Raw genomic sequence first — 55,460 nt, forward strand, 5'->3', positions numbered from 1 at the left:
GGCCACGGCCGTGGTGTCTGAACCTCCGCGACCAAGAGTGGTGATATTAAACTGATCATCAATTCCTTGGAAACCGGCAATCACGGGAATTTCGTCGTTTTCCAAAGATTTTAAAAGATTCTCGGTTTTAATATTGGTGATGCGGGCGCGAGAGTAGAGAGAGTCGGTCTGAATTCCCAACTGGAAACCGAGAAATGGGTGAGCTTTGTATCCGCGTTTTTCAAGAGCTATGGAAAGTAACGAAACAGAAACCTGTTCGCCAGAGGCTACAAGCATGTCGTAGGCAGGGCCGCGGAAGCCGGGGAGGATTTCCTGAGCTTGCGCCACAAGACGATTCGTTTCACCGGCCATGGCAGAGACCACCACGACAAAACGCTGACCTTTTTTGTGATCTTCGATCAGGCGATCCGCCACACGTTCGATCCGCTCGATGGAGCCGACCGAAGTGCCTCCGAATTTTTTAACAATAATTTGATCCGCTTTTTCTCTTTTATTCATGCCGGGGCAGTCATATCAAAAAATGGGGGTGAATAGAAGCGGGTTTTAAAAATTTTGAAATGATTCTAGGCTTTTATTGATTGCTTGGCGGCCCCTCGCTTTGTATAAGGAGATATTCCTTATGAAGATTCGAGTTTTGTTCCGCTTTGTCCTATTCCATCTCCTTTTCTTATCACTGCTTCGAGTGATTTTTTATTTCGTTTTTAATACTCCCTCCGGTTATAGCGGGGCAGAGCTTGTGAAGGCCTTTTATCTCGGCGCCAAATTTGATCTTCGTCTTATACTCTTGATGGCGTTCCCTTTGATTTTTGTGGGATGGGGGGATTTTCAGCCCTTAACCTCGTTAAAAACCCGCCGCGTATGGAGCATAGTTTACGTCTTTTTGATGGCTGGGGTGGCGATCACCTACATTTTAGATTTTGGTCACTTTGGGTATCTGGCGACGCGAATCAACTCCACCGTTTTCGCCTTTCTCAAAGATCCCGACATCTCGGGGCGAATGCTTTGGCAGTCTTATCCGGTGATCTGGATCACTCTCGGTTTTTTATTGTTCCTGGGGATCTACTACCGCCTATTTATGAGCCTTATTCTTAAGACCAGAAAGACCTACATTATTTGGATTCCACCCTCGGCGCTTTTACTTTCGTTTGTTGTGGTTTTCTTTTATGGCCTTTACGGGCACTTTTCCCAGTATCCTTTACGCTGGAGTGACGCTTTCTTTTCGCCGCATCACTTTTTATCTCATCTCTCGCTCAACCCCGTTTTATACTTAGTCGAAACTTCCGAGTTTCAGGATCGGAAAACCGTGGATATTGATAAGGTGAGAGGAAGTTATTCGATTCTTGCTTCTTATTTGGGTGTGGATCAGCCCGATGAAAACACTTTGAACTTCTCCCGAAAAGTTTTCGCGGCCGAAGGGGCCTCTGCTCATCCCGCGGGAACTCCGCCTTTGAATGTGGTTGTTATCGTCATGGAATCCATGGCCATCAGTAAGACAAGTCTCACCGCCAATCCGCTACGTCCCACTCCCTCTCTAGAGGCTCTCGCCAAAGACAGCTATTGGTTTTCCAACTACTACAGTCCCACCGAAGGAACAGCGAGAAATATGTTCGGCATCATGACGGCGATCCCCGATGTTTATAAGGGCGAAACATCCTCGCGCAATCCGTTGACCGTCGATCAGCACGTGATCATGAACGATTACAACAACTATAAAAAATGGTATTTTTTAGGGGGAAGCGCCAGCTGGGCCAATATTCGCGGGATCTTTTCTCATAACATCGAAGGCATTGATATCATCGAAGAGGGCTCGTTTGCCAAAGGTCGCACCGACGTTTGGGGAATCTCCGATCTGGATCTTTTTATTGAAGCCCACCGTCGTTTTGCTGAGCACCCCAAGGACAAACCCTTTGTTGCAGTTATTCAAACGGCCAGCTTCCATCGGCCGTACACCATCCCCAAAGATTCTAAAGGTTTTAAAAATTTAAATGTGGATTTAAAAAGCCTCAAAGAGGCCGGTTTTTATTCTTTGGAGCAATTCAACTCGTTAAGATTTTCGGATTTCAGCTTGGGATATTTCTTTAAGCTGGCGCGCAAGAGCGGCTACTATAAAAACACGCTATTTGTTGTCACCGGAGATCATGGATTGCCTGACGATGGGGGAATCAATGTCACAGAAGCGCGGCAAGCTTTGATCCTCGAAAAATATCATGTTCCACTCATTCTCCATAATAAGCATCTTTTTCCCAACACGTTTAATGATTCCCGTCCCGCAAGTCACTTAGATGTCATGACGACAGCGGCATCCTTAGCGCGAGTCAACCATGTGAACACGACTCTCGGCCGCAATCTTTTTGACTCACGTTTTGATCAAGAACGTTATGCATTTATATATAATTACAGTTCGGTGGCTAACGAGTACGGGCTTATTAACGAGGACTATTACTACCGACACGATGACGTGGTCGGTGATCAATTTTATAATTACAGCGCCGATTCGGGGGCTAAGGATGTGAAAGAGCAGTTCCCCGAACTCTTCCAACGCATGAAGGCCTTAGCTCAAGCCTATTACGAAACCGCTCGTTACATGCTCTACAACAACAAAAAGCACCAACCGTAGTTGATGCTTTTTGTTTTTCTTTAAACTTTTTAAGAAAGTCTATTTAGTACATTCTATTTAACTGAGCATTGAGTAAAGATACCGTCGAAGAATCCGATCCCGAGGGACTTTAGATTTGGGTCCATGATGTGTTGAGCATTTTTGGGAGATGCTAACAGCATTTGGACAGCTTCGGCAGCCGATAACTTTTTACCCTTAACGATGTTCTCCACCACAGTGCCCACAAGGCCGAGTTCAGCAACACGGTCCTCGGGAGTAGAGCCATCAGATCCGAAGTGGGAGAGAAGCGAGTTTAAAGATAAGTCCTGAGAGTGAGACTGCGCCGCTTGGGCACAAATCGGGTTGAAGGGAAGAATCGATAAATCGTTCTGTTTACGAATTTGGTTGATGAAACCAAAAACCTGACAAGCCACAGGATTCATGCTTCCGCAGGCAGGATTCACTGTGCCGTTATTTAAGAAGCCGGCGTAAGTCTGCACGGTTTGGAGAAGCGACGCCAATTCCGGAGTGCCACTTTGACCGACAAGACCCGTCAGGATGTTGATCATGCCACTCACGTCATTAATGTTTTGAATATTGAGAAGAGCCGAGAAGGGGTTCGCCCCAGCGTTGTTTTGGAGCATCAGATTTGCTAATTGACCGATCACCTGAGTGACTCCGCTATGGCCCGTGGGTAATAGTCCTGCAAGGCCACTGGCCGATCCCCCACAACCTAAGAGAAGGTTCGCGATCGTAGGCACCGCAGCGCCGACTAAAGGATTTCCACCCATGAAGATCTGAGATCCAATTCCTAAAAGACTCGAAATGGTTGAGCAAGTGCCGTTAGAGCCCGAGGCGCCGCTCCCACCAAAAAGATTTCCGATGATGTTTGTGAGTCCAGCGGTCGTTCCGTTGCCACCACCAAACAGTCCACCGAGCATATTCCCAAGTCCAACCGAGTTGTTGTTATTTTGGATCGAACCAATCACATTTAAGATCTGATTCAGATCCGGTTGCGGAGTGGTGTGAGTGGTAGTGGTGTTGGTCGTGCCGAGGTCGGCGTTAAGGACCGGTGCATATTGTGAGGACTGTGCCTGTTGGTCAGCATCGATATTCTGCGCGCTCATCTTCTTACCGCAGTTGACTGTAAACAGTCCTGCCGCAAGAAGTAGTATCAACTTCTTCATACGAAATCTCCCTATAATGTTGTTTCTCATTGGCGGGAATCACGTGCAGCAGTTCGCCTGCTTTTTCTTCGGCTCCCCACCCAAGGTCCTGAATTAATAATTGATAGATTTATGAATTAACGGCGAAAGAACGCGGTAAACGTATGACTAAGGTCCGGGTGAAAAAAGGTTAGTCACTTTCTACCTCCTTGCAAGAGGTGAGATCTTCTGAGGATTTGGCAGAAACTGTCGAACAAGTCGCCAAGGGCCCCGGTTTGCATTTTGATGGTGAGATGGAGGTCCTCAGACCGCTGGCTGGTTCTAGTTTGACACTGAATTTCCAAGAGGGAAGGCCCTGCTCAAGTTCTAAGCTAAACTGCGCGGAATTTCACTGTTCAACTGTATATTTTTCATGACGAGGTGCAATTTTTGTTATTCTGTGTTACCTCTATCCCTCTACGTTAAGACCATAAGACAGCTTTAGGAGGGTGTTTTGGAAATAGTTGAGAATCAAGAAGTGGAAAAAGAAGTGGTTTTTCAGCACCTCGATGACATTGATGAGATCGATCAATACGACAATATATTAGAACTCGATGAGTCTCAGTACCCAAAATTTACGTTGGCTAAAAACAAAGCGCGTTTTTTGCGTATGGTGACCTGGTACCGCCAGAAGGAAGAATGGATCGAAGTGGGTCCATTGAGTCAAGTTAGCAAATTATTTAAGCAGCAGACCAAAGAGCTCGAAGGGATTCGCGCCAGTAAAATGGATTACGAAATGGAACTAGAGACAGGAACATTAACTCCGAGTCAGCGTTCGTATCGTAAGGATGAACTTAAAATGTGTAAAGTTCATGAGAAAATGGCCGTACATCTCATTGCTAAATTGCAGAAGAAGATCAAATCGGGCCGTCGATAATATTTTTGCTTAAATCTGTAATTTCCTTAAAAAACTCATTCTTGCGCCGAGGTCATTTTAGACGAGGCGGTCCAAGAATGAGTTTTTGCATTTCTGCCCAACCAGTGCTTATATACGAAGTTCATGGAATCGAGAGAAATTAAATTTATAGTTGCGAGTATTTTCGTTCACGGTCTGATCTTCGCCTCGATGATTATTGATCTTAAGTGGAACAAAAAAGAAGTCTACACGGACAGCGATGTTCTTCTTATGGGAGAAAATACAGGCACGAAGATCAATCCCCCAAAGCCTAAGGCGGATAAAGTTCTCAAGCCCAAGGTTCCTATGGAGAACGATCCCAACGCCGTCAAAACCAATGAGCGTGTGGCGCAAGAGGAGACCGAACAGTCCGAAGGGACATTTGGACAAGGTGGAACAAAACCCCTCGAGTATTTCACAGAGTTATCGGCGTGGATTAAGGTCAATCAAAAGTATCCCAAAATGGCTCGACGTTTAGGCCAAGAGGGCGATGTGAAAGTCGGCTTTAACGTCAACCCGGATGGCCGATTAACTGATATTCGAGTGATTGAGCAGAGCCCTCACGAAGCATTGAATCAGGCCGCCACAGAATTAATCGCGGCTTCGAGCCCGTTTAAACCTTTTCCAGATAATTTTCCGAAAAAGCCGATCTGGAAGGAACAACCTGTTTCTTATAAACTCGTCGAATAATGTCATTCACTCAAAGCGTTTTCATCTTGGGTTTACTCATTTTAAACTCGTGCTCTTCTCCACCGAGCGATGAGAACGCAGGAATGCAGTTCACTGTAATTTGTCGTAACGAGGTCCAAGACTGCTACACCAAAGCTCAAGATCTTTGCCCTAAGGGGTACCTCGTGGTGAACCGCGTCCGCGGAATTAAATTAGATGAGCAGACCACAGAGTACCGCGCTCTGATTCGCTGTAAGCTTTAAAATCGAAAAGAGATAAAATACATCTTTTAATTATTTGCTGGCGAAGGGTGGGCTCCAGTTTTATTTTTGGGCCATGAAGATATCTTTTTATTTTTATTTTGTGATTGGAGTTCTTTCATTCTCGGCGTGCTCGTCGAAGCCCATTCAGCTGGATCCAAAGCAAAATGTACCTTGGACCGAAGATCTAGAGAAAACAGCCCCTCATCCAGCTCCCTACGTGGCCCTTTTTAAAAACAAGGGGAAAAAGCTATATTATCTTGCCGCCCATCATGACAACCATGTGAATTCTCCGACCTTCAAGTTAGTGCGGCAAGCCTTTGAGGATTACAATATCAAAGCCGTGATTATCGAGGGGGTGTTTGCCTCTATGGGTGAGAGTCCTTTTGCCGTTTTAAAAACGGCGTCTGCCACTTGGGAGGATGAATTCGTCGGCGATGGGGAGTCGGGCTATTCCGCTGTGCTGGCCACCACGCGAGAGATTCCATTCTTTGGTGGTGAGCCCGATGATCTGGATGTTTATCAAGCCATGCTGGCTGAGAAATACTCTCCCGAAGATATGGTCGGGTATTATTTAGTTCGCCAGTACCCTCAGTGGGTGCGGCAGAAGCGATTGGAGAAAAAATCTCTAGAAAAAACGGCGGGTGATTTTATTGCTTACACGTGCCGACAGTTTTCAATCCCGGCTAACGACTGCACCAACTACGATAAATTTAAAGTGTGGTACAAACAGAAAAATCGGAAAGACTTCCCCAAAAACTTCGATAAAGAGGAATCGGCCCCTTACAGTCACGGCAAGTATTTCACTCAGAGGATTTCTCATCGCGTAGGTCGCTTTCGTGATGCCTTTATTGTGAAGCAGATTGCGACTCATCTTAATGCCCACAAAAATGTCTTGATCGTTTATGGAGCGAGCCATCTTTTGACTCAGCTTCCCGCCCTCCAACAAGGTTTGGGAGACCCTGAATACGTCACCCTAAAGCCTTAGGCGTCTTCGGCCAGTTAAGACTTTTTCCAACGGGTTTTGACTTTAAGGTCGGCTTTAGTCACCTTTTTTTTCATCGACTTTTTATAGTCGGTCAACTTTTGGGTGAGTTGAGTGTCGCTGACGGCGAGTATTCGAACGGCGAGGAGAGCGGCATTGGACGCATTATCAATGGCGACGGTGGCCACCGGTACTCCTTTCGGCATTTGCGCGATCGAGAGCAGAGAATCAATCCCATTCAAATGTTTTAATTTGACCGGAACACCGATGACCGGGAGGGTTGTGGCCGAGGCCATCATTCCCGGGAGGTGAGCGGCGCCGCCCGCTCCCGCGATAATCACTTTAAATCCTTTATCGGAGGCCGTTTCGGCAAATTCGAGCATGGCTTCGGGCGTGCGGTGAGCTGAGAGGATCCGAACTTCAAAGCTCACGCCGAAATCTTTTAAAACTTGGGCCGCGTCGTTCATCACGCGTAAGTCAGAATCACTTCCCATGGCAATGGCCACATCTTTTTGTGCTCTAGATTTTTTCATAACTGAACTTTCTCTCGCGCCTTGAGCGCTTTTTTGAGGGCTTTCTTAGGATTAGATCCTACACTGTTCATGTGTCCCATCTTGCGGCCCACGCGGTTTTGTTTTTTCCCATACCAATGAATCGCCACATCCTCGGAGACTTTCCATTGAGGGGTGACGTTTTCATTTTCACCGAGCAGGTTCACCATGGCAAAGCCGCCGTGAGGAGACGTTGGAATCTCGAGGGAGGCGCCGATGACGGCCTTTAAGTGGAGAGCGAATTGATCCACTTGAAAAGCGTCCATGGTGTAGTGGCCAGAATTGTGCACCCGCGGAGCAATCTCGTTAACGAATAATCCCTTTTTAGTTTCGAAAAATTCGATACCCATGACGCCGACATAATCTATTTTGTTCAAAAACTTTTTTATTTTTTTTGAGAGTGTCATGAACTTTTTATTTTGAATCGGTCCCATGGTCCAAAAGCAGCGCGAATCTTTTTGTAAGGATTCGACCAGCGGATAGTGGGTCACTTCGCCTTTCCGATTTCTTGCAAAGATGCACGCCAGTTCTCTTTGGAACGGAATGAATTGTTCGGCGATAAATTTTTCGTTTTGAAGAGCAGGTGTTGCTTCGAGGCGGGCGAGCATTTCGTTTGCGGCCTGCTGATCGCGAATAACATAGGTTCCGTAGCCGTCATAACCAAAACGTCGTTTTTTTAAAACCAGAGGGACTTCGAGTTGACCCAACACTTGAGACATTTGTTCGCTATTTTCGATATTGAGCCAAGGAGCCGTAGGGATGGAGTGATCATCGAAGAGTTGCTTTTGAGTCTTACGGTCCTGCAAGACGCCCATCAATTCGGGGGTTGGAAATAAACGGTTTTTACCTTTGTTCGCGCGAGCGAGCAGTTCGGCATCTAAGAATTCACTCTCGAAAGTGACGACATCCATCTCGCCGAGAAACTGGCGGAGAGCGTTTTCATCGTTCATTTTATTTTTGTGGTGATGAGCTGTCACTTGGGCTGCGGGATCGTCGGAGGATTCGGAGTAGATGTGAGTTTCGAATCCCATTTTGTGTGCGGCGAGGGTGAGCATGCGCGCTAATTGGCCGCCCCCGAGAATTCCTAGCTTATAACCCGCTTTGAACATATCCTCGTTTGACATGGTTTGATTCTTGGGTCAATGGTTGAGTGGTGACCCCAGAATTTACACCCCTTAAAACCAATTTCCCTTTATGTTTGGCGCCGATGGTGGGCTTGAGTCACGTCTGTTTGCGCGACGTCGTTCGCGAATATATGCCTAAGGGAGCAAAGACCATTTGGCCCAGCGAAATGTTAAGCACCCGTCGATTGCCCTACGAGGATCTCACTCAAGTGGCCGAGGGGATGAATAGCGCCGGAGATGATTTTTGGGCGCCGCAAATTTTAGGGAACGAAGAAAAATTCATCGCGGCCTCGATCCAAAAGCTCGAAGATCACGGGGCTCATGCCATCGATATCAATATGGGTTGTCCTGTGCAGAAAGCTCTTCGCCACAACTATGGCGTCGCTCTCATGGGAGATGTGGATTACGCCGCGAAGGTTGTGGAGATGACCGTGCGGAACACGAAACTCCCGGTCTCTGTGAAGCTTCGTGCGGGCTTTGAGAGTGATCCGCAAAAACTTCTCAACTTTACTCGAGCTTTAGAAAACGCCGGCGCGGCATGGATCACGCTCCACCCGCGAACCGTAGAACAAAAGCGCAAAGGTGAGGCGGACTGGTCGCAAATCGCATTTTTAAGAAAAGAATTAAAAATTCCGGTGATAGGAAATGGCGATGTGCAGACCGCAGAGGATGCCATCTCTCTTTTAGAGAAGACCGACTGTCATATGGCCATGGTGGGGAGGGCTCTTGTGGCGCGCCCCTGGTTGATGTGGCAGTATGGAGAGAAGATGGGCTTTGAGAATCCCGAGGGGAAAGAAGGCCGTGCACCGAGGACGCCTCAAGAGGAAGCTCGGGAGTACTTTATTTGTGCGCGTAAGATGATGGTGCAAATGCAAGAAAAGTTTAAACCGACGGTGGCTTTTCGAAAATATATTTTCTATATCAAAACCAGTTCGGTATGGATGGACTATGGTCACTACATTTGGTCGAGAATGACGAAGTGCAAACAATGGGACGACATCGCGATCGCCCTCGATGAGCTCGAGGGCCAAGCGTTTTTAATGCACGAGAGAACCGAGCTTCGAATTTAACGGCTTAAACAAGTAGGGGATCGAGTCCACCTTTTTGATCTAGCGCCGCGAGGTCGGTGTATCCGCCAATTAATTTATCGTCGATAAAAATTTGCGGAACAGTCATCATTCCTGTGCGGTTCTTAAGTTCCGTGTAAAGCGCGGGATCGTCGTCGACTTTGATTTCGTCGTAGCTGACATTTTTTGATTTAAAAAGAGCCTTCGCTCGATCGCAATAAGGACAGTAGGTCTTAGAATAAATCACAACTTTAGCCATAATAGGATCTCCTTTATTATTGCTACCTTATCTCTTAGCAAAGTTAGAGATATTTGGGAATCATAATCTCGGGAGCTAAATCCTGAGAGTGTCCTGTGATTTCTGGAGCGAAATGATTCTCTAGAACGTCGTAGATCGGAGGTAAACTTTCGAGCTGTTTGATTTTTTGAAACAACAGTTTAGCCTCTCCATATGATTGAGCCATAATGCGAAGCTGTTGTTTCGATCGGCACACGGCCGTGCGCGGAGACAGGCGTTGCTCCGAGAGCCGCACATAACTCAAGATCAGAGTCTGCCACTGGTGCCATGGTTTTTTAGGCTGCCCTGTCTTCGCTTCCGTGGCGAGGCCGGGATTAGCAATGAGGCCTCGGCCCATCATCACATGTTTGCAACCGGAAACGTTCCGACAGCGATCGTAATCGTCTTTCGACCAAATGTCGCCATTCGCGATCACAGGTATCTTTACGGCTTCGCGCATTTGCGAAATGTACTCCCAATGAGCGGGCGGCCGATAGCCCTCGGCTTTGGTGCGCGCATGGACGGTGAGCCAAGAGGCTCCACCACTTTCGGCGGCATTCGCAATTTCGTGAACACGTTCTTTGTTTTCAAAGCCTAAGCGCACTTTGGCCGAAACTGCGAACTGCGAAGGAACGGCTTTCCGAACCGCATTCACCACAGCCTCGACGCGTTCTGGATTTTTAAGGAGTGTGGCGCCTCCATCGTGAGAATTCACCGTCTTCGCCGGGCAGCCAAAGTTGAGATCAATACCAAAGGCGCCCAACTCGATCGCGCGTTGGGCGTTTTCTGCCATAAGGGTGACGTCGCTTCCTAAAAGTTGCACCATCACGGGCGTTCCACTCAGGGTTCGCGACTGATGGAGTAATTCTGGGCAATAGTGGTAATACACTTTCTCGGGGAGAAGTTGATGAGTGATGCGAACGAATTCCGTCGCGCAAAGGTCGACTCCTCCTTGAGCTGACACCAACTCTCTCAGAATCGGATCAACCACTCCTTCCATCGGCGCCATCAGCACCATGGGAGGGAGATTATTTTGAACAAAGTCGATCGATGATGACATATTCCTTCTCAGTGACAGGTTGGATCGAAAGTCGTTGGCCTTTTCTGAGAAGAAGCATGTTTTCGAGACCTTTGGTTTCGCGGAGTCGTTCCAGAGAAATGAGCTCCTTAAATTTTTTAACAAAAGCCACCTCCACCCCAAACCAACGGGGCTTTTCTGGCGTGGCGCTGCTGTCGAAATACTCACTCTTTTTATCGAACTGTGAGGGGTCGGGGGCTGCTTTTTTGCTCACCTTGGCGTACCCGGCGATTCCTGGCGGCGTGGCGTTAGAGTGATAAAAAAGCACAGTATCGCCGACTTGCATGTCATTCATCATGAAATTTCGAGCCTGATAGTTGCGCACACCATCCCAGAGTGTTGTTTTTTTCTCTTTGAGGTCGTCTATGGAAAAAACATCGGGTTCGGATTTCATTAACCAGTAGCGCATGGGGCATTTTGTAAAACGAAACTGAGTGACATGTCACGCTTTGATTGACTGGTTTTCCCTCTATGAGAGAATAGGGGCGTTGAGATAAGTTATGGGATTTCCCAAATTAATTGTCCTATGAGGACAAAGGAGAGTCTATGCGTATTATAACCCTATTCGTGCTTTTGTTCGCCTTTGGTGTGAGTGAAGCGCAACAGATCGTTTTCGCTCCGGCATTTAGCTACTTTAAAGACGAAACTACTAATAAAAATAATGCTGCAGATGATTCCGAATCCAAGCGCACGATGTTCGATATCAAATTGGCTTACCTCCACTACTCGGGTCTTTACTTAGGAGGAATTTACACAACTGGGAAAATTGGTGATGATAAGACAAGTGGTGTTGGACCCACGCTGGGATATAGCCACTACAGTGGGTTCTACGCTCTCTTCAGTTATTATCTCATGTCAAAGTACGAAGTCGATCCAAATACGTCGGGCCTTACCTATCGTGAGCTTTCGGATGGTATGGGTGCTCAGGTCGACATCGGATGGGTGTTTCCATTGACATCAACATTTAGTATTGGTCCGCAAATCTCGTATAGGTCGATCAATTACAAAAAAGCGGAAGACGGTGCTGGTTTAGAGTTTGACTCAGATATCACGAAGTCTTCAATCAGTCCTTACGTCTCTCTTTGGTTCCAATTTTAATTTGTTAAGGAGTAAACAGCATGGCATTTCGTACAGAAAAAGATTCCATAGGTGAAATAAAAGTTCCCGCGGATAAGTATTGGGGGGCGCAAACTCAGCGATCTCTTGAGAATTTTAAAATTGGCGGGGATCGTTTTCCTCGCGAGATGATTCGCGCCTTAGGGATTCTCAAAAAATGTGCGGCCATGGCCAACTGGAAGCTCGGTTTACTTCCCGAGACCAAAGCCAAATTTATTATTTCGGCAGCCAATGAAGTCATCGAGGGGAAACTCGATGAGCATTTTCCTCTCGTCGTTTGGCAGACGGGGAGTGGGACGCAAACCAACATGAACGCCAACGAGGTGATCGCTAATCGTGCCAGTGAACTCACCACGGGCTCGGTGAAAGAACGTGTCGTTCACCCGAATGACGACGTGAACAAAGGTCAATCGTCCAATGATACATTTCCCACGGCGATGCACATCGCGGTGGTGGATCGCGTTCATCATCATCTTTTGCCCAATCTTAAAAAACTGCGCGACTCCTTTAAGAAGAAGCAGAACGAGTTTAAAGACATTATTAAAATCGGTCGCACTCACTTGATGGACGCCACTCCTTTGACGTTAGGACAGGAGTTTTCTGGGTACACGACACAATTGGATCGCAGTATCGAGCGTGTAGAGTCTTCTCTCAAAGCGGTGTTCGAGCTCGCCATTGGCGGAACTGCCGTCGGCACAGGATTAAACACTCATCCGGAATTCGCCACTCGCGTGGCCGAAGTGATTTCTAAAGAAACCGGACTTCCCTTTGTTTCTGCGCCGAACAAGTTCGAAGCGCTGGCAACTCATGATGCGCTTGTGGAGCTCAGCGGATCCTTAAAAACCGTGGCTTGTAGTTTAATGAAAATTGCGAACGACATTCGTTGGTTGGGGAGCGGTCCACGCAGCGGTATTGCCGAGCTTATTCTCCCTGCCAATGAGCCGGGAAGTTCGATCATGCCCGGTAAAGTGAATCCCACTCAGAGCGAAGCGATGACCATGGTGTGCGCGCAAGTGATTGGTAACGATGCGGCCGTCACTGTGGGAGGCTTACAAGGTCACTTTGAGCTGAACGTGTTTAAACCGGTGATCGTGTTTAATGTTTTAAACTCGGTGCGTTTATTAGCTGATGCGTGTTCGAGCTTTAGAGAGCACTGTGTGGATGGCATTCAGGCCAACACACAGCAGATCGAAAAACATATGAACAATTCGTTAATGCTCGTGACGGCGCTCAATCCTCACGTCGGTTACGATAACGCCGCAAAGATTGCAAAAAACGCTTACGAGAAAAATATTACCCTTAAAGAATCCGCCGTTCTTCTCGGATTTATGAGCAGCGAAGATTTTGATAAGTGGGTGCGTCCTCAAGATATGATCGGTCCATTAAAAGTATGAGAATTTGCATTTTTTGTAGCTCCAAACTCAATTTTGTTGAGGAGCTTGTCCGAACTTCAAAAGAGTTTGCCCTTTGGATGGCAAGCCGCAGGCACACTCTTGTTTACGGCGGAGCCACTGTCGGAATGATGGGTCTTCTTGCTGATGGCGTGCTTGAAGGCGGCGGGGAAGTGGTAGGGGTAATCCCCCGGGCGATGTTTGCCGCCGAAGTTCCGCATCGTAAAATTCAAACACTCCTGGAAGTCGAAGACTTGATGGAGCGTAAAAAGGAAATGATCAAACGCAGTGATGTGTTTGTGATCCTGCCGGGCGGAGTAGGGACTCTCGATGAACTTCTCGAGGTGATCACTTGGAAATCCATCGGTCTCATTACCCATCCGATTGTCATTTTGAATATTGACGGCTTTTGGAATTCTTTCTTTTCAATGATGAGCGATCTAAAAAATAAAAAAGTTTTAGATGAAAATCTTTTGGAGAGTTATTCCGTCGTCAATTCCTATTCCGAATTAAAAATACATTTAGAAGGTCTCAATGTTAGTTGATCCTCGACTTGATTGGCTTAAAAACGAATATATTCAACCCTACGTTTACGTGCGGGAGGACAATCGAATCTCTAAGCCGGGCTCACACTCGCCACTGGATTGGTTCGAAGGGAAAAAGCCCGTTTTTATTAATCCCTTGTGGATGAAAGAGGTTGAGTTTGGGAATCAAATTTTAGCTCTTGAAGGTCAGGCCTTCGGACCGAGCAATTTGGCGATGCCTCGTTGGGTGTTTTATGACTGTGCCATCACTCCGGGATTTGTGGCGGGTTTTGCCATTCGTAATTCTGCGATTCCCAATGAGCTGCGATCGCATTTTGGATACGCGGAGGGAAAGCATGAGTGGACCCCGCTGAGCTTGTTTATCATTATTCCGACCATGTCTCCGGACGAAGAGTGGTGTGCCCATAATTTATGTACGGTGAATTCTTTTTTGCCTAAAGATAAACAGTTTTATGGACTCGGATTTTTGTCCAAAGCCTTTGGTCTCTGGTACGCCAATGTGAATATCTTGGTGGGGTTCACGCAATGGGCGAATGCAGCGATGAAGTTGCATTCTTACTACGGGCCGTTTGAGATCCTCACGGCGTACACACCGATTCATTCCTATTCGCGAACCCTCACCTATCGGGTGAAGTTGGAATCCTCGCAGTGGGGGAATTTTTTATCTAAAAAACCGATCGCCGACTTTGATACACGCTTTAAGGCCAGCGGCTTAAAAGTGCATCCTAAAGATGATTCTAGCCTTAGGGACATACAATCCCGATTAGAGCGAAAAGAGGGGCCTTACTTCCTGAATCCCCATGAAGTTTTGACAAAAAACCTAGGCGAACCATTAAGTTTGTACCAACCGACGTCGATTTAAGGTATATTGGTCTTCACCTATGAATGAATCTCTACCTGCTGTTGCTAAAAGTGTTTACATCGAATGTAAGAAGTGCGGAACGGAACGATATTTTAAAGTGATCGCGCACACCAGTTCCGAGACTGCAAAAGTGAAATGTGAAGTGTGTGGATCACAGAAGAGTTATCGAGTGTCCGAGAAAAAACCGAAAGCAACAAAACCACGTGCAGCAAAATCCACAACTCCTAAATCATCCTCCACCTGGATTACGCTCAAAGAAAACCGTGGGGAAGGCTCCGCAAAGTCTTACTCTGTCAAAGCCACTTTCGCGTCTGACGAATCGCTGATGCATCCTAAGTTTGGATTGGGCTTTGTGATTAAAGCTCATCCGTCTAAAATCGAAGTTCTATTTGCCGAAGGGGTAAAAGAACTCATCCATGCACGAGTTTAGTTACCTTCCTCCCGAAATCTTTATTTATTGTTTTGTCCTGGGCCTACTCATTGGCCTTGTGACGTCCACTCTTGGAATTGGCGGCGGAATTTTTATGGTTCCTCTGCTGCCGGTCATTTTTAAAATGACTCTTCACGAAGCCGTGGCCACAAGTCTTTTTACGATCTTTTTAGTCACCTTATTCAATACGTTTATATTCCATCGGCAAAAAGCGGTGAGGTGGCCTGTGGGATTGTGGCTAGGCGTCCCCGCATCGGTGGTGGCTTTTTTTATTCCTACGATCGCGGTACGGCTCCCGGAAGTCGCAATCCAGTCCGTGTTGGTGGTGGCCCTTTTCGCGATGTCGGTGGTGACGTATCACAAGCGACGCGCTCTGACTCAAGGGGCGCTTCACGATTTGGATCGTCGGAGTAAAATAAGGTGTGTGGGCTTAGGATCTGTCGTGGGGGCTTTGTCGGGACTTTCGGGACTGGGGGGCGGTTTGTTTTTCGGACCCTTTTTAATCTCTCAAAGGCTCGTTTTAGCCCAGCAGCTTACGCCTACGATCAATCTCACGGCGATGCTCACCACGGTGATGGGGACCGTGGGTTATCTCATCATGGGATTTCGAGGCACGGGTTATATTCACTTTCCGTTGGCTTTTGCGCTTTTCATTGTGGCCAGTCTCAGCGGAGTTTATTTTAAAAAATTACAACCCATGATTCCCGTGCAATGGAAGGCGACCATCATTGCCGCCGTTCTATTGGTGATGGCGGCCAATGTGTTGATCAAAGCTCAACTCCACTGACAACTTCCCTTTGTCGTTTTTGTTTGTTACATAATACTTTATATGAAACTGCAAAGCCGTCTCGAAGATAAAATTCAAAAGCAACTCAATCCATCCCACTGGGACATCGAGAATGAAAGCGCAAATCATGGAGCGCGTTTGGGTGGGGAAAGTCACTTTAAAGTGTTGATTGTATCTCCCAACTTTGAGGGGAAGTCGCGGCTGCAACGTCAGCGGGACGTCCACAGTTTGTTCGCTGAGGAACTGGCGAGTGGCATTCATGCTCTCTCACTGCGGTTACTCACGCCGCAAGAGTGGCAGGATTCGGGCGCAGAGAGCTTTGTGAGCCCCAACTGTCAGTCGAAGCCGGTACTCCCTAAAGTCAAATAACCTCGCTCGTCCAATGGCGCGTGAGGTCCTTCGCTTTCGCTCAGAATCACATAAAAATTAGTCGTTAGAGAGCTCGTTGATCTGTTTTTTGAGTTTTTCGAGAAGATCTATGGTGTCCTTTTGCATCTCCGTGGGAGATTGATCTTGCTCCTCGGAGGGACTATTGGTAATTTTGTCCCACTCATCTATGGCTAAATCGAGCTCCTTAAGAGTATCTCCCAATCGTGATTTCGATGGGGGTCTGGAGCTTGGTGATGGCGTGCCGGTGGTCTTTGATGTCATAAGGATTAAAAATCCTAAGAATCATTGAGCGAAATTGCAATGAAATTTGTTAATTTTTTTTCTGGAGGACGATAATGGCTGAAGAAATTATTTATACGATGAAAGGTGTGTCTAAAGTTTACCCACCTAGCAAATATGTTCTCAAAGATATTTACTTATCCTACTTTTACGGCGCCAAGATTGGTGTGCTCGGTTTGAACGGAAGTGGAAAATCAAGTTTGCTCAACATCATGGCAGGGAAAGACGAAAACTTCATCGGTGAAGCGTTTCCTGCTCGCGCCTATAAACTCGGATATCTCGAGCAAGAGCCGAATCTCGATCCCGAAAAAACTGCGAAAGATGTGGTGATGGAAGGCGCCGGCGATGTTGCACGACACCTCAAAGAGTTCAACGACATCAGCACGCAGTTGTGCGACGAGAATTTAGATCCCGATAAAATGGAAAAGCTCATCGAGAAGCAAGGTGCAATTCAAGAGAAGATCGAAGCTGCTGACGGCTGGGAGCTCGACAACAAGATCGAGCAGGCGATGGATGCACTTCGCTGTCCTCCGGGAGATTCTTTGATTAAGAATCTTTCGGGAGGGGAAAAGCGTCGCGTGGCGCTTTGCCGTTTGCTTTTGTCGAATCCCGACATTCTTCTCCTCGACGAACCGACCAACCACATGGATGCCGAAACGGTGTCGTGGCTTGAGCATTTCCTCCACACTTTCCCCGGTACGGTCATCGCCGTGACCCACGATCGCTACTTCTTGGATAATGTTGCCGGATGGATTTTAGAGCTCGATCGGGGAGAGGGCATTCCGTGGAAGGGCAATTACTCCTCCTGGTTAGATCAAAAAGATAAGCGCCAGGCCCAAGAGCAGCGCGAAGAGACCAAGAAGATGAAGACGCTGGAGCGCGAGCTCGACTGGATTCGTATGTCTCCGAAGGCCCGCCAAGCCAAGTCAAAGGCGCGAATCTCGGCTTACGAGAATTTAGCCAAAGAGGCGTCTCCCGAGAGAATTCAAGAGATGCAGATCTACATCCCACCAGGTCCTCGTTTGGGGGGATTCTGTCATCGAAGCTAAGAACATTTCTAAGGCCGCAGGCGACCGCTTGCTTATCGATAACTTAAGTTTTTCTGTCCCTCGCGGAGCTATCGTGGGAATCATTGGTCCGAACGGTGCGGGGAAAACCACACTGTTTAAGATGATTACTGGTAAAGAGAAGCCTGACAGTGGAGAGATGGTGATCGGCTCTACCGTAAAGCTCGCTTACGTCGATCAGGAGCGTGCCACTCTCGATCCGAACAAATCCATCTGGGAAGAGATTTCGGGCGGCCACGACCTGATTAAGGTCGGTTCCCGCGAAATGAACTCCAGACAGTATGTTTCGCGCTTTAACTTTAATGGCACAGACCAGCAGAAAAAGGTCGGAACTCTTTCGGGCGGAGAGCGAAATCGCGTGAATATGGCGAAACTCCTCCTCGAGGGCGCTAACGTCCTACTTCTGGATGAGCCGACAAACGATCTCGACGTCAATACCATGCGAGCCCTTGAAGAAGCGCTCTTGGAATTCGGTGGTTGCGCTCTGATCATTTCGCATGACCGATGGTTCTTAGATCGCGTCTGCTCTCATATACTCGCATTTGAGGGGGATAGTACGGTGCAATTCTACTCTGGAAACTACTCCGAGTGGGAAGAGGAATACAAGAAACGCATGGGGATTGAGACTCTTACTCCCAAGCGGATCAAGTACAGAAAATTTAAAAATTAGGCAAAATTAGGCGTTTTTCCGCTCGGAAAAACGCCGTTTCTCGAGGGGAAATACCCTCAAAATCCCGCAAAACCGAGATTTCCCGAATGGAAAACGGAGTTTCCCCTCTAATAAAAGTGGGATTGAATTGTTTTTTTTCTATTGACTCGAAGACTGTACCTATAACAACGTAGATGTGTGAGGGGGATGAAGCCCTTCGCAAAAACGTAATTACGGAGGAAACACCTAATGGCAAAGAAGAAAAAAGCTGCTAAAAAAGCTAAAACTGTAAAGAAAGCCGCGAAGAAAACTGCTGCTCCTAAAAAAGCAAAAACAAAAAGAAAGCCGAACGCGAGCTTCATGAAGCCGTTGACACCAAGTGCTGATCTTGCAGCTGTTGTTGGCACTAAAGCTATTCCTAGAACTGAAGTTGTTAAAAAACTTTGGGCTTACATCCACAAGCATGATCTTCAAGACAAGAAAAACAGAAGAAACATCAACGCTGATGCACCTCTTAAAAAAGTATTCGGTGGTCGTGGAACAGTTTCTATGTTCGAAATGACTAAATACATCAGCAAACACCTTAAGTAATCTCAAGGTTAAGCAGACTGTATGTCGATAGGGAAGGGAAGCAAATGCTTCCCTTTTTTATTTTTAATTCTAGAACATTTTTATGAAAGAAGCTTTTCTCTCCCTGCCCTCGACGGGTGCGTAGCGTCTTCGGATTACGTCACGACGGGGGTACCCGTCCTGCCGCAACCCGGATACGCAACGCTCGCACGGGATGGTCGAGAAAAGCTTCTTTCATAAAAATGTTCTAGAATTAAAAATAAAAAATTATGGGTCAGCTTTATGTTCTCATTTTTTGCTCTTGTTCGGGGGTGGGCCTCTCAAGTGTTATAAAGCTTTGGGGGCGGTTTTTGTATGTGATTTTGGGGAAAGGGCGGGTTTGTAAATTTTCGAAAGTTTCGGTGTGGCTGGACATTTTTGGGGTTATCTAATAGCTTTGTGGGCTATGAATGTGAAGACGGCCAGTGATATTCGGATTATGGAGCGGACGTGCCAGTTGGCGGCTCAAACTCTCGTGCATGTGTCTAAATTTGTGAAGGCGGGGGTTACGACCAACGAGCTCGATCAGATCGCTTATGATTATACGCTGTCTCACAATGCTCGGCCGGCGCCTTTAAATTATCACGGGTTTCCGAAATCCATCTGCACCTCCGTCAATTATGTGATCTGCCATGGGGTTCCCAACAACGTTCCTCTTAAAGACGGCGATATCGTGAATATTGATGTGACGACTTTTAAAGATGGGTTTCATGGAGATTGCTCGGCCACTTACTTTGTTGGGAATGTTTCCCATGAGGCCCGACTGATCGTGGAAGTGGCCGAAAAGGCCCGCGACAAGGGCATTGAGGCCATCACCCCCTTCGGAACGACCGGAGATATCGGTTACGAAATTAATAAGTATGTGACCCGTAAAGGCTTTGCCGTAGTCCATGAGATCGGTGGCCACGGGATTGGTCGGGAGTTTCACGAAGAGCCCTTTGTCCCTTCTTATGGTAAAAAAGGCCGCGGCGATAAGTTGCTCCCCTGGGGCACGATCACGGTGGAGCCGATGATCAATATTAATGACCGGCCGATTAAAGAGTTCTCCATTCCAGGATCGACCATTAAGTACTACGAAACGTCCGATAAGACCCTTTCCGCACAATTTGAGCACACGGTTTTAATCACCGACAAGGGCTACCAAATCCTCACATTGCCTTAAAAGGTTCCAGGTTCCTTGTTAACAAAACTAAAACGGAGGCTCTCAGCCTCCGTTTTAGTTTTGTTAACAAGGAACCTGGAACCTTTTAAGGCTTTATCTTGATACTTTAGGCGTTTACGGCTATTTCATATGTATTACGCATTCCACATAACAGGAGTTTTTATGAGTCTTACAGGAGCGACGACAATGAAATATACATTGCCTAAAACACAATCTGGACAACCCGACTATCGCGTTTGCAAAGAAGCTATGGAAAATCCAAAGCGCTTTGAGGAGCTCGCTCGCTGGGGACGTGAAGAAATCAAAATCGCTGAAACCGAAATGCCAGGCCTTATGGCTCTTCGCGAAGAGTATGCGACGCAAAAGCCACTTCAAGGGGCTCGCATCACAGGTTGCCTTCATATGACAATTCAAACAGCTGTTCTTATCGAGACGCTTGTTGATCTCGGTGCGGAAGTTCGCTGGTCTTCTTGCAATATTTTCTCGACTCAGGATCATGCGGCGGTGGCCATGGCTGCGGCGGGAATCCCTGTATTTGCTTGGAAAGGTGAGACCGAAGAAGAGTACGAATGGTGTGTGAAGCAAACGATCGAAGGCTGGAAAGACGGCTTCGATATCATTCTCGATGATGGTGGCGATCTTACCGTCATGATGCACAGACCAGAGTACGCCGAAATGCTTAAAAAAATTAAGGGCGTTTCTGAAGAAACAACGACAGGGGTTCATAACCTCGAAAAAATGTTAAAAGACGGCAAACTTAAAATCCCTGCGATCAACGTTAACGATTCTGTGACGAAAACAAAATTTGATAACCTTTATGGCTGCCGCGAATCTCTTGCGGATGGCATTAAGCGCGCGACGGACGTCATGCTTGCGGGTAAAACGGCCGTGATCGCTGGCTTCGGAGATGTTGGTAAGGGTTCTGCAGCGTCGCTCAGAAACTTTGGAGCTCGCGTCGTCGTCACCGAAATCGATCCTATTTGCGCTCTTCAAGCCGCAATGGAAGGGTACCAAGTTGTAAAAATGGAAGACGTGGCTGCCGAAGCTGATATTTTTGTGACAGCTACAGGTTGTGCAGACATCATCACCGAAAAACACTTTAGCCAGATGAAGCACGGGGCGATCGTTTGTAACATTGGTCACTTCGATATCGAAATCGATATGGCTTGGTTAAACGCGAATTCTAAGGTCCGCGAAGTGAAGCCTCAGGTGGACATTCACCAGCTTAAGAACGGAAACGAAATTATCGTTCTTGCAAAAGGTCGCTTAGTGAATTTGGGCTGTGGAACGGGTCACCCTTCGTTCGTAATGAGTGCGTCCTTCACGAACCAAGTTTTAGCTCAGATCGATCTCTTTAACGAAAGTGCAAAGTACCAAGAGATTGGTGTTTATCGTTTACCTAAAGAACTCGACGAAAAAGTGGCGCGCCTCCACCTTAAGAAAATTGGTGTTCAGTTGACGACGTTAACAGATAAGCAGTCGAGCTATCTTGGCATCAAAAAAGCTGGACCATTTAAACCGGAGCACTACCGCTACTAAGTGGAGGGCTCAGCTCATTGAGAAAAAGGGTAACTGCTATCAGTTACCCTTTTTTTTTGGCCTTCAATTGAGTGCGGCGGTCTACTGTGCCTCGGAGCTGGAATTGGGTTGAGGTGCGACGTTCGCCTTAGGAGGGGTGATGGAAGCTCTAAACTTGGTACATCGAATGTCTTGCTCTGCAATCACTTTACTCTCAAAATCTTTTGTTTTTATATCTCGCCCTTTTTCGAGATAGGACACCACCACAGTGAGTGGGAAGTAGGTTCGGGTGCGATTTTTAAGGCGCATGTTTTTGCAGATCAGTCTCTCCAGATGTAACAAGGTTTTCTTCTTTAGATCTTCACTCTTCTCCATTCTTCGCGAAAGAAAAAAGTTGAGATGCCGGCGATCGAAGGGGTGGGTCCACACTCTAAAAAGTTTTTTCCGTTGATCTTGATCGTAGTAAGAATAGAGCTCCACTTTGCGATAAGGATCTTCGGCCACATTTCGATTGTACAAATCAAAGGGAAGAATGGGCCAGACCGCGACCTGCGTAAGGCTTGATAGCCAAGTCATGGCCGCCAAGCCTACAGTGATAAATTTTAATTGAGGATGGTGGTCAAACTCTGGGGGTTTAATTTCCGATGGCTCTTGAAAGCCATGAAACAGGGCGTACCAGGGAATAAAAAAGAGGACACCAATTCCCAGTAAGGGCATCGTCAAGTTGACACTGTAGTAGGCGAGCGTGTGCAGTGCGATCCAGAGAATCGGGTATATCAGTGAGAGCTTTCCTCGAAGGAAAAGTGCCAGAGGAGAGGACACGTTAAGAAGCAGGATTAAAAAAGCCGCAATATTCAGAAGGACCGGAAAGCGCGTCAGTTCCTGACCCCACGCCTTACCTGCGATGAGCAAAAGAACTTCAAGATTATCCGAAGTGAACCAACTGAGCCCGACATCGCGGAGTTGAGCCACTCCGATCACGAGGTACATCAAAACGGTAAACACACGTGCGGCTTGCAAGAACCAAAGAGAAACCGTGTCCCTATTTACATTGAGACTTAAAGCCCAGTCGCTCACCACGAAGAGAGTCGTGAAGATCATAATCACGCTCGAGACAGGATCTGTAATGTAAAAGTTGTTGGGAAATCCGGCGACAAAAAGCGTTGTAATAAAAAGAAGAGAGCTGAGAATTTTGCTTCGGTACTTAAATGCAAAAGCGGCAAAAAGCGCCACGTTTAACAATTTGATTCCGTACAAAAACGAATACGAAAAATAATCGTTAAATTTAGCACCAAAGAGTTGAAACACGCTCACGGGGCGGTAAAAAAAACTATCGACCTTCGACCACCATTCCAGCTCTCCATAAAAGAAGTAGACGGCGCAGACCACAGCAAAGAGAAGCCGGCTCATGCGATAGTTGTATTCCGCCTCGGAAAACGAGCTCATCAGCTGGCGACCTTTTGAGTAGTAAGATTTGGCGAGTGCGGTCGGCATAGAGTTAATCCTTTTTTACAAATTTTAAAAAAGTTTTTAATTCTTCAATGCTTTCGTAGATGTCGTCGAGAGCGCGGTGTTTGTCTTGTTTTTGATATTCCACAAAATACTTTGCGTTCATAATAATCTTCCAGGCGGTGACATCCATCATTCGGTAGTGGAGTCGCTTTGAGAGTTTGGTGAAATACAGATCAATAAATTTACGATCTTGAAAGATTGAGTTGCCACACAAGATGGGTCGCTCGTCTTTGCTGTAATGGCGATCAATCAGATCCAGGAGATCTTGCTCCACCTCTTCGGGCTCTTTGCCTCCGGGGACTTTGGCCATCAATCCACTTTCGCCGTGATGCTTTGTGTTCCATTCATCCATATTTTCAAGAAAGACTTCCGGTTGCTTCACTACGGTGTGATACGTCTCCAAGGTTTTAAAGTCGAGATCCGTAACAATTACCGCCACTTCGATGACTCTTTCAATTTCGGGCTCAAGACCGGTCATCTCCATATCGAGCCAAAACAGTTTTTTCATAGGACGAGGCCTTTCTTTTTTCCGATTATTTCTCTAAAGTGGCTAAATGGGTACCAAAAAGATCAAGATGCCCACTCTGGATCTGCACGGAAAGAAGCAAGACGAAGTGTACGATCTCGTGGACAGATTTATCATGAAGCATCATCACATCGAGCGGGTCAAAATTATGCCCGGTAAAGGAACTGGCGTCGTGCGAAACCAGGTCATTTCCTATCTTAAACAGGGCGGCTATCCTTGGTCCTATGAGGATTTACCCAACGGGGATAAAAACACCGGTTCTATTATTGTCTTTTTAAACTGACCCGATTAGTATCGGCCCTCTGAACGGGGGTATTCATGCGTTTTTTATTTATCACTCTGATTGCTGGCTTTGTCATTGCCTGCGAATCCACTCCAGCCATTAAAAAAGGCAGCCTGGCTTGGCGCACTCCAGGGCGAATGATCGAAAAACAATACGCCGAATATCGTGCGGAATTGATCAGCGATGTCCATTACGATTTTCAGTTTAATCTCACTCAACCTGATTTTTTTACGGGAACCTCCAAGGCCACTTTTAAAATGGCCTCGGCTCAAGAGACGACTTTAGATTTTTTCGAAGGCACCGTGCAAAGTCTAAAGATCAATAACCGAAATGTAAAAGTCGATCACAATGGTTATTTTATTCGTCTTCCCAAAGACTCATTAAAAACCGGTGTTAATATTGTGGAAGTGCAATTTAAACATGGATACAGCCCGACGGGTTCAGGTCTCTATCGCTACGAAGATCCGGCCGATAAAAATGCTTACCTCTACACCGATTTTGAACCCTATGATGCCAATGCTCTCGCACCTATGTTTGATCAGCCCGACATCAAAGCCACTTATCAGTCGACGGTGATCGCGCCTAAGAATTGGACCGTGATCACGTCCACGCGCGAGAGCAAAGTGGAAGAGGTGAATGGTTTTAAACAGTGGACCTTTCCGGCATCGGAGGCCTTTAGCACTTACGTTTACTCACTCCATGCTGGCCCATACAAGATGTGGACAAGTCAGGTGAAAACTCCTTATCAAACGATCCCCTTGCGTTTGTTCGCTCGGCAGAGTTTGGCAAAGCATGTGGATCCTAAAGAATGGTTTAGCACCACCCAGCAGGGCTTCCAGTTTTTCGAAAAGTATTTTGAAACACCGTATCCCTATAAAAAATATGATCAGGTGATCGTTCCTGACTTTAATTCCGGAGCGATGGAGAACGTGGCCGCCGTGACGTTTAACGAAACACGATTTGTCACTCGCGGTCAAAAGCAACGGGCCCAAAAGCGTCGCTTGGCCGAAGTGATCTTGCACGAGATGGCGCACATGTGGTTCGGCGATCTCGTCACCATGAAGTGGTGGAATGACATTTGGTTGAACGAAAGTTTCGCCACGTATGCGGCGACATTGGCTCTCACCGAGGGAACTCCGTATAAAGACTCGTGGGTGGATTTCAACACGAGCGAAAAGCGGGGCGCTTATCATGCCGACCAATTGACCACGACTCATCCCATAGAGTTCGAAGTCGCCAATACCGACGTTGTTTTTGCCAACTTTGATGCCATCACTTACGGAAAAGGTGCTTCCGTTTTAAAACAACTGGCGTTTTATATTGGCCCCAAGACCTTTCAAAAAGGACTGCAGGATTATTTTAAACGTTATGCGGGGGGCAACACAACGCTCACTGATTTTATCGCGGCGTTAGAGCGCGCTCATGGCAAGGAATTGCAGTCGTGGAAGCAAAAGTGGCTGCAGACGGCCAACGTGAACACGATGGAAGTCAAATGGTCGTGCAAGGCGGGAAAGGTCAGTCAGGCGACGTTAGAGCAAACCTCTAACCCGGGCTTTGAGGTGCTTCGCCCCCACAAAACTCAGATTGCGGTCTTCGGTGAAAAGAAGGGCACAAAGCTTTTAAAAACGATAGATCTCGAGTACTCGCAAGCGTCCACGCCCATCGCGGAGCTTAAAGGAATGAGTTGCGACGAAATCACTTTGATCTACCCCAATTACAACGATCAAGATTACGCCAAGGTTCATTTGGACGAAAAAAGTTTACAGACGACCATGGATTATTTGTCTCGCCAACAAGATGAGCTCTTGCGAAGTGGCTTGTGGGGCACCGTTTGGGATTTAGTGCTGGATCAAAAACTTCCCGCGACAGAATACCTACGGATGGTTTATCTGCACGCCAAAAAAGAAACGAGCCTGGACACCTTAAGTGGCATTCTCGGACGGGGCTTTGGAGTGGTGCGAAAGTACTTTCCGCAAGACAACGCGTGGAAGGACGCGCGCAATCGTTTAGCTCGCGATCTCACCACGCTTTGCTACGAGGCTATGGTGGAGGCTCCGACCGCCGACTTACAAAAAGTGTGGTTTGATGCTTACGTGGATTCCGTGGAGGTCGAGAAGGATCAGCAGATCATTTTAGGTTATCTTAAAAAGACGCCCGCATTTTTAAAGTTTAAGATCGATCAAGATCGTCGCTGGAATATTCTCCAGTCTTTAAACCGCAATAATCCGTCTCTAGCGAAGGCGTATGTGGATGCGGAACGCGCTAAGGATTCGACTTACGAAGGTCAGCAGGCGGCGTTAGAGACGCTCGCGTTGACTCCAGATCTCGCCGTCAAGAAAGAGCTGTGGGGAAAGATCACTCAGGGCCCCTCCAAGGAGAATCCATTAGGCAAACTGCGCCCAGTGATGAGCGGCATCTTCCCTTATAACCAAGAGAATCTCCAGGCTCAATTTAAGGATGATTTTTACAAGGAGATTAAGGCGCTCAAAGCCCAGCCTCCGGAGTATTTAAGACCCCTGGCAGATCTCGCGCCCACCTTCTGTACGACGGATAGCGTCAGCGGCTTGCGCTCTTTTATTGAAGATAACGGCGATCTCCCGCCGTCTTTACAGAAGAATCTTAAGATCCACGCGCAGGAAGATGAGCGATGCGTAGGCATTCGCGCCAAGATCAAAACGGCGCGGGCGATCTAATTTAAATATTCCAACAATTTTGTGACTTTGGGGTTGAATCCCCCCCAGAGTCCTTATATAAAAACTTTTCTTCTAACGGAGTGGTAGTTCAGTTGGTTAGAACGCCTGCCTGTCACGCAGGAGGTCGCGGGTTCGAGTCCCGTCCACTCCGCCAATTTTTTAGGTAACAGTGGTTCTACGGTTCTACGGTTCTGGTTCTACGGTTCTACGGTCGAACAATAAGGAATTCTTTTATCTAGAACCGGAGACGTTGTGGATAATCTTTGTGGGTGTGCTGTTTCAAGTGAAGCGACAGTTCAATTGCGATATTCACAGTTTTGTTTTGATGTCGAATCATTACCATTTGCTGATAAGTACGCCGGACCTAAACATTGGTGAGGCTATGAAGTATCTGCACAGAGAGGTTGCTCGGTTGGCGAACAAAAGTTGTGGTCGAATCAATCACTTTTTCGGTGGGCGGTACAAATGGACTGTCGTCAACCACGAGGCCTATTATTGGAACTGCACAAAATATATTTTTAGAAATCCAGTGCGGGCGAAACTGTGTACTGATGTACAAAGTTATACCTATTCCTCTCTCAATCGAGACGCTGAAGAATTTAATTGGGACAATTATGATTTTTTTGCCCTAAAGAAGTCGATCATCGAATATGACCTTGAATGGCTCAATGAAACGTTCAGTAACGAAATAGAAGAAGGAATACGAAAGGGATTAAGGCGCCGAGAATTTCATATTCCTCGCTCTGAAAGAGGGAGTTGGATTGAACCTTGTGACTTAATTTACCGAAAGGGAACTGTTACCTAGTCTCTAATTTACCGAAAGGGAACTGTTACCTAGTCTCAAACTAAAACTTATAATAACAGATAGTGTTGCCGTGGACCCATTTCTCCTCTCCTTTTTGGTGAGGACCCTGATGGGTGATCTTTATGTGAGTCATGTAGGGCTTGAGGGTCAAGTGATCGAGCTCATCACTTCGGATCAACGGTGATTTCAAAGTTGCCATGTCCCGAAGGTCCACGGCTTGGTCGCTCCAAACATCCTTGACGAGGACCTTTTCTATGCCTTCCACTTTGTTTTCTCCCTTGGACAAGAAATCCACAACATGGGTGATTCTGTGCTCATCCGTCGCATAACATCTTATAAATTTGGAAGAGTCTCCGTAAACTGAAGTAAATATTGTGATGAGGAACATTGTCGGGCTCATGGCACCTCCGTAGAGGTTCTTAGCACGTGAGCAGGCTCATTCAATGAGAGATCACCCTATGGCCTAATTTGACGACCCGGCAGATGGAGAGAGTTGTCTTGCAATGTCAAAGTTTGGGGTGGCTGAGTCGTCAAAAAAGTCGGCATTTTCTACAACAGATATTAGTTGTTGATTTGAAAATTTTAATGGTTCCTAGTTTTAAGATTACTTACTTCGGTCGACGGGCGTACTTTTATTTATCTTAACTTAGGAGTGTCTATGAACCATTTATTAAAAGTCTTATTTGTTATGATTCTACATTTCCCTTTATTCGCCTCGGCGACGACAGCGTCGGCGGTTGAAAAAATGGCGGACTTCTTTACACGAATTGATCAAGAGGGTGAACTGGTAGATCAAAATTACTTCATTTCTTTTTCAAGTTTAAGTCCATCTGAGGAAATGCCAGGTAAGGACCAATGTTTTGAGAAAGTGAATTCGTCGGAAGTCGTTGATTTGGTGGAGGCTTATGCCATTAGCGCGATCGAAGTTCTCTATGGAGATACGGAGAAATTTTCCCCCTTTAAAGATGAGCTGACTTTGCGCTTGCAAGAGCTTGGAGATCTCCTTAAGAACAAAGAGATTCAAATGTGCACAGAGACATCTACGCCGAGCTACTCTGACGGCCATACGACCCACGTCGTTAGAATCGATGGGCAATTGAGTTTTATCTTTGAAGAAGGATACCCTGATTAAGCTGAATGTAATTTTGGCAAGTGCGGGAATTAATTCTGCGTATCGAGGGGCAGATCTTTAAAATGACGATCAAGTTAATATTAGTTTCGATGGCTACTTTGTTGAGTAGCTGTGTCTCCGTGCGGCCTACGAGCCACGGTCACACCCCCGAGAAAGTTGTGTCCCGAGGCCTGCCGCCATGCTTGCAAGGGTACACCGAGCAGCAATGCTCTGTCTTTCGCGATACGAATCGAGCGCGTATGGCTCATGGACTTCCACCCCTCCGAGGCTCCGTGAGCTGTAGCTACCTGGCACAGGATCACTCCAAGGACATGGCTCGCGAGCAGAAGTTGTCTCATGACAGCCCCCAGTTTGGAAATTTTGGTCGCAGAGCGAAGGCGTATCAATTACCGGGAACCTGGGGAGCTGAGAATGTGGCGTGGTCATCCGCGGGGAACAGTTACTACAAACAGGTAGTTGCCGGTTGGATGGATTCCCCAGGTCATCGCGCCAATATCTTAAGTCCGAACGCTACGGCGATCGGCATAGGTATCTTTAATGGCTACTTTGCTCAGTGCTTTACTAATGAATAGTTTTATTTGAGGTGGCGATACAGCTCGAGGCCGACCCAGGCGTCGGTGGCGGCGTAGAGCATTTGTTCGTCGGTGAGGAATTGGCGCTCCCAGTTCGTCATCTTTGGACCCTTGTAAAGGGTTGCTCCGAGGACTTCTTCCGTCATTTTTTTTAATCCCAAATGCTTTAGGCCTTTTTGTTTACCAATGCTTTGGATGTCGATAAAACCTTTGGGACTGAAGGGGAAGATTCTTTGCAGTTGTTTGAGATCGTGGGAGATCGCTGCGCCCACTTTAATCACGTTGGGATTCTCAAAGACGTCTCGGAGCGCATCGAATTTTTTTAAATAATGCATGCGAAACAGATAGGCGTCGGTGTCTGTGGCTAATTGTAAGAGAGCGGTTTTAAAATTTTCGCCTTTGCGATAGGCCGGTTTAGTTTCGGTGTCGAAGCCAAAGGCTTCAATCGTTGATAAATTCACGTCGGCCAGCATTTGATCGCTGGCGATGAGGTGAATTTTTCCTTGGAATTTTATAGATTTTTTCGCAGGCGACTCGCTGTCCGTCATTCTTTTAGAAATTCGGAGCGGTGGCTTTCGACTTGGCGATGGACGCGATCTGAGTCGTTTTAATGCGTTTTTCAACAGAGCGAACACCTTTAGTGACCTTCTTGTTAGAGAGCTTTACAAAGTCACGCTCGGACTCTTTTTGCATGCGCTCTTTGTTAATGTAACCGACGAGCTCTTCGCCGTTTTTTAAAACCACGTCGACAAGTGTATCGTAGATCAAAGCTTTCGATTTTGCCATTTGTTACCTCTATACCGCCACCTTGATAGCAAAAAGCGTGACAGTCAACCTGGGATTCCGTTTGTTGATCAACGATTCTGGTGTTACCTTGGCTTTTAATCCACTGACGATCGGAAAATTTATGACCTTATTTGGACTGCTTCTTTATTTCCCGCTTCTCTCGGGAGTTGTAGCTTGTTTGATTGGAATTGGGGCCATCATAAAGCCCGAGTTGATGTCGACAAATTTTGGCATTAAAGCCGTGGGAGCTGCCAAACATTTTGTGGTGGCGACGGGAGTGCGCGATGTTTTTATGGGCTTGACCGTACTGCTCTTATTTTATTTTCAGTCGTGGATGTTTGTGGGCTTGATTCATATTCTGATCGCTCTCGTTGCTCTGTCCGATTTTCTGATCGTCTTTAATTACGGCGAGAGAAAAGCCGCAGTCACGCATATGTTAGGGGCACTGGGGGCCGGTGCTTTTGGCCTGTGGGTGGTCTTCTTTATTGCCTAATATTTAGGCCGCTCGCCCTCTTATTTTTGTTAGAAGTTGGTCAGGATTCACCGGAGAATTGACTTCAATTCCTCCTCCGTTAAAAATTGAGATAAATACAAAGTTGATCGAATCGGTACGATATTGCTTACAAACTTGGGGGGAATGAGTTTGCTGCTAAATATAACCTTACTAAACACGATCTTAGTTTCTGTTTTATTCATCACACCGGCACTGAATGCGGCCTATCCCTTACAACCCGATCCCGAAGTGACGGCGGGTGACATGTGTTCCGAAGAAGATCACGATTTTTATGATTATCGGTATCCCGAAGAGATCGCTTATTGTGCGCGAAAAGTCAGCGCCTCTCAAAAAAGAAGAATTTACGAAGAGTACAATATTCCGGAAAAATGCCGTCATCGATATACGATTGATCATTTTATCCCTCTCGCGCTCGGCGGTAATAATTCCGACGTGAATCTCTGGCCAGAGCATAAATTGGTCAAAGCGTCTCGTCCTAAGCTTGAGATCGAGCTTTATTGGTCTCTTTCTAAAGGCGAAATCTCTCAGAAAAAAGCCGTAAAAATCATCGTGGCTGAAAAAACGAAGTTCAGAGAGCGCTTACAGAGTGCAGGACAGCGCCTGGCTGTCGATTGCGACGCTCCCGCCAAGGAATAAATCGACCTCTCTAAAAAGGTTGTTTCACCCCCGAGAAAGAGGGTAGGTTCTTCGAACGAGGAGAATCTATGAAACTTTTTTTATTACTGTGTGGGGCTGCTTTTATGACGTTCTCATTGGCTCAGGCTCAAAATCCGCAAAGCGCAAATCCCTTACTTGCCGAATGGACCGGAGCCCACGGCGGCGTGCCTCCCTTTGATCAAGTGAAAGTCTCCGACATCAAGCCCGCGGTGATCGCCGCCATGGAAATGTCTCGAAAAGAATATAAAGCGATTGCAGAAAACCCCGCACCACCGACCTTCGACAATACGTTGGCAGAGATGGAACGGGGAGGAAAGGCCTTTCGCAATGTCATGACCATCTACGGTGTTTGGTCCAGTGCGATGAACACTCCGGAGTTTCAAAAAGTCGAGCAAGAGCTCTCACCATTGCTCGCGGCTTTTGGCGATGAAATAGTTCAGAATGAAAAACTTTTTGCGCGCATCAAAGCCATCTCTGATTCTCCAGAGAAAGCGAAATTAACTCCAGAGCAGCAACGTCTGGTGTGGGAGCAGTACAATCAATTCGTACAACGAGGGGCTCTCCTGAATAAAAAGCAAAAAGCCCAAGTGGCAAAAATCAATCAACGGCTGGCCACGCTGGACACTCAGTTTAGCCAAAACGTTCTTGCCGATGAGGAAAAAGAGTCTTTAGTGATTAAAGATAGAAAGGATCTGGAAGGTTTGCCGCAATGGTTGATCGATGCGGCCTCCTCCGAGGCCGATCGTCGCAAGCAAAAAGGTCAATGGGTGATTTCCAATACGCGGTCGAGCATGGAGCCTTTTTTAACTTTTTCGTCCCAACGGGCTCTACGAGAAAAAGCGTTTAAGATTTGGACATCTCGCGGAGAAAATAAAAATAAGTATAACAATAGCAAAGTGATTAGCGAGATCCTGGCTCTGCGTTTAGAACGGTCCAAGCTTTTTGGATATCCCACCTACGCGCACTGGCACTTGGCCGACACCATGGCGAAAGATCCTCAAAAGGCTATGGATCTGATGCTAAAGGTCTGGAAACCGGCCGTCGAAAAAGTAAAACAAGATGTCGTCGAAATGCAGAAGCTCGTCGATGCAGAAAAAGGAAATTTCAAAGTTCAGCCTTGGGATTATCGTTTCTATGCCGAGAAGACTCGTAAGGCGAAGTATGATCTCGATATGGATATTTTAAAGCCTTACCTCCAGTTGGAAAATATTCGTAAAGCCATGTTCTGGTCGGCTGAAAAACTCTACGGTTTAAAATTCGACAAATTAGAAGGTATTCCTGTTTATCACCCGAGCGTCACTGTGTATAAAGTGTCTCGCGACGGGCAAGAGGTGGGTCTATGGTACTTCGATCCCTATGCTCGCCCAGGAAAACGTTCCGGCGCTTGGATGAACGCGTTTCGCGAACAATCGAAGTTAGACAATAAACCCGTCACGACGTTAGTTTCCAACAACTCCAATTTTATCGAAGGGAATCCCGGTGATCCCGTCTTGATATCATGGGATGATGCGACGACCATGTTTCATGAGTTTGGTCATGCGCTTCACGGGTTAAATTCCAACGTGGTGTATCCATCGCTTTCAGGAACAAATACGGCCAGAGACTTTGTCGAATTTCCATCACAGTTCCACGAGCACTATCTGGAAACTCCAGAGGTCTTAAAATTCCTGACCAACAAAGAGGGAAAGCCAATTCCTAAAGACCTTATTGCCAAAATCGAAAAAGCCAAAAATGCCAACGAAGGTTTTCGGAGCGTCGAATTTTTAAGCTCCGCCATCGTGGACATGAAGTTCCACTTGTCGACGGAGAAAAAGATCGATCCCGTGAAGTTTGAAAAGGAAACTCTCAAAGAACTCGGCATGCCGTCAGAAATCGTGATGCGCCATCGAACCCATCACTTTGGTCACATCTTCTCTGGAGAAGGATATGCCGCAGGCTACTATGGTTATCTCTGGGCCGAAGTGCTTAATCAAGATGCCTTTGAAGCTTTCACGCAAGCGGGAAGTCCCTATGATAAGAAGACCGCCAAGAAATTCCGCGAAAAATTATTAGCCGTGGGGAACTCCATTGATCCTGCCGAAGCCTATCGCAATTTTAGAGGACGCGATCCTAAGCCCGACGCCCTTTTAAAATCGCGGGGATTTGCGACGGACGCAGCGGTTGGCCGCACCTCCGGAGCTGGCGCGCACTAAAAAGAAGTGGGACCCGATCATCCGAAGTTACTGGTCAACCCTCCAAAGGCATTTTGCTCCGTCGGGGCAGGAATTCCACTGGAGGTTCTACAGAAGTTAAACAAGTGAGCTCTGAGGGTGGCACCTCATTTGCTCTATCGATCTGCGAAGCTATCGTGAAAGGAGGGGGAAATGAAAAAGGGAAATAAAAAAGCAGATCAGAACAAGCCTAAAGATAAAAAAAATGAAAGTAAGACTAAACCCAGCGCTAAAAAATAATCGGTTCCTAAAAATCTTCGGGATAGTATGAACACTATCCCGAAATTGAGAGACTTCGGCGATCCTCAGCCTCCAAGTGAAACACAAAGGCCCAACAATACAAATCCAACAAAAGCAATTATAAGTCCGAAGTAAAAAGGATGATTCTGCTCCGTCGAACAACCCCAGCCATAGCCGATGGCAAACAGGGCGATTGTCGCAAGAATATTTGAAGTCACGACTGCATTATAGCTCGGATGTATGATGAGAAGGGGGGCGGTCACAGCGATAGCGGCAAAAAGATAAACGGCCATCACTCCCACAAAAGCAAGCAAGTCTTTCGAAGATAAAATGATTTTTTCCGGATCAGCAAGTCTCTCTTTCTTTGTGAAGAGCAGTGCCACCGCATCCTCGCCCCACGTGTGCAAAATGTCTTCGTCGATATTATGTTGAAGATGGCTAATAAATTGATCGAGCTTCATGGAAGCTCGGAGAGATCTCGACAATCTTTTAAATCGGGCACGCCGAACTTCGATTCCGACATATTGAACGACACCATCAATCATGCCCCAGGCGAAATTTGCTCCGAAGACCGAAAAGATCATAACGTTGATGTTGACGATCCCCTCTTTGGATGAGGAGAGATAAATCGAATTGAGGACTGACAGGGCCATAATGACCGCACATATGGCTTCTTCCGCAAATTCCGCAAACTCGTAGTGGGTCCTATGATACATCTGTAAATCATAAGATATTCCTATGGGTGGTCAACAGCTCATCTAATTCTTTGATGGAAAAAAGCGCCGGAATGGCTCCAGGTGTTGAGTAAAAAACTCAAATTTAGGTAAAAAATTTAGTCGCGCTACGGAGACATGCTCTCTCGCGAGGATCTTGTTATATTGGAGGCCTTTGGATTTGAACCCAGTTGTGTAGAAAGAAAACGGTATGAATAAAATTATAGTGTTCTGTATTTTACTCGCATCCCCCCACGCTCTCGCTTCGAGCCAAGTCGTTACGATTCTCGATTGCGGGAAAGACAATCCATCGATCAAAAGTTGGGGAGGAAAACTCTACGTTGCGGATCGTGGAAACTTAGAGCCTCTCGTTGAGACCGAAAAAGTGAACGTTTTAAAAAGTCCCCATTTTTCTTTGACATTACAGACCAGCCGCGGCGGCACTCTTGCTCTAAAGACCGACGGACAAAGTTTTAGTTGCTCCACTCCATCGGTCAAGTGAGTTCTATTTTTCGATCATCGCGGTGAGGACCTGAGGGCCCTTTGCGGTGATGAGGACATTGTCCTCGAGGCGAATTCCGCCAAAGTCTTTCCACTTTTCGAGCTCATCCCAATTTATAAAATCTTTGTACTGAGCGCGAAGTTCGGGATCGTTGATCAATGAAGAGTGAAAGTAACACCCGGGCTCTACGGTGATCAAAGTGTTTTCCTGCAGTTGAAGATCGACGCGAAGTCGAACCCCGCAATATTTTTTGGGGTTCACGTTTTCTTCCTGTCCTGTGTCTCGGACTCGAAGACCCACCAAATGGCCTATCCCATGAGGAAAGAATATGGAGATCGCGCCGCTCTCTAAAACGGTCGTCACATCGCTCTTAAAAATCTTTAATGCGTGTAAGCCTTCGGCAATCACTCGAGCCGCGGTCAAATGGACGTCATGCCACTCGCGGCCGATCGTACAGCTCTGAATCGCTTGAGCCTGTGCTTTAGCGACAAGGCTCACCATATCTTTTTGTCGGGGAGTGAATTGGCCCGAGGTGGAGAATTGGCGGGTGACATCGACGCAGTAATCAAAGACTTCCGCCCCGCCATCAACGAGGAGCATTTCGTTTTCGCCGAGCACGCGGTGGCTGGGCACCGCATGGAGGATGGCGGAGTTAGGGCCGCTGCCCATCAGCGTCCCGTAGGGCATTCCGTGAGCGCCAGCGCGAAAGACTTCGGCTTCGTACTCGATTTGCAATTGTCTTTCGGTGAGACCTGGTCGAATCAACTGGCGCAAAACTTTGTAGCCGGCATTGGCCATGTGGCCCACTTTCTGGATGAGCGCCACTTCTTCAGAATCTTTAGCCCGACGAATGGTGTTCATCGTTTGCAGAAGTTGCAGATCGAGATCGTGTTGGAAGGGGAGACCAAGAGTGTCGAGAAAGGGAAGTGGACCTCCGACCAAAAAGACGCGATGAAAGGAGTTCTTTTTGAAAAACGTCGCGAGATCTTTGAGCGTGGGTAAGTTTTCACCAGTGTCACTGAGACCCTCCCAAAGCTTCTCATCTCTCGAGACGGGCGGCTCGTAAACTGTCCAACCTGAATCTAACGAAAAGACGGCGACGCCCTCAGCGCGACGCCGGCCCGTGAGCCAGTAGTAAGAGGGGTGAGGTAAAAAATCGTAATTTTGGTCGAGACCACCCGGTTTTTGCGTGGGAACACCGCAGGAAACAATCACGGCGTCGGACGGAGATAAAAGAGGACTCCAGGCTTTCTGTAATTGGGTTTGCCGGTTATTGATGGCTTGTTTGGAAAAAATCATGGCTCCACCTCTCGTCAGGTTTCCGCAATATTGCATAAAAAATAATTAATGTCGTTTGAAAAACTAGGAGCGGCTTACTGCTACGAACGTGTTACGACGCGATTCACTAGGAGTAATACTAAAGATCCTGCGACGGCGGCGGCAAATCCGTAGACGTTCCAGCCGACGCGGACATTCAAGCCCACTTGAGCGGCGAGCACGCCGCCTAAAAAGGCGCCCAAGATTCCCAAAAGAATGGTACGAATCCATCCTAACTTTTCGTCGCCGGGAAGAAGAACTTTGGCCACCACTCCTGATGCTAAGCCTAAACCGACCCAGTTCACCGCGAGGGGAACGTAAGGGATCGCCAAAAACTTTTGAACCATAAAATTAATGTCCATCCCCTAATTTTGCTCGCAAATTCATCACAGAGCAAGATCGAGTCTAGGCGGTTGCATTTACGAAATAAGACCTCTAACTTTAATCTCATGGCCTATAAAGCGCTGATCATTTTGATTGAACCCCCTTTGCCTTTTGGCAATGCGGCCAGCCGCTGGTTCCATGTATTGGTCCAGGGATTTAAAGCCCGGGGCTATGACTTTGATGTCCTCGTCACCAGTGGAAACGATAAGGATCTCGACAAAGCGCGAGTCGTTTTTAAAGACTGGCGCAATATGCATTTCTTCGCGTTTGATAAGCCCAAAGGATTTTTATCAAAAATCAAAACCATACTGTATCCGCAAAAGTTTTCGTTGAGTGCCGAGTTTCTAAAAAAACTGGAGAGTTTAAATCCCGACTCCTACGATATCATTCACGTGGAGCAGACTTGGGCGGGCTGGGGCACATGGGCTTGGCCTCACAAAACGCTGATCAATGTTCATTTCCTTTTAGCCATTGATTTAGAGTTAGAAAAACCGAAAGGACTTAAATATCGATTTATGTTCCAAAGGTGGTTTGCGGCGGAGAAAAAAATTTTAAATCATTATCCGCACATTCGGACCTGTTCGCCGCGGCTCAAGGAACACATTCACAGCTGGGGTGTTCCTAAAAAACACTTAGAGTCGATTCCTTTTGGAATTGATTTGTCTCTCTATCCTTTTATTTCCACCTCGCAAAGGCAAACTCAAGAGCCCATCATTACGGTTATAGGAAATATGCAGTGGTCGCCTTCGCTTTCGGCCGCAAAGAGATTGGCCGGAGAACTGTGGCCCGAGATTCTCCGACAAATTCCAAACGCTAAACTGAGAATTGTGGGTTGGGCCGCGCGAGAGCATCTCAAAGATTTTCTCGATCAACCTCAAATCGAAATTTTAGAAAACGTGCCCGAAATACAACCCTACTTTGAACAGGCTTCGGTGCTCGTTTATGCTCCCGGTCGCGGAAGTGGGATGAAGATCAAAATTCAAGAGGCTTTAGCCTTTGGTGTGCCCGTCGTTACAAACTCAGAAGGGATCGAAGGTCTTAATGTGAAAGATATGGTTCACGTCGCTCTTGGAGAAACCAATGAGGAGTTGATTGCGAAGACGGTTCAAATTCTTAAAGATCCGTCGCTCCAAGAATCTCTAAGAGTCAACGGCCGTAAGATGTTAGAAAAGCAGTGCGGGCCCGAAGCGACGCTTTCGCAGATCGAAAAACTTCACCGCCGTATCATCGCGTCCCATCGACCTATTTAAGATCTTTCGAAGAGTAGCCCCATTCGGCGAGAATCACTTCTTCGTCCGCCGGGGATAGTGCTTTTTTAAATTTAGCACCGGAGCGGCCTTTCACTCGGCGTTCGCAATCGGACCACGTTTGATGGCGCTCCACTGTGCCATTCACTGCGCTTAAGTAAGAGTAAGCTTTGGCTTTAGGGGTGGCCTCGCGCATGGGCGGCAGAGAAGTGTCTTCGGGTAGATCGTAAGGATTGTGTTCGTACTGGAGGAGAGGTCCGTCGTACAATTCGCAGTACTGTCTCTTCGAAAAGCAAACTGCAATTTCGTCACAGCGTTCGTTGCCGGGATTGCCTTGATGTCCCCGCACATAGTGCCAAGTGACATTGTTTTTTCCTCGTCGGGAATGAAGCGCATGCAGCTCTTGCCACTGTTGCTTGTTAGCGACGGGTTCGCCTTGGGCGTTGACCCAACCTTTGCGCATCCAGCCCCAGATCCACTGAGTGATGCCGCGAATGACATAGGTGGAATCGGTGCAGACCATCACATCTTCAGCACGGTCATGAATCGACTCGAAGGCGCTGATGACGGCTTGAAGTTCCATTTGATTGTTGGTTGTGGCCGGTTGGCCGCCGCCGAACTCGCGCACTTGCCCCTCGGGGAGAGTCACGATGCAGCCCCAGCCGCCAGGGCCGGGATTCCCCGAACACGCTCCATCCGTATGAATAACAATTTTGTCTTTAAACGAAGTCACGAAGGGATGTTAGTCAACGCTCTTGAATTTGTCCACGGAACTTTGGAGCTTATCTCCCCAGTTCTTCCTAAATTGCCCCGATTGTAAGCTGAAAACAGCCACTTCGTAGGCAGGAGGCTTGACGGTCTGTGGGCTTATTGTGGGCTCGGCGTTTGCAAAGATGGAAAGCATGTTTGAACACATTTTTGAAAGCATCGTCGTCAGAAAAGGTCAGCCAGAAACTCAACTGAGTGAACAGCGTTTTAAAGAACAGTACCGTAGGAATTTTTTTGATCCTCATTTTAAGGATGTGTCCGTGGAAGTGGAACGCATCGTGGAGAGGGCGTGGGAAAACTACAACGCCCATCGAAAAGCTCCCATCACGGTGAAGGCGGGTCCCGCGTTTAAGGATCCCGAATATAAACTTTCGGCCGAGTGGCTTTCCGCTCACCAAAAAATTCAAAAGGCGCAGGCCGCATGGACCACATCAAAGAACCGAGTGCTTGTGATCAATGGTTCGCCACGCAATGAGCACACCTGTCCCGGAGAAATTCCCAAAAGCTATCGTATGGTGGAGGCCGCCAAAGAGATTTTTATGGAGAAAGGGGTTGAGATCGACTTTTTAGATTTAAGTCGCGTGACCTCTGAGTACGGGAAAACGATTCATCCCTGTAAGGGATGTGTTTCGACGTCCATGGCTCTTTGTCACTGGCCCTGCTCGTGTTATCCCAACCACTCGCTCGGTCATCATCATGACTGGATGAACGAGATCTACGAAAAATGGGTGAGTGCTCATGGGATCATGATTATCACTCCGGTGCATTGGTACCAAACTCCGAGTGTTTTAAAACTGATGATCGATCGATTGGTCTGCGCCGATGGTGGAAACGCAGATCCAACGAGCACTTCTGGAAAAAATGTCATCCAAGCGAAAAAAATGGAGCTGGCCGGTTGGCCCTATCCAAAACATCTTGCCGGGCGAGCTTTTTCCGTCGTTGTTCATGGAGATGCCACAGGTGTGAATAATGTTCGTCATCATCTTGTGGATTGGCTTAGGGACATGGAACTTATTCCCGCCGGCCGTAGCGGAATGCTCGAAGGTTACATCGGCTACAACCAACCTTATGCGAGCAGCCACCACGATCTTGATGCCGACAAAAATTTTATGACGGAAGTTAAAAACGGGGCGCTAAGCCTGGTCGAAAAAATCAATAGCATTCGCGCGGGAGTCGTTGAGCCAGATCATGGCTTATCTCACGCGATCAAAAAATAGGAGACATTATGAGCACTGAATTAACCATGTTAGGATACACTATAGTTTTAGGAATCGTGCAGTTGTTGATGGCCGCCCAGGCTTCAACATCCGAGTATGGTTTGGCCTGGAACTTGAGTCCCCGAGACGAAAAGAAGCCCGAGTTAAGAGGTGTTAAGGGGCGCATTGAGCGATCGTTTAAAAATTTTCAAGAGACATTTCCCTTTTTTGTGGCGGCAGTCGTGTTGGTGACGGTATCGAATCAGAGCAGTCCCATCACCTCTTTAGGTGCGCAGATTTATTTTGCAGCACGCATCGTGTATATTCCTCTTTATATTGCCGGAATTCCAGTGGTGCGCTCTTTAGTGTGGCTGGGCTCGTTGATTGGCATTGGAATGATGTTGATCGCACTCTTCTAAGCGACCAGAGGAGGGTTCAGCTCTCCTAATGCGGTGACTCGTCTAAAAATCTTACATGAAACCGAGTTAAAGTTGTCAAAGACGTCAGCGCTCATCATATTGCATTTTCGTTAAAACCACCGAGGGGTTCGGTGGGAATTGCAAGGGGTTGCTGTGCGGGGTTTTGGGATCTTCTTATTTTTATATTTAGTTTTACCACAAAGTGGTTGGGCGGCTCCCGCGTGCACCGAAATTTTTTTTAAATCATCCGACTACTTACTTCCGCTGCGTCCGGCGCAGGAAACGCCGATCTCGATGCAAGGCAAAGCGATAGGAGTTATCGAGAGCATGAATCTGTGGATTCAGGTGCTCGACGGCCACTTACCCGTCGGTCGGTTTGAACTGCAAACTTTGGATAGATCTTACCGAACTTCCGCATTTTTAGTGAGCGGAAAGGGCCCGATTCTCGTCATTGGGCTCAACTCCGAAGGTCGATCGGAGAGGGCTCATAAAATCGTTGTCTCCCATGAATTTGGTCATTTGGTGTTTTTCGAAAATGTCGTCTTTGAGTTTCGCGGAAAAAAATGGACGCTGGCAGAAGCTTTCTCGGAAGCGGCCCGGTCCCAGGAGCGCCTGAGGTTCAATCTCGAATATCAAAGACTCGTTTCCGAAATCAGAGAGCTGGACGAAGTTCTTAAGCTTGCGAAGATGGCTGGTAAAACGGATCAAATCCGCGACCTCTCCGAAGCGATGGCGCGCCGACAGGAAAAAGCCATGGAAATTGATGATCGGCATGCCTTTGCCGATTACGCCAACGATGTGCTTTTAGTTTATAACGAACTCTTTGCCGATGCTTTCGCGCTTCTGATGAATAGTAAGAATCCAAGGGCCATCACCGAGTCCATCGACATCGAACACGATAGTCATTTGAATTTTTTGAGTCAGCAACTAATGAACCGCGCGAACAACGACGGTAAAAATGTTCCGGCTCCAAGGGAGTTCGCCGTCACTGGTTTTAAAAACTGGAAACACGAATTAGGTGATGCGTATACGTTGCTCGATCCCGCGCGGGGAGTACTGTGGGAACTTTACATGAAGAATATAAAGCCCGAGCACATCCCGTTATTCCTTAAAACGTTTATCGATGCTACAGGTCGCCATGTGAGCGATCGGATGGCCACATCTTCGGTGAATCCTCGCGTTTCGGCTCGCGAAGCTGATCCCATGGAGTTGAATCAGTCTTTCCTGAGATACTTCAGAGCCGCTGCGAACAGAAATGGTTTGCCGATCTCGAAATAATTATTCCAGGCTATATTTGATCCGTAAGCGCTGCAAATTCTCTCGATGGGCGCGCACCGTAAGGGTGACGCCACCTTCGGTGTAGACCTCATTGAGCACACGCATTTGGGCGCGAATTTCGCCGATGACCCCCTGGACGTTGTAAGGGATAAATACGTCCTCATCCACCATGGGGCTCTCAAAATGTCGGACCAGGGTTTGATGAAGGGCCATCACATCTTCCGGATTCTTTGCCGAAAGAAAAATGGCTTCGGGAAATTCGACTTTCAATTGTATCAATTCCTCTGGGGACAATCGGTCGATCTTGTTTAAAACTAAACGACTCGGGACTTCGCCCGCTCCCACTTCCGCCAATACCGCTTTTGTCACTTCCAGTTGGGAACGAAATGTGGGATCCGACGAATCTACAACGAATAACAGCAGGGAGGCGTGAAGGGCCTCGTCCAATGTGGATTTAAAAGAAGCGACGAGATCGTGCGGGAGTTTTTTAATAAAGCCCACCGTGTCCGAAATCAAAATTTTGGGCTGAGTTTCGGGATAGATCCCACGAATAGTGGTATCTAGGGTGGCAAATAATTTGTCGGCGACAAGAACTTCGCTGCCGGTGAGAGCACGCATCAGCGACGACTTCCCCGCATTCGTATAACCCACAAGGGCCACGGTGATCTCTTCGCGACGGGATCGACGGGAGTCTTGCTCGTCGGCGATTTCTGCTAGTTCTTCTTTAAGCTCTTTAATGCGATCGCGAATCTTACGACGATCCAGCTCAATACTTGTTTCGCCGGAGCCCTTACCGCCACCACCTTGTTGCCGATCGTGCTTCCCCGTTTCTCGGATGCGAGGAGCGAGGTAAGCGAGACGTGCGATTTCCACTTGCAGTTTTGCGGCGCGAGTTTTGGCGTGGCGGCTAAAGATTTCAATAATGACTCCGGTACGATCCAAGGCCGGAACACCGGTGGCGCTTTCTAGATTTCTCAATTGGGACGGAGAAAGTTCAGTGTCGACGATGACTAAATTGGCCTTTGCACGATTTCCATCTTCAGATGCGGCCTCCTCTTCGTCAGTGTCTTCATCGTCCGCATTATCTTGAGGGTCGTCGTCGGAGGTTCGTTCAAAGCGCAAAGCCGCTTTATGTTTTTTCCGAACAAATGTCGGTCCCACGACTCCAGGGCCACCGGTCCACTTTGCCAGTTCTTGCAATTTCCCGTCGCCGAGAACGTTGGCGCTGCGATCGGAGTCTTTTTTTTGCGTGATCTGATGGACCACCTTACAACCCATCGTTGTCACTAAACGGGCGAGTTCCGCCAGCGAAGCTTGATTTTCGGTGTCCGAAACCGTGGGAAGTTGAATGCTCACTAATACGGCGTTTAATGGTTTAGCTTGAGTCGATGTTGTCATGGTCATGTTTTTATAACAGAAGGCCGCCAACGTCCTGTGATTTCTTTTAGATTGCATCGCTTCTTTAAGCGTATATATTTTGAAGGAATGAGAATCTTCTGCCTAAGCCTCATTGTCGCCTGTATTGGCTGCCAGTCCCTCAAGGAGCCCTATTCCGTGCGAGAGTCCTGCGTGATTAAGGATTATAAGTTTACCGATAAAGCTCAACCCGACGAGTTCGTCGTCCATGTTTCCTTATATGCCGGTGAGTCACCGTCCGATCGATCGATTCTGCTGATGCCACCGACGGGAGGTACGAACATGATCGATCGCAGCTTTGCGAGAACTTTCTGTAAAGCTGGTTTTGACGTTTATATTCTCAATAGCTGGACAGGGGACGACGAGGCCAACATCGATTATGGGATTCACCAGAGACTGTACACGCGCATGCTCAAGGCGGTGGATTACACGCTGACCCATATTCATAGCCCCTTTGTGGGAATGTTTGGAACAAGTTTAGGCGGCATCTTTACGGCGGTGGCCATCAATCATTTTGATCGAATCGACGCGGCCTTTTCCGTGGTGGGTGGAGCGCCGATTCCGGAGCTGATCGTGACCTCCGATCAGATCGCAATGGTAAATCTAAAAAAGCGACGCCAAGAAAAGTTTAGACCACAAACCGAAGCGGAGATGATCGCAGAGATTTACCAAAACTTTAATTTAGATCCGTTTAAGACCGAGCCCAAATTTAGAAACAAAATCACCGGCGTGTTTGTTTCTACCGGAGATCAAACCGTGCCCTCTCAATATCAGATGGCTCTAAAGGAGTTATGGCAACCGAAGACGGTGTACACCGTCTCCAACGGGCATTTTCTTTCGATTCTGCGTTCGTGGCTCTACGACGAGGAGTTCACGCAATTTTTCGTAGAAAGCTATCAGCAGAAAAAATCCTTGAAGTCTCCGCCATAATCGGCAGAGAACATAGAGGTTAAGCGAGCTTGTTCGTTTTGGCGGAGCTTGTGCCGAAGGCTTCGGAAACCGCGGAGAGAAGATCCTTGCGGCTAAAAGGTTTAATAATAAAATTATCGATTTCCATTTCAAAAACAGCACGAGCCTCTAAGTTTTCAGGAACGCCGGTCATGAGTATAAATGGAATATATTTTCCTGAGCGAACCCACTTCAAGAGTTCAAAGCCGTTCATCTGTGGCATCTTCATGTCACAAACAATCAGATCCACCGTCGATGCGCTAAGAACTGTTTTGGCCTGGGCCCCATTTGCGGCCTCAAGGATAGTGTAATTGTTGGATCTCAGAATATCACACACCGCTTCGCGAAGGTGCGTTTCATCTTCGACCACCAGTATGGTCTTCATGGTTTTCTCCTCGTCGAGTACCTCCATTATAACGGTAGGTCGGGAGTGAATCGTGAATTTATTAATGTCGGATTAAGAATATGGTTATTGGTCTTAAATCATTGGCGGGCAAAAGGTCCAAAATCTTAAGACATCTTAAGTTAAATTGCAGAATCCTAGACGTAGGATGACGGTGTCTACAAGTTTAACAGTGACCGAGTTTATAGCGACGAATAGGTCTAATAAAATCGATCCCGAGCGACACTTTGCGCGCGTCAGGCGCCAAAAAAGAAGACAACTGTCGACATGAGACGCAGTTTAGACAGATCCAGACTCATTTTAAGACACTCTGCCACGGCACGCCCATTGCTCTTATGACAATAAAGGACCTGGAGGTCAAAATGAAGTTACAGACATTGAAGAAGGCTATGGCCTTGGCTCTGTGCCTAGCGCTTGTCTCGAACGAGGCCTTCGCGCGCCACAATCGACGCACTCGTCGCGCCCCTGTAAGAACCGCTCAGGAGACCCGCGCTCTCAATTGCCTTGCGGCCGTTGCTGCCGGAGAAGCCGGTGGTCATGGTGAGCGGGCGCAGATCAATACAATGAAGACGGTTCTCAATCGTTATCGACTAGGTTATGGTTCCAGCATCTGCGGGATTGTTTACGCACGCTCGCAATTTGCGCCACGTCCTGGGCGTGTTACTCCTCGCATTCGTCAACTGGCCGCGATGATGCTCAGTAAAAGCGCGGATCAAATTGCTACCGCGGCCACTCACTTTCACTCCTATAGAGGCGCCTACGATCGACGCGCACCTTGGGCTCGCAGAATGGCTTACTTAGGTTTTGACGGAGCTCATCACTTGTTTCGCTTATCTGGGACACCCAATGCTCGTCTCGCGGCTGTGAATCAGCAGCGATTGAATCAGGGCATCTCCGATGGAACTTCTCCGACAATTATGGCCAGTGCGCAGGACATTACGGATGAGGGGCTCTTTACCCTCACCTCCATTTAGAATTTAAATTTCCCAAGCCTCAGTGATCTACTGAGGCTTTCCGACAAGATCCAAAAGATTTGCACTCATATCATCAATTCGAACAAATTTCTTAATTTCTTCTTGAACTGTGACATTGATTTTATCTTTAAATTCCGTGTTGACGCGACCGATGGGTAAGCACGTTAAACCCAAGGTGCTGACGCGAATATCAATTCCTCCTTCGGGAACTGAAGGTTGACCTTTTTCATCAAATACAAAATCCAAATGATAAAAGTGAAAGCCAATTTGACGATTTTTAATCACCGATTTGAGACCGGGGATGTCGAGAGCTTTCTCTTGCAGGAGCCCATCGAAATAAATGGTGCTTTTGGCGCGATTTTCACACTGGGTGAGCCAATCCTTTCCATCACGGGCATTATCGCCTAGATCTGCGATAGTTAGACTGTCTTGAAAGTTGTTCACATCAGACACGCCACCAAAAGCTCCAAAGGTTAATCCCATTCGGATTTCTTCTTTTTGATTTTGATGAACATTGACGTTCACTAGCGCTACGGGCGCCGTCGACTGGTAGCTCGGAGTTTCGGCATTGGACAAAGAGTCGTTGTTGTCGATCATACGATGACCGTCGACGACAAGGTGAGAGATCTGAACTTCCGGAGCGGCCTCTTTAAATTCCATTTTGCCTTTGGGAAAGCCAATCAATCCTTGAATTTGGAAACCTGATTGGTTTTTCTGAAGCCGTGTTTCGATGGCGACCGTCGAAAAGTAAAAAGGTTTTTGATCTTTCGCAAACCCTTTTTCGTGCCAGTACTGGTTGTGGCTAACAATTGAATTCGAAAGATCGGTGTAGAGTTCGAATTCGGAGTCGGTCATGTTGGTTCCAGCCGAGAGGTGAACGAGTTTGGCACTGATGACTCCGGCCGGTGTCTCGAGAGGGACGCTACGAATCGTTTTGGATTTATTGATAAGCCCATTTTTAAGGAGCGGGAGGTAGTAAAGATTAAAATAGGCCTCTTTGTTCTCGGGAAGGCGAGAGTTGATCTGCCCCAGAGTCGACAGCATGCCGTCGCTTAATCCTTTAAAAGAGATCTGTAGGTCCTTCATGTCTGTAGCGACAATTGCCTGAGTCCCGATCTTTGTGACGCCTTCGACAAACGTATTCACGATCAGTTGCTGAAGTTCTTTATCATCGACCCCATAGGTAGATATAACAAGAGTGTACTGATGGTCCGGAGAGGTAGGTAAGCTCGGAAGCCCATTGGCCTTCGCCGCTAGGGTCGAAAATAAAACTGTGATTCCCAAAAACAAACGCATTACCATAATTGTCTCCAATCAAAAGCTTCCATCGAGCAAGCCGTTTTTTGCGGGGCAAAGAAGAGGAAGAATCGATCTTTTCCTTCTTTGAACTCTTTGCAGGTGAGAATCCGGAGATTCTCCACCGTTCGATCTAAATCATAATCCGTCGGTGGATGATTGAACTTCTCGTGAAAGCGCTCCGCAAACCAAGTCATTTGTTTCACCATTCCGACATAACTTAAAATGTTTCCGAGTTTCTGATTGTTTAAAAGCGCAACCACCGCTCTTTGCAATTGTTCATTGGCAATCAGTTCTTCCGTGCGTGCGTCGACTGGAATATTCATTTTTAATAAAAGGCTTTTTATTTTTTCGCCGATCTCTTTAGCTTTCTTTGCATCAATTTCGGTCTTACCGACGTAATCGCCAAGATAGGATTTGAGCAAGGCCTGAGCCTCGTCGGCGCGAACTCCTGGGGCTTCGAGAAGATATCCTAAAAGAATCGTGCCGCGAATATATCCGGGAGGAGTCTCCGGCGGCATTTTCCCAAGAGATTTCACTAAAACCTCGGCGACAATACTAATTTGATCGATGAGTTCCGAGGATTTAAAATCATATCCGCCCACTTCCATCCACTGAAACACTTTAGTGATCACCATGTCATGGATTCGACGACCCTCGATCACGCCATAGTCTCTCCATTCCGCAATGAGCTCCAGCTGCGGATCAATCTCTACATCAGCCGGAGCAAAGACATCTCCGCCTTTGATGCCCAACATGCGGATAATTGGATTGCTGGTGCTATCCAATTGTGAGTAAACTAGGGGAAAAGGGTAAGTACGATCGCTGGGTTGATACTTCGGAACAACACAGTTTCCAAGGGATTTGCAGCTGAGTCCATAAGCATAAGAAACCACTTGTGAGCAAAACAAAGTGTTTTCGTTCTTCATGTCCATGGCAAAGTTGTAACCAATGCCACTGGCGAACCGATCACTATAGATCTTTTGAAGTGTCTCTTTATCGGTGGGATACTTTCCTTTAAAAAATTGATCGAGCATAAGCTCTGCAGCTTGCGCCCGAATTTTTCTTAAGGTGGCATCATCTTGTTTTCCATCACCGATATAGCGATAGTGTCCGATTCGGGCTTTAGCATCTTTGAGATAATAATCAAGAGCGGTGATCTGCACCCCGTTGTCCAGTTCCGCTTCGATAATATAAATTTTATTGGCGATGCCGAGCTTTGCTTTTTCGTCGATGTAAACGAGAGCCAAGTGGCTAAACTGGTTATCGATGTTTCCGATGCGACTGATCGCCGCGCTACTAAACGCCTGACCACGACTGAGCAACATGTCTCCCGTTTGCAAAGAGTTGGGAGTTTTGGGTTCCGACGTCAGCGGGAATGTGTATTTCTCGTTATGGAATGAGGTGTTCACCATGGTGTAAGGCCACACCCCCTCCATCCGTCGCACGACAGGGAGGGTTTGTGTGGATTTCTGCAGACGATAAAGCCCCCAATAGTCCTCGAAGGTGCGAAGTGTGCGAGAGGCGACCTTGAGATAGCGAGCGCATTCGTAAAGTTCATCGTAGTTCTTAAATTTGTTTCCCCACACCCAGTCTCTAAATTTTTTACGAATCGCCACTCGGGAGTCAAAAAATGTGTTCACTGGATTTTCGGAGAGCTGGCTTGAGAGGAGGGCCTGATTATTTTTTTCGCCTTCGGGAGCCCCTAAATAGTATTTAGGATCGAGAGCATACATCGACTCATAAATTTGTTTGAGTTTGGCGGAACAAGTTTGAGCATTAAACACCTGCTCATTTTCGATCAAGCGGCGAAACTGTTGCGCCGACTCCTGAAAGTTGGGACTCAAAGGGATTTGTGGTTTTTGATATTCATAAGCTTGGACTGATGTCGCAATCAGAGAGGCAGAGACAAGTAAACCTCGCAGTAAAAACGGCATTCGATCTCCTTTATTTTCGCAATGAAAAGAGCAGGAGTACCGTCTTATTTTACGGTGCGAAAGAGGGAGTCTATCCCTTGGAAATCTTTACAGGTTTTCCCAGGTGACCACGGTCTCAAGATCGCTGTCGATGAGTTGATCTTTGGGTGTCACAGTGAGTCTTTCCCAGGGGACGGACCCCAAGAACCACCACTTCCAAAAACTCGTATCGCCTTGGGGGTTTTCATCGAGAAGTTTTTGAAACGCTTTGATGCTTCCGATTTCTTTATTCAGCACAAAATAAAAAGATTGATAGACGAGTTTGGAGCAATAAAGGCGGGTGGAATTATAATCGAAGCCAGTGTCGTAAAGAATTCCCATTTGAGTATCAAGGTAGGACTTTAGGCGCGATAAGTCTGCCGGGGACATTCCGCCTTTGAGGCGACGAACTGCAAAGTGATCGTTTTGCGTTTTGTCCAAATAGTCGCAGAGTGGAGTCTTACGGGATGTAGGGAGGGTGCTCTCCACCATGACCCATTGATTGTTCACCAGTGTAGCGATCCCGACGTGCGACGTCCAAGTTTGAGTGGCGGCGGCCACGGCTTCGAAAACAAAACTATCAATATCAAGAAAAACAATGTCGCCCTCCTTGAGATAAGACGCCACCTTGTTGCAAAGTTCTGGGCTGTTATTGCTCGCATGGAGATTTATAGAAATGAGAAATGTGAAAGTGATCAAGAAGTGTTTCATACCGACGAAGCTAATAGGCCTCGTCGGGAGTTTCAAATAAATTTAGTTGCAAATGGCACGGAGGCTGATGCGGCGAGTAGCGCGCGATCCGCAGGCGCCCTGGCTGGCGTCGTGCTGGCTTAACTGAAGCGTGATTCGATCCTGATTGCGATACTCCGTGTGGGAGACTTCATAACCTAAAAGAGTGCACACTTGGAATGCAGGTGATGGAGCCGTGCCGCTCCCCGTAGACGTGGGAGCCGGACTGCTCGCGCCACCCTCTTTGCGCTTACAGCGAATTTGACCGACCTTTAAATCATTCGGTTTGGACATGCGTTCGCCTTCGGTGCTCACATAATTTAATGTGACATCCATTTCCCAAGTGAACTCGGCCATCTCGCCAGAGAGTGTAATCAAACGGTTTTGGTAATTGTCCGCTCCGACACGAGTGTTGGTGGCTGGAGGAGACAGCGTTTCTTTCTTGTATGGCGCCTGTGGGGCGGCCGGAGCCGTCGATGGGGTTGCTATTTCCGGGCTCGGTTGAGCTGTCGCTCCACCGCCAACGACTTCATTCGTCTGAGCGGAAGCGATCGATCCAGCGAAGGCACAAAATGTAATGAGTAGGATCTTATACATAGGTGACTCCTTAGTCAGAAATAATGCCAGGCTTACGTGGGCAAAACGGTAAAGAGATATGAACGTGATCGTGGTGAAGTCTTTGGCGGCAATCAATGGCACCGGCCACTCGGCTATTGCGGCATCCCGGTTGTGTTCCGCGAATCGTGGTTCTCCAACATTGCACAAAGGCATTATAAAAGCGACGGTTTCCAGAGGCGATAGTCATAGGAACATTTACTCTCTGACCATTAGAAAGAGTCAAATTAAAAGCGCTGATATCTAGCGAACGACCAGTGGCATGCATACTGAGCTGGCTTGAGCCTCGAGCCGCGCGATAAGAGTAACTCCCCATATTTTGAACATGAATATGGCTGGCCGCAGGAAGACCCTCGGACCGCAGAGCTTCGTTTACACATCGGGGCATGTTTTCCATAAGAAAGGAATTGAAGCGCGAGGAAAAGATGAGAGGACCGCAGCGACTGCTCGAAGCTCCAAAAGTCACGTTACCGCCACAGCCACTCACTTGGACGGCGCTGTCTCCACCGGCTAATCGGCGATAAACGCTGACCGCTTGTTGGCCCACATAGCGGCCTGGAGATTGACGAACAGAAGGGCGCGGCGTCGGAGTCGGCACTGTGCTGGGATTCGGGCGCCGAGAAGGGGCTGGTGTATATTGCGGTGCTACCGATGGGGCTGCCGAAACAGCTTCGGTCGAAAATTTCACTTCTTGGGAGTCATCTTCAACAACATCGGATGTATCTCCATCAAAAATCCAACCGGTTCCGCCCACTTGAGAATTTTGGGGAATATACATTGATCCACCAGAAGAGCTCTGGGCATGAGCCGGAAATACCGTCATCAAGCTCACAAAAGCATAAATCAAATATCTCAGAGGATATGCAATGCATAGGGCTTGCTTCAAACTTTGTAACTTAAATGTGAGAGCCGCATTCAATCTAGGCATAAGTCCCCCAATTCTCAGAGCTGCAATTGACGCGCCTACCGAAATCGATTTTAAGTGGACTTATCTGTATTCAAATTGAAACAGTGTCAAAAGAGTCGACAGAATTGGAGGGAGGCCCCTGTGAATATCCGTTCTCAAAAACAATATGAAGAAGCCTATTCTTTAAGTTTATCCGATCCCGACACGTATTGGTCGCAAGTGGCCAAAGAATTTACGTGGGTCAAACCTCACCAGAAAGTTCTGACCGGGCAGTTTGGCGATCGGGTGGAATGGTTTTCGGGCGGAGAACTCAATATTACAGTGAATGCTCTCGATCGCCACGTCCAAACCCATCCGGAGAAAATCGCCATTTACTTTGAGCCCAACCAAGAGAGTGGTGAGAAAACTCAATACAGTTATTCCCAGCTCCTTGAGAAGGTGTGTCAGTTCGCCAATGTTCTTAAAGCTCAAGGAATCAAAAAAGGTGACGTCGTTGTCTTTTATATGTCGATGGTGCCGGAGCTTCTTATCGGAACTTTGGCGTGCGCGCGAATTGGCGCCATTCACAGTATTGTGTTTGGAGGTTTTTCGTCGCAGTCCTTAGCGAATCGAATTCAAGACAGTCAGGCGAAACTTTTAGTGACCAATAACGAAGCGGTTCGCGGTGACAAAGTGATTGGTCTCAAGACCATCGCGGATGAAGCTCTTGATAGCGCCCCCTCTGTGAAATCGGTTTTAGTTTTAAAGCGAACCGGAGGAAAAATAAATTGGAGAGAAGGCCGCGACCACTGGTTGGAGCCTTTGATGGAAAAAGCAGAAAAAATCTGTGCGCCAGAAACGATGGCTTCTGAGGATCCTTTGTTCATTCTCTACACTTCAGGTTCCACCGGAAAACCGAAAGGTCTTCTCCACACCACAGCGGGATATATGGTGTGGGCCGCAGAGACGTTTAAACATGTTTTTCAAATGCAAAAGCCCGAGGATATTTTTTGGTGCACAGCAGATCTTGGTTGGATCACGGGCCATACCTATATCGCCTATGGTCCGCTGCTCAATGGTGTGAGTCAGGTGATCTTCGAGGGAATTCCCACCTGGCCTGATGCGGGTCGTTTTTGGCAGGTCATCGAAAAATTTAAAGTCAGTCATTTCTATACCGCACCCACAGCGATACGATCGTTGCAGTCGCAGGGATTGAGCTATGTGCAAAAGTCCAATTTAGAATCTCTCAAAGTTCTTGGATCTGTCGGCGAGCCTATCAATGAGGAGGCCTGGCAGTGGTACAATGAAAACATCGGTCGCGGAGAATGTCCCATCGTCGATACGTGGTGGCAAACAGAGACCGGTGGCATTATGATTTCGACTCTCGCCGGCGTTACTCCCAGTGTGCCGACGATGGCGACCTTACCTCTTCCGGGGGTGGAGCCTCTCCTTGTGGATTCTGCTGGACGAGAAATTCACGAGACGGTGGCCGAAGGTGCACTCTGCATGAAGCGCCCATGGCCGGGAATGGCACGAACCATTTATGGTGATCATCGAAGATATCAAGAGACTTATTTTTCGACTTACAAAGGGTATTACTTCAGTGGAGATGGAGCTCGGCGAGATGAGCGCGGATTTTATCGTATCAGTGGGCGCATTGATGATGTCGTGAAAGTGTCGGGACATTTGATCGGTACGGCGGAAGTTGAAGATGCAATTAATCTCCATCCGCTGATTGTTGAATCCGCAGCGATCGGTGTGCCTCACCCTATTAAAGGCCAAGGTCTCGTGGCATTTGCTACTCCGAACTCAGGGCAAATACCTAAACCAGATTTATTGAGAGAATTAAATGAGATCATTACGAAAAATATCGGACCTCTTGCTAAGTTAGAGCGGGTGATTGTGGTGAGCGGACTTCCCAAAACTCGCTCAGGAAAAATCATGCGACGAATCTTGAGAAAGGCTTTCGAAGGCGATGTGGATCAACTCGGCGACACTTCGACATTATTAAATCCAGAGGTGGTCGATGAAATCCTTCTCAAATGTAGTGCAATAGAGCTCAAATAGTGCGGCGAAACATAAGGGCTTCTTATACTAAGGATAACGAAGATTATTTTGATTAATACCTCGCTGATCAATATAACTAGTCCCACTAACAGAGAGTTCAATTTGGGGATCGAAGGTTAGGGATCGAAAGATCCATCAAAAAAAAGGAATTGGGGATTGAACCGGCCCTTTACGTTTGGGGAAATGTAACTGGGCCCGGTATCTTGTCTGCGCTTTTCAGCAGTTTGATTTCAAAAAGTCTTAAAAGAAAAATCAAAAAATTTAGAAACAGTTTCTCAGGGACACGGGCTCCATGCCCTCGCCCGTTTTTCCGACAGGAAGTCGGAAATCGCGTCACGCTAACGGGAGGTCCCTTCGAATCTATTTCTAAATTTTTTGATTTTTCTTTTAAGACTTTTTGAAATCAACCTGCTGAAAAGGCTTCGTGCGAATAGGTTGGCTGGAATGTTTCGTGGGGTGGGGGGGGGTGGGGGGTCGGGGACTTTACTGGGTGGGGGCGGGGGTTGAGGTGACGAAGGTTGGGGGTTTTGAGGTGGAGCTGGATGACGGTCTTGAGGTTTTGGTGAGAGTGATGCTGAAAGTAGAGTGTTGAGGTAAGCTTATCTTTATAAAGCTGGGACATTCGGATTTTGGGGGGGGCGTCTCTGGGTGAGGCAGTCTCGAATTTATAAGCAATCTAGGGCGCTCGGATGGGATTGGGCTTTAGGAAAGTGTTAAGAATTCCGAAGATATATATGTGGAGAAGTCGGTCATGAAGGTTTTGTTTTTTTTAATTTTGATGATTCAGTTTCGAGCCTATGGCCAGATTGATCATATCAAAACATGTGCGGGCGATACGCCGACAGAATATGTCGATGAATGTCTTTTTCCGAACGATGATCAAAAGATTGTAACGTGTTGTGATACTAAAGGTGCGGTCTTCTGTGGACCGTCTCAGTGCATTTGCGCCAAAGGTGCCGCTAAAGTGGAACGCTTGCAGACGGATGCTATTAGAAATCTTTGCGAATCGAAAGCGGCGCAAGAGCATCATTATAAAATTAGAGAAGCTCGCGAACTTGCGGCCTCTAAATCTCAGCGCAAATAATAATTCAAAATTAAATTAAAAGTTTCATGCAGAAGACGGAGCCGCCGGCCTTCATGAATTCGGATGTTTCTACGGGATGCACCCGGAAACCTAATTTTTTAAGTTGGTTCGAAGTGTACTCGCTGCCTTTTTGAATCACCACATCGGTCCCGTGGAGGCAGCACGCATTAGCGGCGAAGTTTTGCACCGCCTCGTCCGAGGGAACGCGAATCAGATTTCTAAAGCGCGATTTAAGAATCAGGAGACCTTCGGGAGTGAAAGCCTCTTCGACGTAGAGAGCGGAGTCTTTATTGAGGATACAAAGGCAAGTGTCCAGATGATAGAAGTTTTCGTTCACAAGTTTTAAAGTATGGATGTGCAGGCCCGTGATGTTTCCAATTTGAGTGTAAACATCTTGTTCGGTCCGATAGCCGTAGCCTCCAAAGAGCTCTTGAGTTTCGTAGTTCCACAGTAGGTCGCCCATGCCCTCGAAGGACTTTCCGCTCGTGCTAATCGGATAGCATTCGATATTATTTTGCGTAGCCCACTGATGAAAGTGTTCGACCTCGTCTTGGCGCTGAATGGACTGCATGCGACTTAAAATCACTTGGAGAGACTTATTTTTGTAAAACGGGAACATTTGGTTCGCACAAAAAACCATGTCGGGCAGCCCAGGTTGGCCCTCGATCACTTCGACTTGTAGATCTAGGCTCTCGAACTTTTGTTTAAGATTTTCCCACTGGCGAACGGCGCGGGTCTTATCAATTTTCTTCAACTGGCCTGATTTGTCGACCATATGCGGGTTGATGCTGTATTTGATGTCGAAGAAGTCGGGCTTTACCATGAGCATTTTCTGGGGCCACATAAGAATCTCCTAGTGAGGGCACTTACACAATTGATGATTGTAGTAATGAGCCAATAACATCAGTGCGCTACCGGTGACGCTGAGGGGAACACTCACGATCATTGTATGCGCGAAGATCAAGCTAAATATGAGGAGGGGCATACCGACGCAAGCAAAGCGCAGTGCTTTTTTAGAGCCATGAATCAAAAAGCCTTTCCAAAATGTAATCCCAGAGACGGAGATTAATAAGATCATCACAATGTCGAACCAAAGGTGAGAACTCTCATGGGTAATGAGAAACGGAAAGAACATCATAATGAGGGGAATTGAACAGCAATGAATGAGACAGATGGCAGAAGCGCTGATCCCGAGATATTCAACCCAAGCGTGGTTTTTCATGGACCTAAATTATTGATTTCTTTAGCATAATGCAACCAATTTGCGTTTTTGGGAAGGAGTTGGGATCGCTTTAAAAAATTGTCTCAAAAAAAGACAAAGAAATTCATGGGGTTACAAATAAAGTATAAAAATGGGAAAAATTTTCCTCATTTTCTGAGACGACCTTACCGATAGATTAAATGAAGCAATTGAGAGCAATTAATTAATCTTTGGGAGGTTATCAATGGCATTCTCTAAGTTCATCATCGTGAGTGACGACCCGGTCATCATTCATAGAGGTCAGGAGTTTGCACAGACTCTAGGTGTTCAGTGCGATGTTCAGTCGCCAAGTTTTTCATCTTCGTCTGTTCCATCACTGTCTGTTGGCAGTGGACAAAATAATTCAGTAAGCAACGTTTTGCCATTTCCTGGTGTAGGAATGAGTTCAAGCTCAAACGGTGCTGTGGCTACAATCAACGATCTCGAAGCACAAGCTATCGAAAAAGCGATCCACTCTTTCCGTGGTAACCTCACTGAAGCTGCAAAAGCTTTAGGTATCGGTCGCGCAACGCTTTACAGAAAAGTGAAACTTTATAACATCGATCCATCTCAAGCACGCA

Annotated in this window: 59 protein-coding genes, 1 tRNA gene and 2 pseudogenes (1 of these 62 running past the window's edge); 36 read left to right on the forward strand and 26 right to left on the reverse strand. The window is 47.2% G+C overall.

The features are described 5' to 3' along the window. On the reverse strand, positions 1-498 hold a 498-nt coding region (locus tag K2Q26_14365), incomplete at its 3' end, for an aspartate kinase (GenBank protein ID MBY0316704.1). Positions 499-619: 121 nt separating this feature from the next. On the opposite strand from K2Q26_14365, the gene K2Q26_14370 reads away from it, so the two are divergent. Then, on the forward strand, positions 620-2,617 hold the full coding sequence (locus K2Q26_14370) for an LTA synthase family protein (GenBank protein ID MBY0316705.1): 1,998 nt from the start codon (positions 620-622) through the stop codon (positions 2,615-2,617). Positions 2,618-2,670: 53 nt separating this feature from the next. Here the strand turns inward: K2Q26_14370 and K2Q26_14375 are convergent, their stop codons facing one another. After that, positions 2,671-3,783 carry a CAP domain-containing protein gene (locus K2Q26_14375; GenBank protein MBY0316706.1) on the reverse strand — a complete coding sequence of 371 codons (1,113 nt, stop codon included), beginning with the start codon at positions 3,781-3,783 and terminating at the stop codon, positions 2,671-2,673. Between the two features lie 535 nt (positions 3,784-4,318). Between K2Q26_14375 and K2Q26_14380 the strand changes: the two are divergent. From K2Q26_14380 to K2Q26_14395, 4 genes and pseudogenes are all read left to right on the forward strand, one after another. After that, positions 4,319-4,678, forward strand: a pseudogene (locus tag K2Q26_14380) (hypothetical protein). Between the two features lie 123 nt (positions 4,679-4,801). After that, positions 4,802-5,386, forward strand: a complete 585-nt coding sequence (locus tag K2Q26_14385; protein MBY0316707.1) for a TonB family protein — start codon at positions 4,802-4,804, stop codon at positions 5,384-5,386. An 83-nt stretch (positions 5,387-5,469) separates the two neighbouring features. Then, entirely contained in the window at positions 5,470-5,628 is a 159-nt protein-coding gene (locus tag K2Q26_14390) for a hypothetical protein (GenBank protein MBY0316708.1), read from the forward strand. 73 nt (positions 5,629-5,701) lie between these two features. After that, entirely contained in the window at positions 5,702-6,613 is a 912-nt protein-coding gene (locus K2Q26_14395) for a hypothetical protein (protein MBY0316709.1), read from the forward strand. A gap of 14 nt (positions 6,614-6,627) precedes the next feature. Here K2Q26_14395 and purE read toward each other — a convergent pair whose 3' ends face one another. Together purE and K2Q26_14405 are read right to left on the reverse strand one after the other, a co-directional pair. After that, complete coding sequence (gene purE, locus K2Q26_14400) at positions 6,628-7,143, reverse strand: 5-(carboxyamino)imidazole ribonucleotide mutase (GenBank protein ID MBY0316710.1); 516 nt, start codon at positions 7,141-7,143, stop codon at positions 6,628-6,630. Further along, positions 7,140-8,270 carry a 5-(carboxyamino)imidazole ribonucleotide synthase gene (locus tag K2Q26_14405; protein ID MBY0316711.1) on the reverse strand — a complete coding sequence of 377 codons (1,131 nt, stop codon included), beginning with the start codon at positions 8,268-8,270 and terminating at the stop codon, positions 7,140-7,142. The genes purE and K2Q26_14405 overlap by 4 nt, the downstream gene beginning before the upstream one ends. Positions 8,271-8,368: 98 nt before the next feature. On the opposite strand from K2Q26_14405, the gene K2Q26_14410 reads away from it, so the two are divergent. After that, positions 8,369-9,355 carry a tRNA-dihydrouridine synthase family protein gene (locus K2Q26_14410; protein MBY0316712.1) on the forward strand — a complete coding sequence of 329 codons (987 nt, stop codon included), beginning with the start codon at positions 8,369-8,371 and terminating at the stop codon, positions 9,353-9,355. Positions 9,356-9,359: 4 nt separating this feature from the next. Here the strand turns inward: K2Q26_14410 and grxC are convergent, their stop codons facing one another. From grxC to K2Q26_14425, 3 genes are read right to left on the reverse strand one after another with little or no spacing between them, the layout of a single operon-like run. Further along, positions 9,360-9,611 (reverse strand): glutaredoxin 3, encoded by a 252-nt coding sequence (gene grxC, locus K2Q26_14415; protein MBY0316713.1) that lies wholly within the window; start codon positions 9,609-9,611, stop codon positions 9,360-9,362. A 43-nt stretch (positions 9,612-9,654) separates the two neighbouring features. Beyond that, on the reverse strand, positions 9,655-10,689 hold the full coding sequence (locus K2Q26_14420) for a tRNA-dihydrouridine synthase (protein ID MBY0316714.1): 1,035 nt from the start codon (positions 10,687-10,689) through the stop codon (positions 9,655-9,657). Continuing rightward, positions 10,658-11,116 (reverse strand): EVE domain-containing protein, encoded by a 459-nt coding sequence (locus K2Q26_14425; protein ID MBY0316715.1) that lies wholly within the window; start codon positions 11,114-11,116, stop codon positions 10,658-10,660. Before K2Q26_14425 ends, K2Q26_14420 begins: the two co-directional genes overlap by 32 nt. A 137-nt stretch (positions 11,117-11,253) precedes the next feature. Between K2Q26_14425 and K2Q26_14430 the strand changes: the two genes are divergently transcribed. The 7 genes from K2Q26_14430 to K2Q26_14460 are packed head-to-tail and all read left to right on the forward strand — an operon-like array spanning position 11,254 to position 16,207. Then, positions 11,254-11,805, forward strand: coding sequence for an autotransporter outer membrane beta-barrel domain-containing protein (locus tag K2Q26_14430; GenBank protein MBY0316716.1), 552 nt, complete (start codon positions 11,254-11,256; stop codon positions 11,803-11,805). Positions 11,806-11,825: 20 nt separating this feature from the next. Then, complete coding sequence (gene fumC / locus K2Q26_14435) at positions 11,826-13,217, forward strand: class II fumarate hydratase (GenBank protein ID MBY0316717.1); 1,392 nt, start codon at positions 11,826-11,828, stop codon at positions 13,215-13,217. After that, positions 13,214-13,759 (forward strand): TIGR00730 family Rossman fold protein, encoded by a 546-nt coding sequence (locus tag K2Q26_14440; GenBank protein MBY0316718.1) that lies wholly within the window; start codon positions 13,214-13,216, stop codon positions 13,757-13,759. The genes fumC and K2Q26_14440 overlap by 4 nt, the downstream gene beginning before the upstream one ends. Further along, entirely contained in the window at positions 13,749-14,621 is an 873-nt protein-coding gene (locus K2Q26_14445) for a hypothetical protein (protein ID MBY0316719.1), read from the forward strand. Before K2Q26_14440 ends, K2Q26_14445 begins: the two co-directional genes overlap by 11 nt. A gap of 19 nt (positions 14,622-14,640) precedes the next feature. After that, on the forward strand, positions 14,641-15,051 hold the full coding sequence (locus K2Q26_14450; protein MBY0316720.1) for a hypothetical protein: 411 nt from the start codon (positions 14,641-14,643) through the stop codon (positions 15,049-15,051). Further along, positions 15,038-15,838 (forward strand): sulfite exporter TauE/SafE family protein, encoded by an 801-nt coding sequence (locus K2Q26_14455; protein MBY0316721.1) that lies wholly within the window; start codon positions 15,038-15,040, stop codon positions 15,836-15,838. Before K2Q26_14450 ends, K2Q26_14455 begins: the two co-directional genes overlap by 14 nt. A gap of 42 nt (positions 15,839-15,880) precedes the next feature. Next, positions 15,881-16,207: a BolA family transcriptional regulator gene (locus K2Q26_14460; GenBank protein MBY0316722.1), complete on the forward strand. Its 327-nt coding sequence runs from the start codon at positions 15,881-15,883 to the stop codon at positions 16,205-16,207. 57 nt (positions 16,208-16,264) lie between these two features. Here the strand turns inward: K2Q26_14460 and K2Q26_14465 are convergent, their stop codons facing one another. Further along, on the reverse strand, positions 16,265-16,489 hold the full coding sequence (locus K2Q26_14465; GenBank protein MBY0316723.1) for a hypothetical protein: 225 nt from the start codon (positions 16,487-16,489) through the stop codon (positions 16,265-16,267). A gap of 74 nt (positions 16,490-16,563) precedes the next feature. Here K2Q26_14465 and ettA point away from each other — a divergent pair. The 4 genes and pseudogenes from ettA (at position 16,564) to ahcY (ending at position 21,533) form a co-directional block, all read left to right on the forward strand. Next, positions 16,564-18,244, forward strand: a pseudogene (gene ettA / locus K2Q26_14470) (energy-dependent translational throttle protein EttA). 228 nt (positions 18,245-18,472) lie between these two features. Beyond that, positions 18,473-18,814 carry an SWIB/MDM2 domain-containing protein gene (locus K2Q26_14475; GenBank protein MBY0316724.1) on the forward strand — a complete coding sequence of 114 codons (342 nt, stop codon included), beginning with the start codon at positions 18,473-18,475 and terminating at the stop codon, positions 18,812-18,814. 424 nt (positions 18,815-19,238) lie between these two features. Next, positions 19,239-19,994 (forward strand): type I methionyl aminopeptidase, encoded by a 756-nt coding sequence (gene map, locus K2Q26_14480; protein MBY0316725.1) that lies wholly within the window; start codon positions 19,239-19,241, stop codon positions 19,992-19,994. A gap of 249 nt (positions 19,995-20,243) precedes the next feature. Next, on the forward strand, positions 20,244-21,533 hold the full coding sequence (gene ahcY, locus K2Q26_14485; protein MBY0316726.1) for an adenosylhomocysteinase: 1,290 nt from the start codon (positions 20,244-20,246) through the stop codon (positions 21,531-21,533). 81 nt (positions 21,534-21,614) lie between these two features. Here ahcY and K2Q26_14490 read toward each other — a convergent pair whose 3' ends face one another. Next, on the reverse strand, positions 21,615-23,006 hold the full coding sequence (locus K2Q26_14490; protein ID MBY0316727.1) for a hypothetical protein: 1,392 nt from the start codon (positions 23,004-23,006) through the stop codon (positions 21,615-21,617). 4 nt (positions 23,007-23,010) lie between these two features. Then, positions 23,011-23,532 (reverse strand): oligoribonuclease, encoded by a 522-nt coding sequence (orn, locus tag K2Q26_14495; GenBank protein MBY0316728.1) that lies wholly within the window; start codon positions 23,530-23,532, stop codon positions 23,011-23,013. A gap of 46 nt (positions 23,533-23,578) precedes the next feature. Here orn and K2Q26_14500 point away from each other — a divergent pair, with 46 nt between their 5' ends. The 4 genes from K2Q26_14500 (at position 23,579) to K2Q26_14515 (ending at position 27,331) form a co-directional block, all read left to right on the forward strand. Beyond that, positions 23,579-23,833, forward strand: coding sequence for a Smr/MutS family protein (locus tag K2Q26_14500; GenBank protein ID MBY0316729.1), 255 nt, complete (start codon positions 23,579-23,581; stop codon positions 23,831-23,833). Positions 23,834-23,868: 35 nt separating this feature from the next. Further along, positions 23,869-26,526 (forward strand): aminopeptidase N, encoded by a 2,658-nt coding sequence (gene pepN, locus K2Q26_14505; GenBank protein MBY0316730.1) that lies wholly within the window; start codon positions 23,869-23,871, stop codon positions 26,524-26,526. A 77-nt stretch (positions 26,527-26,603) separates the two neighbouring features. Then, positions 26,604-26,680 (forward strand) — tRNA-Asp (locus tag K2Q26_14510). Positions 26,681-26,776: 96 nt separating this feature from the next. Then, positions 26,777-27,331, forward strand: a complete 555-nt coding sequence (locus K2Q26_14515) for a transposase (protein ID MBY0316731.1) — start codon at positions 26,777-26,779, stop codon at positions 27,329-27,331. Between the two features lie 40 nt (positions 27,332-27,371). Here the strand turns inward: K2Q26_14515 and K2Q26_14520 are convergent, their stop codons facing one another. Continuing rightward, a complete protein-coding gene (locus tag K2Q26_14520; GenBank protein ID MBY0316732.1) occupies positions 27,372-27,731 on the reverse strand; it encodes a hypothetical protein in 360 nt (119 codons plus the stop codon). 258 nt (positions 27,732-27,989) lie between these two features. Here K2Q26_14520 and K2Q26_14525 point away from each other — a divergent pair, with 258 nt between their 5' ends. Together K2Q26_14525 and K2Q26_14530 are read left to right on the forward strand one after the other, a co-directional pair. Beyond that, positions 27,990-28,463, forward strand: a complete 474-nt coding sequence (locus K2Q26_14525) for a hypothetical protein (protein ID MBY0316733.1) — start codon at positions 27,990-27,992, stop codon at positions 28,461-28,463. Positions 28,464-28,525: 62 nt separating this feature from the next. Then, positions 28,526-29,035: a CAP domain-containing protein gene (locus tag K2Q26_14530; protein MBY0316734.1), complete on the forward strand. Its 510-nt coding sequence runs from the start codon at positions 28,526-28,528 to the stop codon at positions 29,033-29,035. A 2-nt stretch (positions 29,036-29,037) separates the two neighbouring features. On the opposite strand, the gene K2Q26_14535 is transcribed toward K2Q26_14530, so the two are convergent. Together K2Q26_14535 and K2Q26_14540 are read right to left on the reverse strand one after the other, a co-directional pair. Then, positions 29,038-29,583, reverse strand: a complete 546-nt coding sequence (locus K2Q26_14535; GenBank protein MBY0316735.1) for a 3'-5' exonuclease domain-containing protein 2 — start codon at positions 29,581-29,583, stop codon at positions 29,038-29,040. Positions 29,584-29,587: 4 nt separating this feature from the next. Then, on the reverse strand, positions 29,588-29,821 hold the full coding sequence (locus K2Q26_14540; protein MBY0316736.1) for a hypothetical protein: 234 nt from the start codon (positions 29,819-29,821) through the stop codon (positions 29,588-29,590). 37 nt (positions 29,822-29,858) lie between these two features. Here K2Q26_14540 and K2Q26_14545 point away from each other — a divergent pair, with 37 nt between their 5' ends. The 3 genes from K2Q26_14545 to K2Q26_14555 all read left to right on the forward strand — a co-directional run bounded on the left by K2Q26_14545 (position 29,859) and on the right by K2Q26_14555 (position 33,184). Then, complete coding sequence (locus K2Q26_14545) at positions 29,859-30,314, forward strand: DUF4267 domain-containing protein (protein ID MBY0316737.1); 456 nt, start codon at positions 29,859-29,861, stop codon at positions 30,312-30,314. Between the two features lie 144 nt (positions 30,315-30,458). Then, entirely contained in the window at positions 30,459-30,971 is a 513-nt protein-coding gene (locus K2Q26_14550; protein ID MBY0316738.1) for a hypothetical protein, read from the forward strand. Positions 30,972-31,039: 68 nt separating this feature from the next. Next, complete coding sequence (locus tag K2Q26_14555; GenBank protein MBY0316739.1) at positions 31,040-33,184, forward strand: M3 family metallopeptidase; 2,145 nt, start codon at positions 31,040-31,042, stop codon at positions 33,182-33,184. 323 nt (positions 33,185-33,507) lie between these two features. Here K2Q26_14555 and K2Q26_14560 read toward each other — a convergent pair whose 3' ends face one another. Beyond that, positions 33,508-34,158 (reverse strand): hypothetical protein, encoded by a 651-nt coding sequence (locus K2Q26_14560; GenBank protein ID MBY0316740.1) that lies wholly within the window; start codon positions 34,156-34,158, stop codon positions 33,508-33,510. Positions 34,159-34,366: 208 nt separating this feature from the next. Between K2Q26_14560 and K2Q26_14565 the strand changes: the two genes are divergently transcribed. Continuing rightward, entirely contained in the window at positions 34,367-34,657 is a 291-nt protein-coding gene (locus tag K2Q26_14565) for a hypothetical protein (protein ID MBY0316741.1), read from the forward strand. A 3-nt stretch (positions 34,658-34,660) separates the two neighbouring features. On the opposite strand, the gene K2Q26_14570 is transcribed toward K2Q26_14565, so the two are convergent. Continuing rightward, the gene (locus K2Q26_14570; GenBank protein MBY0316742.1) at positions 34,661-35,956 is read right to left on the reverse strand and encodes a M24 family metallopeptidase; all 1,296 of its coding nucleotides are present in this window, start codon (positions 35,954-35,956) and stop codon (positions 34,661-34,663) included. Positions 35,957-36,036: 80 nt separating this feature from the next. Beyond that, on the reverse strand, positions 36,037-36,321 hold the full coding sequence (locus K2Q26_14575; protein MBY0316743.1) for a GlsB/YeaQ/YmgE family stress response membrane protein: 285 nt from the start codon (positions 36,319-36,321) through the stop codon (positions 36,037-36,039). A 66-nt stretch (positions 36,322-36,387) separates the two neighbouring features. On the opposite strand from K2Q26_14575, the gene K2Q26_14580 reads away from it, so the two are divergent. Then, a complete protein-coding gene (locus tag K2Q26_14580; protein ID MBY0316744.1) occupies positions 36,388-37,608 on the forward strand; it encodes a glycosyltransferase family 4 protein in 1,221 nt (406 codons plus the stop codon). On the opposite strand, the gene rnhA is transcribed toward K2Q26_14580, so the two are convergent. Then, complete coding sequence (gene rnhA / locus K2Q26_14585) at positions 37,601-38,338, reverse strand: ribonuclease HI (protein MBY0316745.1); 738 nt, start codon at positions 38,336-38,338, stop codon at positions 37,601-37,603. The two genes, K2Q26_14580 and rnhA, sit on opposite strands and share 8 nt — an antisense overlap. A gap of 118 nt (positions 38,339-38,456) precedes the next feature. Between rnhA and K2Q26_14590 the strand changes: the two genes are divergently transcribed. The 3 genes from K2Q26_14590 to K2Q26_14600 all read left to right on the forward strand — a co-directional run bounded on the left by K2Q26_14590 (position 38,457) and on the right by K2Q26_14600 (position 41,266). Continuing rightward, positions 38,457-39,590, forward strand: coding sequence for a flavodoxin family protein (locus tag K2Q26_14590; GenBank protein ID MBY0316746.1), 1,134 nt, complete (start codon positions 38,457-38,459; stop codon positions 39,588-39,590). Between the two features lie 8 nt (positions 39,591-39,598). Continuing rightward, positions 39,599-39,988, forward strand: a complete 390-nt coding sequence (locus K2Q26_14595; protein ID MBY0316747.1) for an MAPEG family protein — start codon at positions 39,599-39,601, stop codon at positions 39,986-39,988. Positions 39,989-40,141: 153 nt separating this feature from the next. Continuing rightward, a complete protein-coding gene (locus K2Q26_14600) occupies positions 40,142-41,266 on the forward strand; it encodes a hypothetical protein (protein MBY0316748.1) in 1,125 nt (374 codons plus the stop codon). Here K2Q26_14600 and hflX read toward each other — a convergent pair whose 3' ends face one another. Next, the gene (gene hflX / locus K2Q26_14605; protein MBY0316749.1) at positions 41,267-42,664 is read right to left on the reverse strand and encodes a GTPase HflX; all 1,398 of its coding nucleotides are present in this window, start codon (positions 42,662-42,664) and stop codon (positions 41,267-41,269) included. It lies immediately after the preceding gene. 87 nt (positions 42,665-42,751) lie between these two features. Between hflX and K2Q26_14610 the strand changes: the two genes are divergently transcribed. Further along, the gene (locus K2Q26_14610) at positions 42,752-43,612 is read left to right on the forward strand and encodes a hypothetical protein (GenBank protein MBY0316750.1); all 861 of its coding nucleotides are present in this window, start codon (positions 42,752-42,754) and stop codon (positions 43,610-43,612) included. A 19-nt stretch (positions 43,613-43,631) separates the two neighbouring features. Here K2Q26_14610 and K2Q26_14615 read toward each other — a convergent pair whose 3' ends face one another. Further along, entirely contained in the window at positions 43,632-44,015 is a 384-nt protein-coding gene (locus K2Q26_14615; GenBank protein ID MBY0316751.1) for a response regulator, read from the reverse strand. Between the two features lie 380 nt (positions 44,016-44,395). Here K2Q26_14615 and K2Q26_14620 point away from each other — a divergent pair, with 380 nt between their 5' ends. After that, on the forward strand, positions 44,396-45,007 hold the full coding sequence (locus K2Q26_14620) for a cell wall hydrolase (GenBank protein MBY0316752.1): 612 nt from the start codon (positions 44,396-44,398) through the stop codon (positions 45,005-45,007). A 27-nt stretch (positions 45,008-45,034) separates the two neighbouring features. On the opposite strand, the gene K2Q26_14625 is transcribed toward K2Q26_14620, so the two are convergent. From K2Q26_14625 to K2Q26_14645, 5 genes are all read right to left on the reverse strand, one after another. Next, complete coding sequence (locus K2Q26_14625) at positions 45,035-46,303, reverse strand: hypothetical protein (protein ID MBY0316753.1); 1,269 nt, start codon at positions 46,301-46,303, stop codon at positions 45,035-45,037. Next, on the reverse strand, positions 46,303-48,240 hold the full coding sequence (locus tag K2Q26_14630) for a hypothetical protein (GenBank protein MBY0316754.1): 1,938 nt from the start codon (positions 48,238-48,240) through the stop codon (positions 46,303-46,305). Before K2Q26_14630 ends, K2Q26_14625 begins: the two co-directional genes overlap by 1 nt. Positions 48,241-48,327: 87 nt before the next feature. Continuing rightward, entirely contained in the window at positions 48,328-48,969 is a 642-nt protein-coding gene (locus tag K2Q26_14635; protein MBY0316755.1) for a hypothetical protein, read from the reverse strand. A 42-nt stretch (positions 48,970-49,011) separates the two neighbouring features. Beyond that, a complete protein-coding gene (locus tag K2Q26_14640; protein ID MBY0316756.1) occupies positions 49,012-49,584 on the reverse strand; it encodes a hypothetical protein in 573 nt (190 codons plus the stop codon). A gap of 10 nt (positions 49,585-49,594) precedes the next feature. Beyond that, positions 49,595-50,530 carry an extensin family protein gene (locus K2Q26_14645; protein MBY0316757.1) on the reverse strand — a complete coding sequence of 312 codons (936 nt, stop codon included), beginning with the start codon at positions 50,528-50,530 and terminating at the stop codon, positions 49,595-49,597. Between the two features lie 120 nt (positions 50,531-50,650). On the opposite strand from K2Q26_14645, the gene acs reads away from it, so the two are divergent. Further along, positions 50,651-52,555, forward strand: a complete 1,905-nt coding sequence (acs, locus tag K2Q26_14650; GenBank protein ID MBY0316758.1) for an acetate--CoA ligase — start codon at positions 50,651-50,653, stop codon at positions 52,553-52,555. Between the two features lie 751 nt (positions 52,556-53,306). Further along, positions 53,307-53,639: a hypothetical protein gene (locus K2Q26_14655; GenBank protein MBY0316759.1), complete on the forward strand. Its 333-nt coding sequence runs from the start codon at positions 53,307-53,309 to the stop codon at positions 53,637-53,639. A gap of 10 nt (positions 53,640-53,649) precedes the next feature. Here K2Q26_14655 and K2Q26_14660 read toward each other — a convergent pair whose 3' ends face one another. Both K2Q26_14660 and K2Q26_14665 read right to left on the reverse strand, forming a co-directional pair. Next, complete coding sequence (locus tag K2Q26_14660) at positions 53,650-54,483, reverse strand: hypothetical protein (protein MBY0316760.1); 834 nt, start codon at positions 54,481-54,483, stop codon at positions 53,650-53,652. Between the two features lie 9 nt (positions 54,484-54,492). Further along, positions 54,493-54,861 (reverse strand): MerC domain-containing protein, encoded by a 369-nt coding sequence (locus tag K2Q26_14665; GenBank protein MBY0316761.1) that lies wholly within the window; start codon positions 54,859-54,861, stop codon positions 54,493-54,495. A gap of 223 nt (positions 54,862-55,084) precedes the next feature. Between K2Q26_14665 and K2Q26_14670 the strand changes: the two genes are divergently transcribed. Next, positions 55,085-55,460, forward strand: partial view of a hypothetical protein gene (locus tag K2Q26_14670; protein ID MBY0316762.1) — the 5' portion only. 17 nt of this gene lie beyond the right edge of the window; the window shows 376 of its 393 coding nt (coding positions 1-376); the start codon lies at positions 55,085-55,087; the stop codon falls past the right edge of the window.

The sequence above is a fragment of the Bdellovibrionales bacterium genome (assembly GCA_019750295.1).
Taxonomy (GTDB): domain Bacteria; phylum Bdellovibrionota; class Bdellovibrionia; order Bdellovibrionales; family JAGQZY01; genus JAIEOS01.

Excerpts from the sequence above, each read along its gene's own strand:
- K2Q26_14660 (MBY0316760.1), bottom strand. The coding sequence starts at position 54,483 with ATGTGGCCCCAGAAAATGCTCATGGTAAAGCCCGACTTCTTCGACATC.
- hflX (MBY0316749.1), bottom strand. The coding sequence starts at position 42,664 with ATGACAACATCGACTCAAGCTAAACCATTAAACGCCGTATTAGTGAGC.
- K2Q26_14635 (MBY0316755.1), bottom strand. The coding sequence starts at position 48,969 with ATGAAACACTTCTTGATCACTTTCACATTTCTCATTTCTATAAATCTC.
- K2Q26_14370 (MBY0316705.1), top strand. The coding sequence starts at position 620 with ATGAAGATTCGAGTTTTGTTCCGCTTTGTCCTATTCCATCTCCTTTTC.
- purE (MBY0316710.1), bottom strand. The coding sequence starts at position 7,143 with ATGAAAAAATCTAGAGCACAAAAAGATGTGGCCATTGCCATGGGAAGT.
- K2Q26_14540 (MBY0316736.1), bottom strand. The coding sequence starts at position 29,821 with ATGGCAAAATCGAAAGCTTTGATCTACGATACACTTGTCGACGTGGTT.
- K2Q26_14420 (MBY0316714.1), bottom strand. The coding sequence starts at position 10,689 with ATGTCATCATCGATCGACTTTGTTCAAAATAATCTCCCTCCCATGGTG.
- K2Q26_14575 (MBY0316743.1), bottom strand. The coding sequence starts at position 36,321 with ATGGTTCAAAAGTTTTTGGCGATCCCTTACGTTCCCCTCGCGGTGAAC.
- pepN (MBY0316730.1), top strand. The coding sequence starts at position 23,869 with ATGCGTTTTTTATTTATCACTCTGATTGCTGGCTTTGTCATTGCCTGC.
- K2Q26_14610 (MBY0316750.1), top strand. The coding sequence starts at position 42,752 with ATGAGAATCTTCTGCCTAAGCCTCATTGTCGCCTGTATTGGCTGCCAG.
- K2Q26_14425 (MBY0316715.1), bottom strand. The coding sequence starts at position 11,116 with ATGCGCTACTGGTTAATGAAATCCGAACCCGATGTTTTTTCCATAGAC.
- K2Q26_14560 (MBY0316740.1), bottom strand. The coding sequence starts at position 34,158 with ATGTATCATAGGACCCACTACGAGTTTGCGGAATTTGCGGAAGAAGCC.
- K2Q26_14625 (MBY0316753.1), bottom strand. The coding sequence starts at position 46,303 with ATGCGTTTGTTTTTGGGAATCACAGTTTTATTTTCGACCCTAGCGGCG.
- K2Q26_14555 (MBY0316739.1), top strand. The coding sequence starts at position 31,040 with ATGAAACTTTTTTTATTACTGTGTGGGGCTGCTTTTATGACGTTCTCA.
- K2Q26_14565 (MBY0316741.1), top strand. The coding sequence starts at position 34,367 with ATGAATAAAATTATAGTGTTCTGTATTTTACTCGCATCCCCCCACGCT.
- K2Q26_14500 (MBY0316729.1), top strand. The coding sequence starts at position 23,579 with ATGGGTACCAAAAAGATCAAGATGCCCACTCTGGATCTGCACGGAAAG.
- K2Q26_14550 (MBY0316738.1), top strand. The coding sequence starts at position 30,459 with ATGAGTTTGCTGCTAAATATAACCTTACTAAACACGATCTTAGTTTCT.
- K2Q26_14665 (MBY0316761.1), bottom strand. The coding sequence starts at position 54,861 with ATGAAAAACCACGCTTGGGTTGAATATCTCGGGATCAGCGCTTCTGCC.
- ahcY (MBY0316726.1), top strand. The coding sequence starts at position 20,244 with ATGGAAAATCCAAAGCGCTTTGAGGAGCTCGCTCGCTGGGGACGTGAA.
- K2Q26_14535 (MBY0316735.1), bottom strand. The coding sequence starts at position 29,583 with ATGACGGACAGCGAGTCGCCTGCGAAAAAATCTATAAAATTCCAAGGA.
- K2Q26_14465 (MBY0316723.1), bottom strand. The coding sequence starts at position 16,489 with ATGACATCAAAGACCACCGGCACGCCATCACCAAGCTCCAGACCCCCA.
- K2Q26_14615 (MBY0316751.1), bottom strand. The coding sequence starts at position 44,015 with ATGAAGACCATACTGGTGGTCGAAGATGAAACGCACCTTCGCGAAGCG.
- K2Q26_14430 (MBY0316716.1), top strand. The coding sequence starts at position 11,254 with ATGCGTATTATAACCCTATTCGTGCTTTTGTTCGCCTTTGGTGTGAGT.
- K2Q26_14645 (MBY0316757.1), bottom strand. The coding sequence starts at position 50,530 with ATGCCTAGATTGAATGCGGCTCTCACATTTAAGTTACAAAGTTTGAAG.
- orn (MBY0316728.1), bottom strand. The coding sequence starts at position 23,532 with ATGAAAAAACTGTTTTGGCTCGATATGGAGATGACCGGTCTTGAGCCC.
- K2Q26_14445 (MBY0316719.1), top strand. The coding sequence starts at position 13,749 with ATGTTAGTTGATCCTCGACTTGATTGGCTTAAAAACGAATATATTCAA.
- K2Q26_14390 (MBY0316708.1), top strand. The coding sequence starts at position 5,470 with ATGCAGTTCACTGTAATTTGTCGTAACGAGGTCCAAGACTGCTACACC.
- K2Q26_14440 (MBY0316718.1), top strand. The coding sequence starts at position 13,214 with ATGAGAATTTGCATTTTTTGTAGCTCCAAACTCAATTTTGTTGAGGAG.
- K2Q26_14640 (MBY0316756.1), bottom strand. The coding sequence starts at position 49,584 with ATGTATAAGATCCTACTCATTACATTTTGTGCCTTCGCTGGATCGATC.
- K2Q26_14460 (MBY0316722.1), top strand. The coding sequence starts at position 15,881 with ATGAAACTGCAAAGCCGTCTCGAAGATAAAATTCAAAAGCAACTCAAT.
- K2Q26_14375 (MBY0316706.1), bottom strand. The coding sequence starts at position 3,783 with ATGAAGAAGTTGATACTACTTCTTGCGGCAGGACTGTTTACAGTCAAC.
- K2Q26_14630 (MBY0316754.1), bottom strand. The coding sequence starts at position 48,240 with ATGCCGTTTTTACTGCGAGGTTTACTTGTCTCTGCCTCTCTGATTGCG.
- K2Q26_14455 (MBY0316721.1), top strand. The coding sequence starts at position 15,038 with ATGCACGAGTTTAGTTACCTTCCTCCCGAAATCTTTATTTATTGTTTT.
- K2Q26_14655 (MBY0316759.1), top strand. The coding sequence starts at position 53,307 with ATGAAGGTTTTGTTTTTTTTAATTTTGATGATTCAGTTTCGAGCCTAT.
- K2Q26_14395 (MBY0316709.1), top strand. The coding sequence starts at position 5,702 with ATGAAGATATCTTTTTATTTTTATTTTGTGATTGGAGTTCTTTCATTC.
- grxC (MBY0316713.1), bottom strand. The coding sequence starts at position 9,611 with ATGGCTAAAGTTGTGATTTATTCTAAGACCTACTGTCCTTATTGCGAT.
- K2Q26_14520 (MBY0316732.1), bottom strand. The coding sequence starts at position 27,731 with ATGAGCCCGACAATGTTCCTCATCACAATATTTACTTCAGTTTACGGA.
- K2Q26_14595 (MBY0316747.1), top strand. The coding sequence starts at position 39,599 with ATGAGCACTGAATTAACCATGTTAGGATACACTATAGTTTTAGGAATC.
- K2Q26_14450 (MBY0316720.1), top strand. The coding sequence starts at position 14,641 with ATGAATGAATCTCTACCTGCTGTTGCTAAAAGTGTTTACATCGAATGT.
- K2Q26_14620 (MBY0316752.1), top strand. The coding sequence starts at position 44,396 with ATGAAGTTACAGACATTGAAGAAGGCTATGGCCTTGGCTCTGTGCCTA.
- fumC (MBY0316717.1), top strand. The coding sequence starts at position 11,826 with ATGGCATTTCGTACAGAAAAAGATTCCATAGGTGAAATAAAAGTTCCC.
- K2Q26_14410 (MBY0316712.1), top strand. The coding sequence starts at position 8,369 with ATGGTGGGCTTGAGTCACGTCTGTTTGCGCGACGTCGTTCGCGAATAT.
- K2Q26_14385 (MBY0316707.1), top strand. The coding sequence starts at position 4,802 with ATGGAATCGAGAGAAATTAAATTTATAGTTGCGAGTATTTTCGTTCAC.
- K2Q26_14475 (MBY0316724.1), top strand. The coding sequence starts at position 18,473 with ATGGCAAAGAAGAAAAAAGCTGCTAAAAAAGCTAAAACTGTAAAGAAA.
- map (MBY0316725.1), top strand. The coding sequence starts at position 19,239 with ATGAATGTGAAGACGGCCAGTGATATTCGGATTATGGAGCGGACGTGC.
- K2Q26_14530 (MBY0316734.1), top strand. The coding sequence starts at position 28,526 with ATGACGATCAAGTTAATATTAGTTTCGATGGCTACTTTGTTGAGTAGC.
- K2Q26_14490 (MBY0316727.1), bottom strand. The coding sequence starts at position 23,006 with ATGCCGACCGCACTCGCCAAATCTTACTACTCAAAAGGTCGCCAGCTG.
- K2Q26_14405 (MBY0316711.1), bottom strand. The coding sequence starts at position 8,270 with ATGTTCAAAGCGGGTTATAAGCTAGGAATTCTCGGGGGCGGCCAATTA.
- K2Q26_14570 (MBY0316742.1), bottom strand. The coding sequence starts at position 35,956 with ATGATTTTTTCCAAACAAGCCATCAATAACCGGCAAACCCAATTACAG.
- K2Q26_14525 (MBY0316733.1), top strand. The coding sequence starts at position 27,990 with ATGAACCATTTATTAAAAGTCTTATTTGTTATGATTCTACATTTCCCT.